Source organism: Lysinibacillus sp. NPDC098008 (genome assembly GCF_044760715.1).
Lineage (GTDB): Bacteria > Bacillota > Bacilli > Bacillales_A > Planococcaceae > Lysinibacillus.
Genome location: NZ_JBIWBA010000023.1, coordinates 1 through 57,671, shown reverse-complemented (window position 1 = coordinate 57,671; position 57,671 = coordinate 1). Strand labels below are relative to the sequence as shown.

The window sequence follows — 57,671 nt, the reverse complement described above, 5'->3', positions numbered from 1 at the left end:
CTTGCCCTTTTTACCCTTCTTTGTAATCGTAAGCTCCATCGGTAAAATACCATGTCTTTTTTGAACGGCCCCTTCTATTTTACCATAGTCTGAATCCCAACGTATCAATTCTTTATCGTTCGTTGTACGATGAGATTTAGCCATTGCTAATACGTAGATGGATTCCATAACATTTGTTTTTCCTTGAGCATTTTCACCAATGAAAACATTAATTTTTGGAGAGAAGTTTAAAGCTAAGGCATCATAGTTACGGTAATTTGTTAGTTTTAATTGCTCAATATGCATAATTTATTGTCCAGCTGGTCCTACGATTTGAAAACGACCGCATCCAGGAATATTGACAATATCTCCATCACGCAGTTTACGACCTCGGCGATCATCCACTTCTCCATTTACATAAACAGCATTTTCCTGTAAAAACCACTTTGCCATTCCACCTGAACTAATGGCATCAGTTACTTTTAACAGCTGCCCCAGTGTAATGAACTCCTCATCAATTTTAATGTCTTCCATAGTGTGTTCCCCTCCAAATACAAACTCTCTTTCTCTCTATAATACCTAAAATTTCACTATAAGTAAAAAAAGATAGCCGCCATAAGCGACTACCCTAACTTTTTAATCCAGACAGATTTTTAAATTTTTTAGTAAGTTCGTACAGGTAAAATTAATTGTAATATTGCATCGTCATGAACAGAACGTAAAATAAATGGTCGCATTGCTCCAGTAAATTGAATAACTACATCTTGACCATCAATTGCTTTCAACGCTTCCATCATATATTTTGCACTAAAAGAAATTTTCAAACTTTCCCCTTCTAGTGATTCAACAGGAATTTCCTCTTGTACTTTACCAATTTCAGGTGAATTAGAAGAAACTTCAACAGCTTGATGATCCAGTATTTCAAATCGAACAACATTATTACGATCGCCTCGTGCAACTAATGATGCGCGATCGATTGCCTGTAATAAAGCCTTACCATTAATCGTTACGTTTGTTTGATACTCTTCTGGAATTAAACGTGATGTATCTGGGTAATTTCCTTCAAGTAAACGCGAGAAAAATAGTACATCATCTGTTTTAAATAATACTTGCTGACTTGTAATAACGATTTGCACAGGATTTGTCGAATCCTCTAATACTTTATTAAGCTCATTTAAACTTTTTCCTGGAATAACAACACTATGCTCAACTTCTGGTAAATTTTCTAGTTCTACTTTGCGTCTTGCTAAACGATGACTATCTGTTGCAACACAGATTAATGTTTCGTTTTTTATTTGCCAGTTTACACCTGTCAACACTGGTCGACTTTCTGAAGTAGCAACAGCGAACACTGTTTCACGAATAATTGTTTTTAATAAATCAGCAGGAATAGTAAATTTTTGATCCTCTGTTAGCTCTGGTAATAACGGATATTCAGTAGCATCAGAGCCGATTAAATGGAATTCAGATTTACCTGAACGGATATGAGTTTGGAAACCAGAAGTTACATGGATTTCGACATCATTTGTTGGTAATTTACGTACAATTTCATTAAACATACGAGCTTGTACCACTATTGATCCTGTTTCGGTAACTTGAATTAGTTGTTGTCCATCTTCCTCAACTGGAATAAATGTTTGAATAGTAATGTCAGCATCACTACCTGTTAAACGAATACCTTCCTCTGTTACATCCATTTTAATACCAGTTAAAATTGGAATAGTTGTTTTAGAGCTTACAGCTTTCATGACATCATTTAAACCCTCTAATAAACGGTCACGTAAAATATCAAATTTCATGTATTTTCCCTCACATATTTATATTATTTATTTATATAAAATAAAAAGATATAGTAATAGGCTCTGTGGATTTGTGGATAAGTGTATTTAAAGCGAATAAAATCAGTCTATCCACATGTAGATAGACTGTGCATAAGTTTGTGTTTAAATATTAGGTTTGTCCACAGCCATTACTTTCCTAGCATGCTACGAATTTGTTTAATATCTTGTTGAAGTTGAACGTCATTTTTCAACAAAGAAGATATTTTTTCATGAGCATGAATAACAGTTGTATGGTCGCGTCCACCAAATTCTTCGCCAATTTTCGGCAGCGAGAAATCCGTTAATTCGCGTGATAAATACATAGCAATTTGGCGTGGGAAAGCTATTAATTTTGTACGTTTTTTCGCAGCAAAATCTTCTAAGCGAATATTAAAATGCTCCCCTACTGCATTTTGAATATCTAGTATTGTGACAGTGCGTGGCTTTGAGTTTGGAATAATATCCTTCAATGCCTCAGCAGCCAATGTTGCTGTAATATCTTTGTTTACTAATGATGAATAGGCAACGACGCGAATAAGCGCACCTTCAAGCTCCCTAATATTGGAGTCAATCTGGTTCGCAATATAGAGCATAACTTCATTTGGTACCTCTAGACCATCTGCTTTTGCTTTTTTACGCAGGATAGCAATCCGCGTTTCCAAATCAGGCGGTGCAATATCGGTAATTAAACCCCATTCAAAGCGTGAACGTAGTCGATCTTCCAATGTTGGAATTTCCTTTGGTGGTCTATCACTCGATATAACAATTTGTTTTGATTCCTCATGTAATGTATTAAATGTGTGGAAAAATTCCTCTTGAGTCGATTCTTTTCCGGCAAGAAATTGAATATCATCAATTAGTAGCACATCTACATTGCGGTATTTATTGCGAAAATCAAGTGCCTTATTATCGCGTATAGAGTTAATAAACTCATTTGTAAATTTCTCAGATGATAAGTAGACCACTTTTGCATTAGGATTATGCTCCAATACATAATGACCGATTGCATGCATTAAATGTGTCTTACCAAGCCCAACGCCCCCATAAATAAAAAATGGATTGTAAGCCTTCGCAGGTGCTTCAGCGACAGCTAGTGAGGCAGCATGTGCAAAGCGGTTACCAGAGCCAATAACAAACGTATCAAAAGTATACTTCGGGTTTAACATACCTGGTGAAATATCATGGTGATCGTTATTTTTTGCTTGGATAATCGGCGCTGGTAAATCGAAATCGTCCGAGTCCTGGCTTTTTTGAACAACAAATTTAATAAGCAAGTCTTCGCCTGTAAGCTCCGTTAATATACCTGTAATCAAATGAATATAATGATTCTCAAGCCAATCTCGAGCAAACGAATTTGGCGCAGCTATTGTCACAGTTGAACCGCTACCATTGTAGGATAGTAGTTTTGTTGACTTTAGCCACGTTTCGAAGCTTGGTTTAGAAATTTTTTGTTCTACTTGAGCCAGGACATTGTTCCATAGTTCTTCTAAATGTTCCAAGCTGCTAATCTCCTTTACAGTGTTCAATACATAAAAATGCGCATTTATAGAAATGGTAAATACGTTCATTTTACAACTCGTCCACATAATCACATATTGTGGATAACAGTTAACCAAAGGCTGTGATAAAAATTATCCACAGCATATTAACAGTTGTGGATAATTGAATTAGTCATTTTAGTTTTCAACAAAGTGAAGCACAGTAATCGTATCAGAAAAACAAAGCTATTTCAATAGTTTGTGAAACTTATCCACATGTCTTATAGTTATGCACTTTAGAGTTGTCCACAGGGACTGCTTATGTGAAAAAGCTGTAGATAACCACTGTGGATAAAAAATAATGCAAAAAATACTATACACAACACTGTGTAAAAAAAACAAGTGCTTCTGTGGATAAATATTTTTTTCAATCAATATCATAGATTAGCTAACAAAAAGAAATTTATGAAATACATTGACAAAAGGACTAGATACTTTATATAATATTCGAGTCTGTATGTTGAAAAATTCAACTCGTTCAGGAGGTGTCTATATACAATGAAACGTACTTACCAACCAAAAAAACGTAAGCACAGCAAAGTTCACGGTTTCCGCGCACGTATGAGCACGAAAAACGGTCGCAAAGTTCTTGCTGCTCGTCGTCGTAAAGGAAGAAAAGTTTTATCAGCATAAAATAAGTCCACTGAGCCACATCAGTGGTCTTTTTTTTCTTTATTTTTGGTAAACCTAGAAATGAGGATCAAAAGATATTATCTAATAGCAGGTGAAAGTAATGAAAAAACGCCAGAGAGTTAAAAAAAATGAAGATTTTCAAAAGGTGTTTAAAAAAGGTAAATCTTTCGCTAATCGTCAATTTGTCGTTTATTTCTTACCAAAAGAGGGACAAACAGAATTTCGTGTAGGTTTATCGGTTAGTAAAAAGCTTGGCAATGCGGTAACACGCAACCAAATAAAACGCTATATTCGACAAAGTATCCATGAATTAAAAGATGAACTAAAGCCGAATATGGATTATGTTATTATCGCCAGACATCCGGCGGCCACTATGGATTTTCATGAAGTGAAGCAAAGTTTGCAGCATGTACTACGAATCGCAAAAGTATTAAAAAAAGTGTAATATATGCAACCATGTGGTCTGTATAGAGCAAATTATACATATAGGGGTATTTTTTATCGGTATTTACTTACATATATGTAAATTTGCATGGAAACTTAATGAATAAGTATATATAGTTAGAATATTTAGTAGAGTGAAACGTTATAGGCATGATAAAATAACTGATAGCTTTATCTTCATTTATCAGTGAGCGCTCCAACGCAAGCTAAATGAAATGGCAGATATCACCAATTTTGAGGTGGGAAACTGTCAGTGAATAAAGGAAATGCATATAGAATAAGAAAAAGTGAATAGTAACTGTAGGGGGAAGAAGGTTGAAAAAACAACATTGGGTAATTTTGTCGCTAGTATCAGTAGCCTTACTACTGTCTGGTTGTACAGAATTCAATGAACCAATTTCCAAAGATAGCACTGGCTTCTGGAACGAGTTCATTGTTTGGCCGCTAGTATCAGCGATAAAATTCTTTGCTGATCTGCTTGGTACGTATGCATGGGGAATCATTGCTGTAACGATTATTATTCGTTTAGCAATTTTACCGTTAATGATCAAACAAACAAAGAGCTCTAAAAAAATGCAAGAAATGCAGCCGAAATTAAAGGAACTGCAAAAGAAGTATGCTTCTAAGGATGCACAGACACAGCAACAGTATCAGCAAGAAATGATGAAGCTAATGAGTGAATCCGGTGTAAACCCGCTTGCAGGATGTTTACCCGTTATTATTCAAATGCCAATATTAATTGGCTTCTATCACGCAATTAGCCGTATGAATGCTACATCTACATTTGATTTAGGGAATTTCTTTATCTTCCCACTAGCAGATCCTGCACCAGCACTAGCAATTATTGCGGGCTTAATGCAATTTATTGTATTACGTACAGGACCAGCAATGGATAACCCTCAAATGAAAATCATGATGTATATTATGCCATTCATGATTATTGCTTTTGGTATGGCTTTACCAGCAGCATTATCATTATATTGGGTAATCGGGAACATTATTTCGATTGTTCAAAACCTGTTTATTTACAAACCTTGGAATAAAGATAAAACACAACCTGCTCAAAATGGAGGGGCTAAAAAGTGAAACAACTTACGCAAATAGGCGCAACAACACAAGAAGCGATCTCATTAGCGTTACAGAAACTTGGCAAAACCCGTGAACAAGTGGAAGTTGAAGTTTTACAAGAAGGTAAAAAAGGATTTTTAGGTTTTGGTGCACGTTCTGCAGAAGTTCGTGTAACAGTGAAAGAAGTTCAGGTTGCGATAATTGAAAGTGACAAGGCTGAACCGCAAATAACGACTCAATTTGACGAGCAACTAGCAGTAGTAGATGATGTTGAAACAATAAGTTCACAAGTTTCTGAGCAACCAAGTGAAATCGAAGCTGTTCAACAAATTGTAAAAGAACAACATGAGGAAGAAGAATTAGTCAGTCCAATTGAAGAAGCAAAAGCTTATTTAGTAAATATTGCTGAGCAATTGACTATTCATGATCTTGAAATTACGACAACACGTGAAGGGAAATATGTCTTATTTCAGCTAAAAAGTGAGAAAGCTGCACTGCTTATAGGAAAACGTGGCCAAACATTAAATGCCTTACAGCAATTGACACAACTCGTGTTAAATAAAAGTGCTAAGCAGTTCTTAATGGTGAAATTAGATGTAGAAAACTATCGTGAACGTCGTCAAGCAGCATTGGAATTGCTGGCGGATCGAATGGCGGACAAAGCATTGCGTTTAAATCAGCGAGTAGCCTTTGAACCGATGCCATCATACGAAAGAAAGATTATTCATAACCAGCTAGCCAATCGTCTAGATATTGAAACATATTCAGAGGGCACAGAGCCTAATCGCTATTTAGTGATTGAACCTGTCAAAAATCATTAAACACATCACATACAGGCAAAGGTCATTTTATCTTCGTGATAAAATGACCTTTTTTCAGCTTAATTTGAGCATCAGCGTTTTTTGTCGAAAATAGTAGATGATAAAAAGCTTGTATTTTATCCACATTTGGTAATGATCCTTACTTTAGATTTTGTTGAAAATATGTTAGTCTAAGGTGTTAGTAAGTATTGGTCGGTTTCGATTATCCACATGTGGATAACATTGAGGAGGTCATTAAATGGAGTTCGATACAATTGCTGCGATATCCACACCAATGGGTGAAGGTGCCATCGCTATTGTTCGCTTAAGTGGCGACGAAGCAGTGGCAATTGCAGATAAAATATTCAAATCACCAGGTGGGAAAAGTTTAACAACGAAGGATTCGCACACCATTCATTATGGACATTTAGTCGATCCTACAACAAATGAGGTAGTAGAGGAAGTCATGCTGTCATTGATGCGTGGTCCAAAAACATTTACACGTGAAGATGTTGTTGAAATTAATTGCCATGGGGGGCTTGTGTCAGTAAATCGCGTCTTAAAGCTAGCGTTAACAAATGGTGCAAGACTAGCGGAGCCTGGTGAATTTACGAAACGCGCATTTTTAAATGGACGTATTGATTTATCACAGGCTGAAGCGGTTATGGATTTAATTAGGGCTAAGACAGATCGAGCAATGAATGTTGCTTTAGGACAAATGGATGGAAAGTTATCGCGACTTATTGGTGACTTGCGCCAAGCTTTACTACAGACATTAGCGCAAGTAGAGGTTAATATAGATTATCCAGAGTATGATGATGTAGAAGAAATGACAGTACCTGTCCTAGTTGAAAAATGTACATGGGTACGAGATGAAATTCGTAAACTTCTACAAACATCTTCTCAAGGAAAAATATTACGCGAGGGTCTTTCAACAGTTATTTTAGGTCGCCCAAATGTAGGGAAATCTTCTTTGCTCAATAGCTTAGTACAAGAAAATAAGGCCATAGTGACAGATATTGCCGGTACTACTCGTGATATTATAGAAGAGTACGTGAATGTACGTGGAGTTCCACTTCGTTTAGTGGATACAGCAGGTATTCGAGAAACGGAAGATATTGTGGAACGAATTGGTGTAGAACGTTCAAGAGAGGCACTGCGTGGAGCAGATTTAATTTTATTTGTTGTAAACTATGCAGATGAATTAACGGCTGAAGATGAGCGTCTATTCGAAACAATTGAAGCGATGGATTACATCGTTATTGTCAATAAAACAGATTTACCGCAAAAAATTGATTTAGCTCGTGTCAAAGAGTTGGCTGGTGAGCATCGCATTGTCACAACCTCTCTGTTACAGGAGGAAGGCATTGCAGAGCTAGAGGAAGCCATTGCTGCGCTATTTTTTGAGGGACAAATCGAAGCGGGCGATTTAACATATGTTTCAAATGCTAGACATATTGCACTATTGCACCAAGCCCAAGCAACGGTTGAGGATGCAATAGCGGCTGCACAAGCTGGCGTACCAGTTGATATGGTACAAATTGATGTAACAAGAACATGGGAAATACTTGGCGAAATTATTGGCGACACTGTACAAGAAAGTCTTATTAACCAACTATTTTCACAGTTCTGTTTAGGAAAATAATCTTATTACAGAAAGGAAGATACGAGCATGCCAACAAAATATGAGGCAGGCACGTTTGATGTTATTGTCATTGGCGCAGGCCATGCAGGTTCAGAAGCTGCACATGCTGCGGCTAAAATGGGTGCTAATACATTGATGTTAACGATTAATTTAGACATGATTGCATTTATGCCATGCAATCCATCCATTGGTGGTCCTGCCAAAGGAATTGTCGTACGTGAAATTGACGCTTTAGGAGGCGTCATGGGGAAAGTGATAGATAAAACGCATATTCAAATGCGAATGTTGAATACAGGGAAAGGCCCAGCTGTACGTGCATTGCGCGCGCAAGCAGACAAAGTTTTATATCAACAAGAGATGAAACGCGTGTTGGAGGAAACGGAAAACCTAACAATCCATCAAGGAATGGTGGAAGAGTTAATTGTTGAGGATGGAGAAGTAAAAGGCGTTATTACACAAATTGGTGCTGTTTATCGTGCTAAAACAGTGGTTGTAACAACGGGGACATTCCTTCGTGGTGAAATTATTATTGGTGATGTTAAATATTCAAGTGGTCCTAATAACCAACAACCTTCTATTCGTTTAGCGGATAATTTAAAAGAGCTTGGGTTTGATCTTGTTCGTTTTAAAACAGGTACACCACCACGAGTAAATAATCGTACAATTGACTATGATAAAACAGAAATCCAACCAGGTGATGATGTTCCACGTGCATTTAGTTTTGAAACAACTGAATTTATTATGGATCAGCTACCTTGCTGGTTAACGTATACAAGCGCTGAAACACATGAAGTTATTGAAGCAAATTTACATCTTTCACCGATGTATTCAGGAATGATTAAAGGGACAGGTCCACGTTATTGCCCGTCTATTGAAGATAAAGTTGTGCGCTTTAACGATAAGCCGCGACATCAAATTTTCTTGGAGCCAGAAGGACGTAATACGCGTGAGGTTTATGTTCAAGGTTTATCAACAAGCCTGCCAGAGCATGTGCAAGCACGTTTATTAAAATCCATTCCAGGCTTAGAAAATGCAGAAATGATGCGTGCAGGTTATGCGATTGAATATGATTCAATTGTGCCAACGCAATTATGGCCAACGCTTGAAACAAAGCGTATTAAAGGATTGTACACAGCGGGTCAAATTAACGGTACATCTGGCTATGAGGAAGCGGCTGCACAAGGTTTAATGGCAGGAATGAACGCTGCTGCTAACGTACTTGATAAAGATGAGTTAATTTTAAGCCGCTCTGATGCCTATATTGGTGTGTTGATTGATGACCTTGTGACAAAAGGGACAAATGAGCCATATCGTTTATTAACATCTCGTGCAGAGTATCGTTTACTGCTACGTCATGATAACGCTGATTTACGTTTAATGGAGCTAGGCTATAAAATGGGCATGATTTCAGAAGAGCGCTATGCAAAATTCACTGAGAAAAAGCAATTGATTGACAATGAAATTGCGCGTCTTCGTGAGGTGATTATTAAGCCAAACGAAGCGACACAGGCTGCAATTCGTTCTGTCGGTGGTAGTGAGTTAAAAGATGGTATACGTGGTGCAGATTTATTAAAACGCCCAGAAATGCACTATGAGCTGGTTTCTTCATTAATTCCTACAGATAGCGAATTAACAGAAGAAGTGAAGGAACAAATCGAAATTCAGCTTAAATATGAAGGCTATATCGAAAAAGCACTACAACAAGTAGAAAAGCTGCATAAAATGGAAAATAAAAAAATCCCTGAAAATATTGATTATGACGCTATCTCAGGCTTAGCAACAGAAGCACGTCAAAAATTAAAGCAGGTTACACCGCTTTCCATTGCGCAAGCCTCTCGTATTTCAGGTGTAAATCCAGCAGATATTTCAATTCTTCTTGTATATATTGAACAAGGCAAAATTGCACGAGTGAGCAGCTAATAATGGTAAAGTGAATAAGAGGCGGGCATAGGATTGTGCCCGCTTCCTATTTTTAGGGTATTGCCATAGCGACAAAGGAGATTTTACATGAATGAACAACAATTTATGGAGGCGCTAAAGGAAAAAGGCATAGAGCTTTCTGAACAGCAGATAGCGCAATTTAAAAAATACTTTGAATTGCTTGTTGAGTGGAATGAAAAAATGAACTTAACGGCTATTACAGATTTAGAGGGTGTTTATTTAAAGCATTTCTTTGACTCGATTAGTGCCTCATTTTATTTTGATTTTTCAAAGGTAGTAACAGTATGTGATGTTGGAGCAGGAGCTGGCTTCCCTAGTATTCCTATTAAAATCTGCTTCCCACATTTACATATCACAATCGTAGACTCTTTAAATAAAAGAATTACATTTTTAAATCATCTTAGCGATACATTACAATTAGAAAATATGAATTTTGTACATGCGAGAGCAGAAGAATTTGGTCAAAATACTAAGTATCGTGAACAATTTGATGTGGTAACGGCACGTGCAGTAGCTCGTTTATCTGTTTTAGCAGAGCTTTGTGTACCATTAGCAAAACAAGGTGGCTATTTTGTAGCGTTAAAGGCTGCGGCAGGTGCTGAAGAACTAAAGGATGCGAAAAAAGCTTTAACAACACTCGGTGCTCAAATGAAAGAAGAATATTCTTTTAAGCTACCTGTTGAAGAAAGTGACCGCATTTTATATATATTTGATAAAATAAAAGGAACGCCTAAAAAATACCCGCGTAAGCCAGGTGTACCAAATAAAACACCAATTCAATAATTAGTGTTTCATGTGAAACTTCTCAAAGTAGAAAATATTTTTTCTATTTTGAGCATACATACTAGTTATGGATGGTTCACGCAAAAGACATCTATGAACTATATACATTTTAAGAAATATAATAAATAATAATAGAATGACACAGAGCAAGATAGTTACTTAAAGGTGGTGCCACTTGGATGAAAAGTCCTTTTTCACGTTTTTTTGGAGGCGGAAGTAAAACAGAGCCTATTGTGAAAAATGAAGTAGAACAAGCAGAGGCGGCTCATGCAGCAGAAGAAGTTATAAAATTGCCTATTGATCAAATAGTACCTAACCGTTTTCAGCCACGTACTATTTTTGATGATGAGAAAATTGAAGAATTATCAAGAACCATCCATACACATGGTGTGATTCAGCCAATTGTTGTACGTAAAACATCAGAACATCAATATGAAATCATTGCTGGTGAGCGTCGTTATCGAGCGATGAAAAAATTACAATGGACAGAGGTTCCTGCTATTGTACGTAATTTAACGGATAAAGAAACAGCTTCTATAGCATTAATCGAAAACTTACAGCGTGAGGAGTTAACAGCAATTGAAGAAGCTGTAGCCTATCAAAAACTATTAGAGCTTCATGAGTTAACACAGGAAGCTCTAGCCCAACGACTTGGAAAAGGACAATCCACTGTAGCCAATAAATTACGATTATTAAGGCTGCCTGATGAAGTGCAACAAGCCATTTTAAAGCGTAAAATCTCTGAACGACATGCACGTGCATTAATCGCTATTAAAGACCAACCATTACAGCTAGAAATTTTACAACAAACGATTGATAATGATTGGAATGTTCGTCAACTAGAGGAGCAAATTCAAGCGATATTACACCCAGAAACAGATGAGCAGGAAGAAACACCAAAGAAAGCAAAGCCAAAGCGTAAGGCTATTAGTAAGGATGTACGAATTGCTTTAAATACGATTAAACAATCAGTAACAATGGTCACGAAAAGCGGTATTACAGTAAAAACAGAAGAAGAAGATACAGAAGAATACTATCAAATTACAGTAAAGATACCTAAAAAGAAAAAGCTGTAATAAATTATTGTAAAAAAATAATTGAAAGTCTTGAGCGTTACAAAAATAAAAAAGACATCTCAGAAAGTTAATGGAGATGTCTTTTTTTGCATATATTCTTAATATTTTATACAACTCTTTTCTATTTTTTTGATAGAATGAGAGATAGAGAGCGGATTAAACAGTGATTTTACAAATGATTTGTCAAAGCAAACTTTGATAGATGAAAGCAGGTGCTTTTAAATGGGTAGAATTATAGCAATCGCCAATCAAAAGGGTGGCGTAGGTAAAACAACAACTTCAGTCAATTTAAGCGCTTGCCTAGCATACTTAGGTAAAAAAGTGCTATTGATCGATACTGATCCACAGGGAAATACAACAAGTGGGCTTGGTATCGATAAAGGAGAAATCCAGGGATGTATTTATGATGTGCTGATTGATGATGAAGATGTTGAAAATGTCATTCAAAAAACAAATGTAGGAAATTTATCAATCGTGCCAGCAACGATCTCGCTTGCAGGGGCTGAAATTGAATTGGTTTCTACAATTTCCAGAGAAGTGCGGTTAAAACATGCACTCCAAAATGTAAAAGAAGATTTTGATTATATTATTATTGATTGTCCACCGTCCTTAGGACTACTAACAATCAATGCTTTAACAGCTTCAGATGCGTTAATTATCCCTGTACAATGTGAATATTATGCGTTGGAGGGGTTAAGTCAATTGTTATCGACAGTTCGTCTTGTCCAAAAGCATTTGAATCAGCAGCTATATATTGATGGTGTGTTACTCACAATGCTGGATGCGCGGACAAATTTAGGCTTACAGGTTATTGATGAAGTAAAAAAATATTTCCAAGATAAAGTATATAAAACAATAATTCCTCGTAATGTGCGCTTAAGTGAAGCACCAAGTCATGGACAACCAATTATCACTTATGATGCAAAATCTAGAGGTGCAGAGGTTTATTTGGAGATGGCGAGGGAAGTGATTAAAAATGGCTAAAGGTTTAGGGAAAGGTATTGGTGCACTATTTCCGGGAGAGTCTTTAGAACAAAGTGGGCAAGTGGAAGAAATCCAATTAGATTGTATTGTTGCAAACCCATTTCAGCCTCGAAAAAATTTCGACGAGGAAACTTTACAGGAGTTAGCAGATTCCATTAAGGAACATGGTATTTTACAGCCTATTGCAGTAAGAAAAAAGGCACGTAAGTTTGAAATTGTTGCTGGTGAACGTCGCTATCGGGCATGCATAATAGCTGGATTAGAAGTTATCCCAGCCATTATTAAAGAGCTATCAGACGCACAAATGATGGAGCTAGCCATTTTAGAAAACCTTCAACGCGAAGATTTAACAGTTATTGAAGAAGCTGAAGCCTACCAAAGCTTAATGGAAAACTTGCATTTAACACAGGAAGAGCTTTCAAAACGCTTAGGTAAAAGTAGACCACATATAGCGAATCATGTTCGCCTACTTGCCTTGCCACAAGATGTGCGTCAAATGTTAAATGAGGGCATATTGTCAATGGGACAAGGACGTGCATTACTTGGCTTAAAAAATAAAAGAAGAATATCAGAAGTAGCGAATAAAGTTATTCAACAAGGTTTAAATGTACGTCAAGTGGAAATGTTAGTGCAAAACTTAAACGAAGAAGTTTCACGTGAAACAATTCCACCAAAGAAAAAGGATATTTTTGTTGCTGCTAAAGAAACACAATTACGTGATTACTTTGGAACAAATGTTCAAATCAAAAAAACAAATAATAAAGGGAAAATTGAAATTGAATTTTACTCTGAAGATGATTTAGAGCGTATTTTGGAAATATTAAATTTACAGGAACAAGAATAACTATTTTTATAATTTCATTAGAGCGCCAAGCAAGCAGGCGCTCTCTATTTTTTAGAGAGAAGGAAGGCTTTAGAGTGGTATTACTGGGAGCATTAATTAATGCAGGACTAATTGTAGTAGGTGCATTAATAGGGCGCATTTTCAAAAATATTCCTGAATCAATGAAGTCTACTGTCTTGTCCATTATTGGTTTAGCGGTAGCATTATTAGGAATAAAAATGGGCTTTGAAAGCGATAATTTTATTATACTAGTAGTAAGTTTAGTGGTAGGTACAGTAGTAGGTGAATGGTTAGATTTAGATCGGCAAATGAATCGTCTTGGTAAATGGGTAGAATCATTATTTCGTAGTACAAAACGCAATACACAAAATCAAATTAGTATAGCAGAAGGCTTTGTAACAGCCTCATTAATATTTGTAGTAGGTTCGATGGCCATTATCGGTGCACTCGATAGTGGTCTTCGTAATGATCACAATGTACTAATTACAAAAGGCTTAATAGATGGATTTACTTCCATTATTTTAGCCTCTACATTAGGCATAGGTGTACTACTATCCGCAGTACCAGTTTTAGTTTATCAAGGGCTTATAGCATTGTTTGCAGGTGTTATTAGTGTATTTATTCCTGATGCTGCCTTACAAATGTTTATTACAGAAATGACAGCTGTAGGTGGTGTAATGATTATGGCTATTGGGTTAAATATAGCAGGCTTAACGAAGATCAAGGCTGCTAACCTCCTGCCGGGTATTATCGTTGTTGGAATCATGGTCGCTGTCTTCTACATTTTTCAATGAATACCGATGAGCAGCTAATAATAAAGCTCTTGCCAGCTTTTCAGCCATTGCATAAGAAATATGAAGTCTTGTATTTTGTAACACAAGCATTTCCATAAAGCCTCCAATATTGACGATTCCTTTTACAGAAATGTCACCAATTGGAGGTAATTCTTTTTTTACTGCCTTTCCAGGGAAAATTGGTCCACTTTGTACTGAAATATGTCCAACGTTCTCTTCACTGCCAAGACAGGCATCAATCGCAATAATGAATGGTTTTGTAGTATGATTGTGTAGCTGTTGCATAGTAGTACCTAAATTTAAAGCATGTAGTGGGTTATCTAAAGACCCTATAACTTCATACGGAAAGCTAACAGACTTTTTTAGGAAGCTGCCTGTTAATGGTCCAAGTGTATCACCTGTACAGCGATCACTGCCAATACAACAAAAAATTAATCGTTCATGTTGGAATGGTATATGCTCTAAAAATAATGTGCTTAATTGCCAAACAGCATTTTTGCTTTCATGATGAAGGGAATAAGGTAATAATAAATTTGGTATAGTATTCATAAAAAAACTCACTTTCTTATTAATTTTAGAAGTGCTTAATTTTTATGCAGTATACACAAATTTTTAACATGTTATTCAAGAGGTGGTAATAATGGAAGAGAGTAAGAAATTAGTGGATAGATACTGGGATAAGCTAACATCTCAGGCATTATGGGAAAAGGTTATTGATGCATCCATTGAAATTATTATAATTTTATTAATATCATGGCTAGCTGTAAGATTAGGGAAAAAGTTTATTAATAAAGTATTTTTAATGCGTATGCGTTCACCATTAAACCATTCAGAGCGTCGTCAGCGTACAATTGCAAGATTGTTGCAAAGTGTCATTTCCTATGCTGTTTATTTCTCAGCGATTATTGGTATTCTTTCTTCATTAGAAATTAAAGTTGCTGGGCTATTAGCTGGTGCTGGGATTGTTGGTTTAGCAATAGGTTTTGGTGCTCAAAGCTTAGTAAAAGATGTTATTACAGGATTTTTTATTATTTTTGAAGACCAATTTGGTGTAGGTGATTATATAAAGATTAATGCGGCAGAAGGAACAGTTACAGAAATAGGCTTACGAACAACAAAGATTAATGGTGTAACAGGAGAACAGTTTATTATCCCAAATGGTGCAATTGGAGAAGTAGTTAACTATTCGATAAACAACTCTAAAATATTTATAGACTTAGAAATAATGACTGATGCAGATTTTGATAAGGCTGAGAGTATTATTCAAAATTACTTAAAAACATTGCCAGATAACCATAAAGAGCTTGTAGGGGTACCAGTATTTTTAGGTGTACAAAATGTAAAAGGAAAAGAAGTAACTATCCGTATTTCTGTAGAAACTTTACCACAGCAACAATATGGTATTGCACGTATTATTCGACGTGATATTACAAAGCTTTTTGAAGAAAATCATATTCCAATGGCTTATCCAAAAGTGATGTTCTTTGGTAAAGAATAGGGGGAAGTAACTAATATGGAAGCAAAAAAATTTGGCTTAAATGATATTGTTGAAATGAAAAAACAACATCCATGTGGCACAAATAGATGGAAAATCATTCGGATGGGGGCAGATGTGCGTATTAAATGTGAGGGCTGTCAGCATAGTGTAATGATTCCACGCCGTGAATTTGAGAAAAAGCTGAAAAAGGTATTGCTATCTGCTAGCGAAGCTTAATATTAGGCATATTAGACTTTTTAGAAGCGAATCAATATAATAGATAAGGTTATAGAAGAGAAAATTGAAACCGATTAGTAGAAAGGTTGTGTCCATTCATGGCATTAACAGCTGGAATCGTTGGTTTACCTAACGTTGGAAAATCAACATTATTTAACGCAATTACAAAAGCGGGCGCATTGGCTGCAAATTACCCATTCGCAACGATTGATCCAAATGTTGGCATTGTTGAAGTACCAGATGCACGCTTAGATAAATTAACAGAATTAGTTGTACCGAAAAAAACTGTACCAACTGCATTTGAATTTACAGATATCGCAGGAATCGTAAAAGGTGCTTCTCAAGGTGAAGGATTAGGCAATAAATTTCTAGCCCATATTCGTGAAGTAGATGCAATTTGTCAGGTTGTACGTTGCTTTGAAGATGAAAATATTACACACGTATCAGGTGCAGTGAATCCAATTGATGATATTGAGGTTATTAATTTAGAGCTTGCACTTGCAGACTTAGAATCCGTAGATAAACGCTTACAACGTGTTAGCAAAATGGCAAAGCAAAAAGATAAAGAAGCGATGGCTGAAGAGCCAGTGTTGCTAAAAATTAAAGAGCAATTAGAAAATGGTCGTCCAGCACGTGCTGCCGAATTATCAGAAGATGAACTAAAGGTTATTAAAGGTCTTCATTTACTAACAATTAAACCAATGCTATATGTAGCAAATGTTTCTGAGGATGAGGTAGCAGATGCTGATAGCAATGAGTATGTTCAACAGGTGCGTGAATATGCAACTGCTGAAGGTGCCCAAGTGATTACAATTTGTGCAAAAATCGAAGAAGAGATTTCTGAGCTTGACGATGAAGAAAAAGCGATGTTCTTAGAGGAACTAGGTATTAAAGAATCAGGTTTAGATCAATTAATTCGTACATCTTATGATTTATTAGGCTTAGCCACATACTTCACAGCAGGGGTGCAGGAGGTGCGTGCATGGACGTTCCGTAAAGGAATGAAGGCACCACAATGTGCGGGGATTATTCATACAGACTTCGAGCGTGGCTTTATTCGCGCTGAAACAGTTTCATTTGATGATTTGTTAGAGGCAGGCTCTCAGGCAGCAGCAAAAGAGGCAGGGAAAGTACGTCTTGAAGGGAAAGATTACGAAGTTCAAGATGGCGATATTATGCTATTCCGCTTTAATGTATAAACGGTATAAAACAACTTAAAAAGCCTATTATTTTAAATTTAAGCATTATAAAAATTCGCGTTGCTTTCTGCAGGTAAGACACGAGGTATATTAGTGATATATGTTATCTACTAGCTTTCGTACTCTTCCTACAGTAGCTATGCGGATTTTTATTTATAGTATAGTGTGGAGGCGGTTAAGGAATGGATGCAGTGCAAATAAAGGAACGTGGATTAGAATTTGAGCAGCTAGGAAAGCTACCACAGGATGTATTAGATTTTATTTATGAGCAGCAATTGTTTAAAATATTTACAGCAAAAGAGTTAGGCGGTAAAGATTTAGACTTACTAGAGGGTATCAAGATATTTCAGCAAATGTCTGCGCTTGACGGTAATTTTGGCTGGCTTATTACAATTGGTACAGGCGGCAATGCATTTATTCCAGCATTCAACAAAGATATTTGTGAAAACATCTATACACCTAAAAATGCTGTAATAGCAGGTAGTGGTTATCCAACGGGTATCGCTGTTAAAGCAGATAACGGCTACTATGTAACAGGACAGTGGAAATATTGCAGTGGTGCTGATTATGCCACAACCTTTACAATGAATTGCGTTGTCGAGCAGGATGGTGTGAAAACAGAGAATATTATTAGCTGTTCAATGGATCGTCAGCATGTTGAGGTTTTAAATGATTGGCGTGCAATGGGGCTAAAGGCTACAGCAAGCCATACAATTCGTGTTAACCATATATGGGTGCCACATGAGGCAACCTTCCAATTAGGAACGATTAAAAATAATTATGGTAATTTAGTACATAGTTTTCCATTTGCTACTTTTGCAGAGGCATCTTTTTTAAGTGTTTGCTTAGGTATAACAGAAAATTTCTTAGAGGAATCACTTCATTTAATAAAGCAACGACAGCATGATGCTAGCCGAATTGAACGTATTGGTGCATTACAATTTTTAGTGATACAGCAGCAGAAGCATTTTAAACAATATGAAGAGCAGTTCTATACAATGCTATCGACATACTGGCAAAAGCATCAGCAAGGTAGTCAATTAACAGAGGAAGAACTATTGCAGTTTACACAAATGACTAAGAAGATTGCTGCAGCTTGTGTGGAGATCGCAAATAATTTAGTACGTAGCTTAGGAATGGACGCTATTACCGAAACAGCTACGATTAATCGCATTTGGCGCAATTTATATACAGCAGCACAGCATGGATTTTTAACACCGTAAGGAAAAATAGGCTGTTAAGGGAAGAACTGCTTTTCTAACAGCCTATTTTTGGCTAAGGAAGATATACATATAGCTTTGGCAAATGTGGGTCATCCTGTATAAGCGCATCTTTCGGATATTTACGTAATTCTTTATACATAGCAAAATCACCTACAGCTCCTGCTATTAAAAAGGCGCCAACCAATATTAAAACGGTGCTGTTACAATAAAACCCAATGATAGTTGGTAGGACACCAGTTGTCCAAAATGGTAATAATAAAGCCTTTTTCATAGCATGATTAGGGAGCGGCTGATTAGTTGTTGCATAGGCAATACCAAGCTTTAAATTTATACCATAGTTTAAAGATTTATAAGGCACCTTCCCAAAAATCATAAAGCCGATTAAATGAAACGCTTCATGCAGAACAATAAAAACAATATATAAAATAGCGAATAATGCTATACCACCAATCATCGCCCAAATAGAAAAATAAAAATCCTTCAAGCAAATGTATTGAATAGCTGTAAATAATAGTACAAGCCCAACTGTTACCACAATATTATCCATCATTAATTTTTTTAAATTGACTTCAATAATAATCGGTTCTCTGTCTGGTAGCATAAATGCTCTCCTTTCTTCTATCCATTATATAAAATGAATTATTACTTTGCGACTTGAAAGACTACTATCTATATGTTACAATTCATTGATGTGAGTAATAATTAATTACTTGCTCCTTGCTCCCTTATTAATAGGAGAGCCTAAGTCCATAAGGAGGTGTAAACAGATGAGAAAATATGAATTAATGTACATCGTACGTCCAAACATTGAAGACGAAGCGAAGAAAGCTTTAGTTGAACGTTTCAACGAAATCTTAACTTCTAACGGTGCAGAAGTCATCGAAGCGAAAGAGTGGGGCAAACGTCGCCTAGCTTATGAAATTCAAGACTTCCGCGAAGGTTACTACCAAATCGTAAAAGTAAACGCTCCTTCAGAAGCAATTAACGAGTATACACGTCTTGCTAACATCAGCGAAGACATCATTCGCCACATTGCAGTTCGTGAAGAAGCTTAATTATTTATTTTTTAACAAAACGCTGAAAAGGAGGTTGTATTCTGATGATAAACCGTGTCGTATTAGTTGGAAGACTAACAAAAGACCCTGAGCTACGTTATACACCAAATGGAATTGCGTCTACAAGATTTACAGTTGCTGTCAATCGTACATTCTCAAACCAACAGGGTGAGCGTGAAGCTGATTTCATTAGTTGTGTTGCATGGCGAAAACAGGCTGAAAACCTAGCAAACTTTATGCGAAAAGGAAGTTTGATTGGAGTTGAAGGTCGTATCCAAACAGGCAGCTATGAAGGACAGGACGGTAAACGAGTATACACAACAGATGTTGTAGCGGATAGCGTACAGTTTTTAGAACCCCGCAATAGTGGTGGTGCGCCTGCTCCTCAATACGGTGCTGGACAAACTTACGGTAATAACCAATCACCATACGGTGGTGGTCAACCACAACAACAATTTGGTGGTGCTATGCCAGGACAAGGTTCTTATGGCGGCGATACGTATCAACAAAATCAACCACCAATGAATCAGCAAAATTATACACGTGTAGATGAGGATCCATTTGCGAATAGCAAAGGGCCAATCGAAGTATCTGAGGATGATCTTCCATTCTAATACTTCTAAATCATAAAAAAAGATAAGGAGGAGACACACTATGGCACCACGTCGCGGAGGCCGCAAACGCCGTAAAGTTTGCTACTTCACTGCTAATAACATTACGCATATCGACTATAAAGATGTGGATTTATTAAAAAAATTCATCTCTGAGCGCGGTAAAATTTTACCACGTCGCGTAACTGGCACTAGCGCTAAGTACCAACGTAAATTAACTTCAGCTATTAAAGTATCTCGTATCATGGGATTACTTCCATTCGTAGCAGAAGATAAATAAGATTGATGACGCTAAGGTAATGACCTTACATCAACTTTAAATACCAGCATATGACGATATTTTTATCGGAGTATGCTGGTTTTTTTATTATTATTTAAGCTACTTTTCATAAGCTAAGTGTGTTTTGTTCAATGCTATAAAAAATGGTACAATAAAGGGTAGTAAGTTTGACTGAAAAAAGGAAGGTTTTCAATGCCGAATAATCAAACAAAAGCGCTTGTACAAGGCTCAATGATGGTTGCAATTTTTACAATTTTAATGCTTATTTCTGCATATGTACCATTTATCTTTATAGTAGCTTTATTGTTTGCTCCACTACCAATTGCTTGGTATAGCGCAAATTACAAGCGTTCCGCATCAATACTTGTAGCAGTAGTAGGCTGTATTTTAACAACGATTACAAGTGGCATTACGATGTTGCCATTTGCCTTTATGTTAGGGCTAGTAGGTATTGTAATGGGGAGCGCAATTTATCAAAAGAAAAGTAAGCTTTATTTATTTTTATCAACAGGAATCGCTAATTTAATTTCTATGGCAATTATTTATATGGCATATGTCAAAATTGCCGGTATTGATTTTATTAGCATGAGCTTAGAGATGGTTCGTGAAAATTACGAGCAATCGAATGAATTTGCTAAAAATGTTACAGGTCAAGTAGCTATTACACCTGAACAATTAGAAGCCATGTTTAATACAATTGAATTAACAATGCCAGCAACAATTACAATTTCAGCATTTTTTGTGGCGTTTCTTATTATAACGTTAAATTTACCAGCTTTAAAACGACTTGGTGTAGACGTTCCAAAATTTGCTCCATTTCAAAATATGCGATTACCACGCTCTATTTTATGGTATTACATGATTATTTTATGTATTAATTTATTTATGCGCCCAGAGGCTGGCTCTACACTAGATATTATTGTCTTAAACGTTTCTTATGTTTTATGGATGTTGCTTATTTTACAGGGGATATCTTTTATCCATTACTTTATTGCTAAAAAGGGCATGCCGAATGGGGTTAAATGGGTGGCTACCTTATTAGTTATTCCGCTATCCTCCTTTATTATCTTATTAGGTATTATTGACTTAGGCTTTGACGTACGTTCACTTGTAAAGGGGAAGACTAAAGAATAAGGGGATGATTGTAATGGGGACTTTTAGAAAACGACCAGTTCGCTATCCGCTTTTTATTCTTTCCATTTTTGGCATTGTGACGTTCGCACTTCTATGTATATGGAATTTTGGGATAGGTATCGGTTATGGGGTAGGCTTTACGCTGTTAATGGCCTATGCATGGAAGGTGGAGCAAATTGTTTTTCTAGAAACGGAAAAGCATATTGAATCCATTTCTTTCCGTATGAAAAAAGTCGGAGAAGAGGCATTGCTCGAAATGCCAATCGGAATATTGCTCGTGAATGAGCAATATGAAATTGAATGGTCGAATCCGTATATGCAAGGTGTTTTAAAGAAGGAAACATTAGTAGGAGAAGGCATTGTTGATATATCGGACGACATTTATGTATTAATGAAAACTGAAGAAAAAAATGAAGCAACAATTACATTACATGATCGTAAATATCGAGTGTACTATAAAAGAGAAGAGCGATTACTGTATTTCTTCGATATAACAGAGCAAGTTGCTATAGAAAAGCAATATTATGCAGACCGTACAGTTATTGCTATTCTATTTGTTGATAACTATGATGAAATTACACAAGCGATGGATGATCAGCTACGTAGCCTAACGAATACATTGGTTACATCAATTGTGAATGAATGGGCTGCAGAGCATGGTGTATTTGTCAAACGAATATCATCCGATCGTTTTTTAGCTGTATTAAACGAATCTATTTTAACAGAATTAGAAAAGAAAAAATTTGCTATTTTAGATACGATTCGAGAAAAAACAGCGCAAAAGAATTTATCTTTAACACTTAGTATAGGTGTTGGTGTAGGTTCCTCCTCATTGGTGGAGCTTGGTGAATTGGCACAGTCCAGCCTAGACCTTGTATTAGGGCGCGGGGGCGACCAAGTAGCAATCAAGCAACCAACAGGTAAGCTTAAATTTTATGGTGGGAAAACAAATCCAGTTGAGAAACGTACACGTGTAAGAGCGCGCGTTATTTCACATGCATTACGTGATTTAATTCAGGATAGTGACCAAGTGTTTATTATGGGACATAAAAATCCTGATATGGACTCTATTGGCGCATCTGTAGGTGTACGTAAAATGGCACAAATGAACGATGTAAAAGGCTATGTTATTATTAATTTCGATGAGTTAAATGGCAGCGTTACACGTTTAATGGATGAAATTGAGCGTAAGTCAGATTTCTATGAGCATTTCCTAACACCAGAGGAAGCAGCAGGGAAAATGACCGAAAAGTCATTGCTTGTTATTGTTGATACACATAAGCCTGACTTAGTGATTGATGCACATTTATTGAAAATAGCTGAAAAGGTTGTTGTGATTGACCACCATCGCCGTAGTGAGGACTTTATTGAAAATCCAACACTTGTTTACATGGAGCCATATGCTTCGTCTACGGCTGAGCTTGTAACTGAGTTGCTGGAATATCAGCCGAAGCGTGCAAAAATTAATATGCTAGAGGCTACTGCATTGCTAGCAGGGATTATTGTTGATACAAAAAGTTTTACACTGCGTACAGGCGCACGTACATTTGAGGCAGCGTCATATTTACGTACAAATGGTGCAGATACCGTGCTTGTACAGAGGCTTTTAAAAGAGGATATAGATACTTATATTGAGCGCTCAAAAATTGTGCAAACTGTTCAGTTTATAAAACCGGGAATAGCTGTGGCTGTAGGTGAGGAATCAAAAATATATGATTCAGTCCTAATTGCACAAACAGCAGATATTCTATTGACAATGAAGGATGTTGGCGCCTCCTTTGTGATTGCACATCGAGCAGACGGCAAAATTGGCATAAGTGCACGATCATTGGGTGAGGTAAATGTACAGCTTATTATGGAAAGGCTTGGCGGTGGTGGACATTTAACAAATGCAGCATGCCAAATAGATGAAAAATCCATAGATAGTGTGAAAAAATATTTAGAAGAAGCTATAAATGAGGTCTTTGAAGGGAGTTATGACGAATGAAAGTAGTATTTTTAAAGGATGTTAAAGGTAAAGGCAAAAAAGGTGAAATTAAAAATGTAGCTGATGGCTATGCACAAAACTTTTTAATAAAAAATGGCTATGCAGCAGAGGCGAATGCTCAAGCATTAAGCCAATTAGAAGGGCAAAAAAAATTAGCGGAAAAAAATGCGGCGGCTGAATTAGCAGAAGCTCAAGCATTAAAAGCAAAAATAGAAGCTTTAACAGTAGAGCTAAAGGCAAAATCAGGTGAAGGTGGACGCTTATTTGGCTCCGTATCTACAAAGCAAATTGCAGAAGCTTTACAAAAGGTACATGGCATTAAAATTGATAAACGTAAAATGACTTTAAATGATGGAATTCGTGCACTAGGCTTTACAAATGTTCCTGTTAAACTACACCAAGAAGTGACAGCTACATTAAAAGTACATGTAACAGAAGAATAAGGAGCGACGATGCATGAGCGAACCGATGATAGACCGCGTTCCACCGCATAACCGCGAGGCGGAGCAATCGGTTATCGGTGCTATTTTCCTTGAGCCTCAAGCACTTATTACAGCATCTGAAATTTTATTAGCAGATGATTTTTATATCAATGCACATAAAATGATTTTCGAAACGATGCTACGCTTGAGCGACCAAGGAAAGGCGATAGATGTTGTAACAGTTACGGAAGAATTATCAGCTAAAAAGGAACTTGAGGATGTTGGCGGGCTATCTTATTTATTAGAGCTCGCCAATGCTGTCCCTACAGCTGCAAACGTTGCCCATTATGCCAAAATCGTTGAAGAAAAGGCACTATTACGTCGCTTAATTCGTGTAGCTACTAAAATTGTGGAGGATGGCTACACACGTGAGGACGAGGTAGAGGCATTACTAGGTGAAGCAGAAAAGAAAATGATGGAGGTTGCCAATCGCAAAAATGCGGGCGACTTTAAGCATGTGAAAGATGTACTTGTGGAAACCTTTGATAATATTGAACAGCTTCAATCACAGAAGGGAGAAGTAACAGGTATACCAACAGGCTTCCGTGATTTAGATAATATTACTGCTGGCTTTCAACGCAATGACTTAATTATTGTAGCAGCGCGTCCATCTGTAGGGAAAACAGCCTTTGCCTTGAATGTGGCGCAAAGTGTTGCCGTACAAGCACGTGAAAATGTGGCAATCTTTTCTTTAGAGATGGGAGCTGAGCAGCTTGTTATGCGTATGCTTTGTGCAGAAGGAAATATTGATGCCCAAGTTTTACGTACAGGTGCTTTAACTACAGAAGATTGGGGTAAACTAACAATGGCAATGGGTAGTTTATCGAATTCAGGGATTTTTATTGATGATACACCAGGTGTACGTATCAATGAAATTCGTGCCAAATGTCGACGTTTAGCACAGGAGCATGGGCTTGGTATGATTTTAATCGATTATTTACAGCTTATTCAAGGTAGTGGTAAGCCAGGGGAAAACCGTCAGCAAGAGGTATCTGAGATTTCACGTTCATTAAAAGGCTTAGCACGTGAATTAAAGGTTCCTGTTATTGCATTATCACAGCTATCCCGTGGCGTTGAGCAACGTCAGGATAAACGGCCAATGATGAGTGATTTACGTGAATCAGGAAGTATTGAGCAAGATGCTGATATTGTTGCCTTTTTATATCGTGATGACTACTATGATAAAGAATCCGAGAATAAAAATATGATTGAAATTATTATTGCAAAACAACGTAATGGCCCAACAGGCACTGTTACCCTTGCATTTAAAAAGGAATTCAATAAATTCATCAATGTGGACTGGTCGCAAATGCCGCCACCACCACCTCGTGATTAATGTATTATGTGTGAATTCTATTATTTCCCATTAATCTAAATGCTCGATAATATTTATATCACATGGTTATTAAACACGAACGTTGAATCAGAAATTTTGATTTTATGTTCGTGTTTTTAACTGTTTTTTATTGACGAGGTGTTTCTATCATTGTTACAATGATTTAGGCTTGAAAATTGAGATACACAGGTATCTAACGGAGGTGCTGATTATGACATCAGTTGTAGTTGTAGGAACGCAATGGGGAGATGAAGGAAAAGGTAAAATTACAGATTTCCTATCACAAAAAGCAGATGCAATTGCGCGTTTTGCAGGCGGAGATAATGCAGGGCATACTATTAAATTTGACGGTGAAACATATAAATTACACTTAATTCCATCAGGTATTTTCTATAAAGATAAAACTTCAGTAATCGGTAATGGTTTAGTTGTGAATCCAAAATCATTAGTTACGGAGCTTAAAGGCTTACAAGAGCGTGGTATTAACACAGATAATCTACGTATTTCTAATCGTGCACATGTTATTTTGCCTTACCATATTAAGCAGGATATTGCGGATGAAGAAAGTCGTGGGGAAAATAAAATCGGTACAACTTGTAAAGGGATTGGGCCTTGCTATCAAGACAAAGTAGCACGTATCGGTATCCGTATGGCTGATTTACTTGATAAGGAAATTTTTGAAGAAAAACTACGTCATAATTTAGCGATTAAAAATAAATTATTTGAGAAATTCTATGAAGTTGAAGGTATGACATTCGAGGAAATGTTCGAGGAATACTACGGCTATGGGCAAGAAATTGCAAAATATGTGACAGATACATCTAAAATTTTAAATGATATTCTTGATGAGGGCGGTAAAGTATTATTTGAAGGAGCACAAGGTGTTTTACTTGATGTCGACCAAGGCACGTATCCATTTGTTACATCCTCAAACCCTGTTGCAGGTGGTGTAGCAATTGGTGCTGGCGTTGGTCCATCACGAGTAACAAACGTTATTGGTGTATCCAAAGCCTATACATCTCGTGTAGGTGATGGTCCATTCCCAACAGAATTATTTGATGAAGTGGGTCAGCAAATTCGTGAAGTTGGTCGAGAATATGGTACAACAACAGGCCGTCCACGCCGTGTAGGGTGGTTTGATACAGTAGTTGTTCGCCATTCACGCCGTGTTAGTGGTATTACACATCTTGCACTTAACTCTATTGATGTTTTATCTGGCTTAGACACTGTTAAAATTTGCACAGCCTATAACTATAAAGGCGAAACGATTACAGAATATCCAGCAAATCTTCATATTATTGAACAATGTGAGCCGATTTATGAGGAGTTTCCAGGCTGGTCAGAGGATGTTACAGGCTGCCGAACTTTAGAAGAGCTGCCTGAAAATGCACGTCGCTATGTAGAGCGTGTTAGTGAATTAACAGGTATTCAAATTGCTACTTTCTCAGTTGGACCTGCTCGTGAGCAAACAAATGTATTAGTAGACGTTTGGGAAGCATAATGAGATAGAAAAATGGGTGTGCCATACAAGGTACACCCATTTTTTAATGAATATCCTTTTTCTTAAAGCGACCGCCCTTTACCTCTGCAATATTACCAATTGCTAAAAAGGCATTATCGTCAATCTCTGCAACAATTGATTTTAGCTTCGATTCTTCTAAACGAGTAATAACAGTAAAAATAACCTTTTTATCATTCCCCGTATAAGCACCTTCACCATGCAGGAAAGTGACACCACGTCCAAGTCGATCCATAATAGTTTGTCCAATTTCATCAATCTCATCACTGATAATATAAACAGATTTTGATTCTTCCAGTCCTTGAATAACAATATCAATCATTTTATAGGCAATATAATATGCGAGAATGGAGTACATCGCTTGCTCCCAAGTAAAAATAAATCCAGCAACAGTAAAAATAGCAATATTGAAGAACATAATAATTTCTCCAACTGAAAATGGTGTCTTGCTATTAAATAAAATGGCTAATATTTCAGTTCCATCCAATGAACCGCCATAACGAATAACAATACCAACACCAATTCCTAAAATCATACCTCCAAAAACTGTTGCCAATAGAGTATCTTTAGTAAATGGATGCAAGCTATGTAAAGCAAGTGTTGCTGCCGAGAGTACGGTAATACCAAGTCCTGTAGAAAGTGCGAAGGTTTTACCAATTTGTTTATAGCCTAAATAAATAAAAGGTAAGTTTAAAATGAAGATGAAAATACCGAGGGGTAAATTTAGTAGATGTGCTGTAATAATCGAAACACCCACGATGCCACCATCCATAATTTGATTAGGTACTAAAAATAGCTCCAGCCCTAATGCCATAATGATTGCACCTAGTGATACCATAATAATTCTTGCAAAAATTCTCTGCATGTTATTTTTCTGATGCTTCAACATTTTTGTTGTATGCCCAGAGGTTTGTGAATCACTCAATTTAATCGCTCCAATCCAATAGTATCTTTCTTCTATATTTTATCGAAATATTAGAAAAGTGGAAGTATTAAGGCAAAATTCATGTGAAAAAAATAATAGATTAGTGTACTAAGGGCTTAGTTTTTTTTCGACAAATAACACTTTTATGATGAAGTAACAACTATTTATTAATGGAAAGGTATCTTATAAAGCCCAATAGGTACTTTTAATACACCTCCTATTATGGTAATAAATTGCTATGTAACAATTCATCAATAAATAATACATTTATATTACAAAAGAATGAAATCATTTAAACAGTATTTTCTTTATGGTACATTATAAGGGTGCAAAAATTCCTTGTGGGTAAATCATCCTATCTCAAGGTGAAATTGGAAGGGGCTTTATTGATGAATTCGTTTTGGCATAAAAAAGAAGAAAGCAATAGATTCACTGACAATTTTTCTTCTTTTAAAAAAGTGTCGATCATTACAATGCTAATGACAAGCTTAACGTTTAATATGGGGTTTGTAAAAGAGCCTGCTAAAGAAAATTTAAATAAAATCTTCCATGTTTATGTGGGAAAAGAATATATTGGTGCTGTATCTGATGAAACAGCTGTTCAACAAATGATTGCATCTAAAGAACAAGAGGCAAGTCAAAAATTTGAAGAATTATCGATTGATGCAAGCTCAGCTGTTAAAATAATTCCAGAGCAAGTATTTACAAATGAAACAAAAGATACAGAAACCTTATCAAAGCTTGAGCAGTCTTTAGAAGTTAAATCTGACGCTTTTACATTATTAGTAGATCATAAGCCAGTAGTTTCTTTAAAGGATACAGAGGCATATGAAAAAGTGGTTCGCATGCTAAAGCTACAATATGCTTCGCAGCAAGAATTAGATAAATTACAGCAAAATCAGCAATCTGCTAATAATGTACCAGAATTACAACCTAATGAGTCAAGCTTGCTAAATGTTTCTTTTAAGCAAGGCGTTTCAGGGCTATCAGAAAAGGTAGCACCATCCAAAATTGTAACACCTGAGCAGGCAGTTAAATATTTAATGACAGGCTATCTTGAGCAAGAATCCTACCAAATTCAAGCAGGTGATGTATTAGGATCAGTTGCCAAAAAGCATAATTTAACAACAGCTGAACTATTAGCATTAAATCCTGATCTTACAGTTGATACGGTTTTACAAATTGGACAAACATTAAATGTAACAGTCGCAAAACCATTTGTAACACTTGAGGTTAAAAAGGCAAAAAAGGTAGCAGATGTCATTCCATTTAAAACAGTAGTAGAAGAAGACCCTGCAATGTATAAAGGTGAAAAAGTAGTGAAGCAAGAGGGTGCTAATGGCAAAAAGGAAACAATCTATGCATTAACATCTGAAAATGGTACACAAACATCCAAAGCAGTATTGGAAGAAAAAGTGATTCAAGAGCCAGTTGATCAAATTGAAGTAGTGGGAACAAAAGTCATTTCTTCACGCGGAACAGGTGAATTTGTATGGCCAGCAGTTGGAGGCTATGTTTCAAGTGGTATGGGTGAGCGCTGGGGAGAATTCCACCGTGGAATTGATATCGCTCGTCCAAGCAACTACAATATTTTAGCAGCTGATAATGGCGTAGTTGTGGCAGCTGGTGTATCTGGTAGCTATGGTAATCGCATTGTCATTAATCATAATAATGGCTATACAACACTTTATGGACATCTATCTTCAATCAATGTTTCGGTAGGACAAGTAGTGGAAAAAGGCTCAGTAATTGGTATTATGGGTTCTACTGGCTATTCAACAGGTACACATTTACACTTTGAAATTGAAAAGAATGGTTCATTAGAAAATCCTTTATCCTATGTAGGTCGATAAGTATATTGAATAGAGGGCAGTCCGAAATAATGGACTGTCCTTTTTCTATTATTTCCCGAGAAATATTTGTTGAAATATAGCTTATAATGTCACAGTATTAGAGAGATAGCACTTCGATTAATGCACAGAACTTAAAAGCATGATAGAGTTAAGGGTAGTGAATTTACAAATACAGCTTATTGAATATAGATAGAAAACGAAAGGGAGAGAATGTATGAATAAAACAATATTAGTTGTTGATGATGAGAAACCAATTGCAGATATTTTGCAATTTAATTTAATAAAAGAAGGTTATAAAGTAATTTGTGCTTATGATGGTGATGAGGCACTAAAGATGGTTGAGGAGGAGCAGCCTGATTTAATGCTGTTAGATATTATGCTGCCAAAGCGTGATGGAATGGAAGTTTGTAGAGAGGTGCGCAAAAAATACGACTTCCCTATTATTATGTTAACAGCAAAAGGCTCTGAGATTGATAAAGTATTAGGCTTAGAAATGGGTGCTGATGACTATGTTACAAAGCCCTTTAGTACGCGTGAGCTAATTGCACGTGTAAAGGCAAATATGCGTCGTTTACAAGTAGTGGCTCCTGCAGCAGAGGAAGCAGAGGAAGAATCCAATGAGATTGTAGTAGGCTCTCTTGTTATTCAGCCAGATGCTTATTTGGTGATGAAGCGTGATGAAGCCATTGAACTAACACATCGAGAGTTTGAGTTATTACATTATTTAGGAAAACATATTGGTCAAGTAATGACGCGTGAGCATCTATTGCAAACAGTATGGGGCTATGACTATTTTGGTGATGTTCGAACGGTTGATGTGACAATTCGCCGTTTACGAGAAAAAATTGAGGATAATCCTAGTCATCCAGCTTGGATTGTGACACGACGTGGTGTAGGTTATTATTTACGAAATCCTGAACAGGAGTAAAATGCATGCAAAAAGTAAGCTTCTTTAAATCCATTCATGTTAAATTAGTGCTGATTTATATTTTATTAATATTGCTTGCTTTACAAATTATCGGTATCTATTTCGCTCGCCAATTGGAACAAAATTTAAAGAGCAACTTCCAAGATTCCATTTTTCAGCGTGTTGATTTGATGGAATATAGTATTCGCGAAGAAATTTTAAAGGAACGCGATGAAAGCATGCCTAGGCTGGAGGAAAGTCTAAAGTCCATTGTGACAGAGTTTTCTACAGGGCTAAGGGATGTTTCAAATGGCGATATTTTAGAAATTCGTGTTATTGATGAAAGACAACGTATATTGGCGACATCTGAGCCTGAAAATCAAAATTTGATTGGGCAACGCTCTAACACAGACCTTGTACGTCGGGCAATATCAGCAGAAGCACTCTTTGATATTATTAAATTGGATAATCAAACAAGGAATCGAGTATGGGTATTAGCAAACCCGATTCGAGCTGGTGCAGGACCTGATGATGAAATTATTGGTGTTCTTTATATTGAGGCGAATATTGAATCGGTTTTTGAACAAATGAATGATATTAATCGTATCTTCCTTGCTGGTACAGCTATGTCCTTAGTAATTACGGTCTTTTTAGGTATTTTAGTTGCACGTACAATTACACAGCCAATTGCTGATATGCGAAAGCAAGCACAGGCGATGGCGAAGGGGAACTACTCTCGAAAGGTACGAGTATACGGCACAGATGAAATAGGACAGCTCGCAATTACCTTTAACCATTTAACAAATCGTTTACAGGAGGCTCAATCTACAACAGAGGCTGAGCGACGTAAGCTAGATTCGGTTTTGACTAATATGACAGATGGCGTTATTGCAACAGATCGTAAGGGGCGCATTATTTTAATTAATGACCCTGCATTGGAATTATTGCATATTTCAAGAGATATTACATTAGGTCGTCCCATTGCTTCTGTTTTAGGGATTGATCAGGAATATAGTTTTGAAGATTTAATCCATATGCATGATGCTGTTAACCTAAATTTTAGTACAGCAGATGCACCTTATATTTTACGTGCCAATTTCTCTGTTATTCAAAAGGAAACAGGGTTTATTAATGGTCTTATTACAGTGCTGCATGATATTACAGAGCAGGAAAAGATAGAAATGGATCGTCGCGAATTTGTATCGAATGTTTCGCATGAGCTAAGAACACCATTAACAACAATGCGTAGTTATTTAGAGGCATTGGCAGATGGTGCATGGAAAGATGAAAATATCGCACCTACTTTTTTACATGTTACACAAACAGAAACAGAGCGTATGATTCGCTTAGTTAATGATTTATTGCAATTATCACGAATGGATAGTGCAGATTATGAATTAAATAAGGATATTGTCTTATTTAATTCCTTCTTTAATCGCATTATTGATCGTTTTGAGATGTCTAAAACCGATAAAGTGCATTTTGAACGTCTATTCCCTGAAACACCATTTTATGTAGATATTGATACAGATAAGGTGACACAGGTTATTGATAATATTATTTCAAATGCTATTAAGTATTCGCCTGACGGTGGCAATATTCGCTTTGGTTTTACAGGACAAGGAGATACATTGAAGGTTATGATTTCAGATGATGGTATGGGGATTCCAAAGGAAAATGTAGGTCGGATTTTTGATCGTTTCTATCGTGTTGACCGTGCTCGTGCCCGTTCCATGGGAGGGACAGGCTTAGGCTTGGCTATTGCGCGGGAAATGATTGAGGCACATGGCGGTAAAATTTGGGCTGAAAGTGAGGAAGGTCAAGGGACAACAATTTTCTTCACATTACCATATGATGCAGATGAATTTAGTGAGGCAGGTGAGTGGGAATGAGATATATAGAGCCAGTTAAATCTGTTGTGTTATTTCTACTTGTTATGCTAAGCGTTGTATTAACCTTTTTAATTTGGACCTATACACCTGACTATAAATATATTGAAAAAAATGAGGGGAAAGAAATTTTAATTAAACCTCAAAAGGATATGGAGGATATTATTCGTCCATATAAGGCAGTTTATCGCTTTGATGAGAAATTTACAGGTACTGTATCTAACACGACGATGAAAGAGATTATGCAAACATTTAAAGGCTGGAATGTTTTTGATTTAGTGCCTATTAACAATAGTCTTTCATCAAATTATGTCAATGAAATTATCCGTGCAGATAAGCGTATGACGATATTTTTTACAGGTGAGGTACCATTCTCAGCCTTTAATACAATTTTTCAATTTACAGATAAGACCTTACCTGAAACTACTTTTAATCGTATGATTATTGATTGGAGTAATTATGATAATAAAGAGCTAACACTTTATTATATTAGTAATAATAATCAATCGTTATTTCGTTCGCATGTCAGCATTCCAAATATGAATCAATTTATGCAAGAGATTATTGAGCCTGCTAAAAAATTTGAGGCATTTAAAGAAATAGAGCGAGGTAGTTATACATCACTTTATCTTGCTGATACTAAAAATGAATCTGTCAAATATACGTACTATATTGAAGATATTACGCCAGAGCTATTTAAAAATGTGCTATTTCCCGATGCCAATATTGTGCAACGAAATGTTGAAAGTGCAACCTCTGAAAAGTATACAGATGGGATGTCATTAATGACATTGGATACAAACTTGAAATCGTTGAATTATGTGTATCCTGCTGCTGAAAGTAGTATAAGAGTCGAACCATCCAAATTAATAAAGGATAGTTTTGAATTTATTAATGAGCACGGAGGATTTACTGCTGACTTTCGATATGTGTCAGCTGGAGCCAATAAAAATCAAATCGATTATCAATTTTATTTGCAGGGCTTACCGGTTTATAGTAACCATGTGATTACAAGAATGACAACAATTTGGGGGGACGGCCGAATCTTCCACTATAAGCGTCCATACTTTTCTTTAGATATGGATATTCCATTTGAAAAGGAAATTATAGAGCTACCATCTGGTACAGAAGTTATAGAGCTTATTAAAGATTCGAACAGTATTGTGTTATCGGATATTGATGAAATTGTGCGAGGCTATAATTTAATTACACAAAACCAAGAATTAAATATATTTACATTTGAGCCGTGTTGGTTTGTTATTCGTAAAGGGACATGGATAAAGCTGACGCCTGAAGTATTAGGAGGTGTCAAAAATGGATTGGAGTAAAACAAAATCTATTTTTATCCTTGTGTTTTTAATTTTAAATATCTCCCTCTATTTGCTTTACTTAAATCGCTATAATGAAGCGAAAGACATTGAAGTACCTGGTGAAAGAACAATAGAAGCACGATTAAAGGATGATAATATTACGTATGGCACATTACCAAATAATATCGAATCGGCTTCTTATATTTCAGCGCAAGTACATAAATTCACAGAAGCTGAATTTAGCGATACAAATCAACAAATCGAAATTCTGGATGATAATACAAAAGTTCATGCCATTTTCATAAAGCCTGTGAAGCTACGAAATGTAAGTGATAATACGAGCTTTACAGATTTTGCTCTTGCTAATATAAATGAAGGGGCATCCTATGCCTTATGGAAAATAGATCATGAGGAACGAACCGCAATTTTTTTCCAAAAAACAAATAATCGAATGTTTTATTATAATGGATCATTAAAGATAAAATGGAATCCAAACAATGAAGTTATAATGTATGAGCAAACAATGATTGATAATATTGAGGAAATGGAGCAGCAGGAAAGTGTCATTCCACCACTGCAAATTATTCAAACGTTGTATGCCAAGGGAACATTAAAGTCAGAGTCACAAATTACGCAAATGAAGTTGGGTTACTCAACACTTGTGAAATTAACACGTACACAAGTATTGGTGCCCACATGGGAAGTACAGGTCAAGCTAGCAGATGACACAATAGAGGAGTATTTTGTCAATGCAGTTGAAGGGAAAGTTATCGAAATTAATGGGGACAATCAAGAGATTGAAGAAGACAACGACTGGGGAGTTGAATAATGCGATTTAGTGTTTTAGCAAGTGGCAGTACAGGCAATTCGATTTATGTAGAAAATGATGATCATGCCTTTATCGTTGATGCTGGTCTTAGTGGGAAAAAGATGGAACAGCTTTTTACAAAAATCGACCGTAATATGAAGCAGCTTAGCGGTATTTTTGTTACACATGAGCATAGCGATCATATTAAAGGTATTGGTGTATTGGCACGCAAATATAATGTTCCTATTTATGCAAATGCCAAGACATGGCAGGCTATGGATGGGCTTGTAGGGGATATTCCTATAGAACAGCGCTTTGAATTTGAAATGGATACTGTTAAGCACTTTGGTTCATTAGCTGTGGAATCCTTTGCCGTATCACACGATGCAGCCGACCCTATGTTCTATACTTTCCATGAAAATAATCGCAAGCTTGTTATTATCACGGATACAGGTTATGTTAGTGACCGTATGAAGGGGATTATCCGTGGTGCAGACTCCTTTGTTTTTGAAAGCAATCATGATATCAACATGCTACAAATGGGACGCTATCCATGGTCTATTAAACGCCGCATTTTAAGCGATGTAGGACATGTATCGAATGAGGATGCAGCCATTGCAATGAGTGAGGTTGTATTTGAGAAGCCTACAAATATTTATCTTTCCCACTTAAGTAAGGATAATAATATGAAGGAGCTTGCACGCATGAGTGTTTCCCAAACCTTGCAATCTTGTGGCATAATTGTAGGTGAGTATATTCATCTTTTTGATACAGATGCAGAAGAACCAACAAAATTAGTCACGGTTTAAGCATCAGCTATTTAGGCAAAACTTGAAGCTGTTCAGTGCATTAAAAAAATGCATTGGGCAGCTATTTTTATGTCCATTTTATTTGTTTTTCATCTAATTTTAATGTTTGAATTGTAAGATTAGGGTAACAATTAACAAATAGCAGTATATGAAAGGATGAGGCACATGAGCTATTTTCAAGATGATGATAAAAACAATGATTTATTAAAGAAAGATGAAATACCAAAAACACCTCTTCAAGAACGATTAGAGCGAGAGGAGCAGGAATTACAGGCTAAACGCCATAAAAAGAAAGGTGGCGGCAGCAAAGGAGGCTATTTCTTTAGTGGGCTAATCGGGGTTATTATCGGTGCTTTACTTGTATGGCTGCTATTACCCGGACTTGTCAATCAAATGCCTGGTACAGCATCCAGTAACTCAACAGCAAATCAGACAACCATTAATCAAGTTGCAACAGAAGTACAATCAGATGTTACAGCAGCAGTTGATAAAGCTTCAGCAGCAGTTGTTGGTATAACAAATATTCAAGAAGTAACAAGCGGAGGCTTTTGGAGTCCACCGTCGACAACAACACAAGAGGCAGGAAGCGGCTCAGGTGTTATTTATAAAGTTGAAGGAGATAAAGCCTTTATCGTCACAAATAACCATGTAATTGAAGGAGCTAAGCAGTTAGAGGTGACGATGCCAGATGGCACAAAAGAAGAAGCTCAATTAGTAGGTCTTGATGTTTGGACAGACCTCGCTGTAATTTCAATTAACTCGAAGAATGTAAAAACAGTCGCAACCTTTGGTAACTCTGATGTGCTAAAGCAAGGTGAAACGGTTATTGCTATCGGAAATCCACTTGGCTTAGACTTTTATGGCTCTGTGACAACAGGTGTTGTTTCAGGTAAAGATCGTTCCGTACCTGTAGACTTAAATGGTGATGGCACAGAAGATTGGCAGCAAGAAGTTTTACAAACAGACGCAGCGATTAACCCAGGTAATAGTGGGGGAGCTCTTGTTAACTTAGCTGGAGAATTAGTAGGCATCAATTCCATGAAAATTGCTGAATCCTCTGTTGAAGGCTTAGGTTTCTCCATTCCAGTGAACTCAGCTATTCCAATTATTGAGGAACTAGAGAAAAACGGCAAAATGGAACGTCCAACAATGGGTGTATCCTTAGCAGATTTAACAGATGTTCCAGCATTCTATCAGCAACAAACATTAAAATTACCTGAAGAAGTAACAACAGGCGTTGTTGTAACAGATGTTATTAAAAACTCACCAGCATCAAAAGCAGGTGTTCAACAATATGATGTTATCGTAGAAATGGATGGGCAAAAAATTGAAACAGCTATTGATTTACGTAAGCATTTATATAATGATAAAAAAATTGGCGATAAACTTACATTAAAGGTATACCGTCAAGGCAAGCTAGAGGAATTAACATTAACTTTAACAAACGGTAACACACTATAAAGAAAAAGCGATGGGAATCTAAAAAATCCCCATCGCTTTTTTATCGTTATGTGGATAACTTGAAAATTGTGAATAATAACCTTACACAGAGAATCTAGAGAAAAAGGCTCTTCTTCCATACAGGCTCTTCCTTTGTTACAATGGATTGTGGATAACATAGACTATATTGTGAATAAGTTTGTGGAAATTTCGGAAAATAAGGAGATATAAAAAAATGACAAAATATAGCTGTGAAAACCATATAGATCACGCTTTAGACATGTTTGTAGCAGAGCAAAAAGCATTCCCAATTATGGATAAAATCGACGAGGATAAAAAGTTATCCACAAAATGTAGCTACTGTGAACAGCCAGCAGAATATATTGTATCAAGTAAATAACTTTACACAATATATAGGAATTGCTTGTGGATATGTTGATAACTTTTGTGGATAAAATGTTTGTAAATGAATTGTAAAGGTGGATAACGTGTGAATATATCGATTGTATCAGTCGGCAAACTAAAAGAAAAGTATTTAAAAATGGGTATTGATGAATACGTCAAACGCCTCAGCAGCTATGCAAAAATAGATATCATCGAGGTGCCAGATGAAAAAGCCCCTGAACAACTAAGCAATGCCGAAATGGATATCGTCAAGAAAAAGGAAGGCGAGCGCATACTAGCCAAAATCCAAGACGGCACCCATGTCATTGCCCTTGCATTGGACGGCAAAATGAAAACAAGCGAGGAAATGGCTGCCGATTTAGACGCCCTTATGACATACGGCAAAAGCAAAGTCGCCTTTATCATCGGCGGCTCCCTCGGCCTGCATGCAGATGTTTTAAAACGCGCAGACGAAAAGCTATGCTTTGGCAAGATGACATTACCACATCAGCTTATGAAGCTAGTCTTGATCGAGCAGATTTATCGAAGTTTTAGGATTATGAAGGGGGAACCGTATCATAAGTAAGTGCGGTTTTTAGTTAAGTTTAAAGCCTATTATTCACTATTAAGTGGAATAATAGGCTTTACTTTATATCGATTTACTGAAATTTAAGCACATAATATAATTTCTCATAAAATCAAAATCAATCTGTCCATTAGAATCAACTGGTAATTTTAGAGCTGCTTTATCAAATGAAGACTTACCCCATTTCCTTCCATAATTATAACGATAACTATCATGAGTAATAACAGTCGTTAAGAAAAGTGCTAAATATTTATCTAAATCAAATTTTGGTAATAATACTGCAACGTCAGTAGTAATTAAGAAAGGTTTTTCTTGATAATAAGCCTGACCAACATTTACCCCATTTTTTATAATTGCAATTGAATTTGCAGGGAATGCAGGAGGAAATGCTGTATAAGCAGCAACGGCATTATTTAGCCTAGTGGCAGAAACTACAGGGGTAGAACCCGGATTTTTTTTAGCCTTGCCTAATAAAATCCCTCCTCCAGATGCTAATTCAAATAATTCATCGTATCTGAAGTATTTCCAACTATTAGTATTTAAATTGGGTGTATTTACATTATTTATAGCAGGTTGGTGCAACTGGCTATATTTTTCAATGTCGCTGTTATAGATATAACCCGGAATACTATCCGGTAAATCTAGATTTTTCAAAGTTCGATTAGCTTGTCTACCAAAACTGTACTTATATCTATTAGCTTTAATACAAGCACAATAATAAAGTTTTTCCTCTAAGGTTAATTCGTTCTTTGGTACAAGTACCATAACGTGGTAACCTGTATAAAAAGGGAAAGGTTGAACACACGATTCTAAAACACTATTACCGCTTAAAGCTACGGTTATTAGACCCGCCTGAAAAGGTTCAATATTAAGATCTGGTTTAACAATAGCTGATACACCATTGTTTTTAGAAGTTCTCGAAACAAAGGAAATTCCACCTTCACTTCGAGAGATTTCTAGAAACTTATTTAATGCTAGACCATTACCAGATTCCACGTAAAAAATGTCTGATAACTTAGCCATTAATTTTCCTCCTCATTTTCTAAATCTGCATCTAGTGAATTTACAACATTAAATAACGCATACTTCTTAACTTCTTCTTCAAAGTTTTTCACTGTTAACTTACTGTAATCAGTTTCGATATAAGCTTCGGCGATCCACTCATCTTTAGCAGTTACACGTTGCAGTACTGAAAAACCAGGTACTTCTGTCCGATCACTAAAACTTTCCAACCACATTTCTTTAATATCAGTCCATTTATTATCTAAGTCAATCCGTCCAGCATTTTTAGTTTTGACAAATCCATCATCTTTACAATAAGCAAACCATGTTTTATGGCGAGCAGGATGTGGAGTTCCAATCTTAAACACCATTACACATGTGATTGTGCCAACGGGATAAAACAGATCATCAGGCATACTTAATACAGCTTCTAAAGTATGTGTTTCTAATAATTTTTCTTTGATCGATTTAAATTCATCACTAATGATACATGATAATGGAATGATCGTAATAGCGTTTCCATTAACTACTAAACAATCGGTTAATCCCTTGAAATAGTCTAATTCAGAAAGACCTTCACCTTTTTGCGCATAAGGTGGATTTTGAGGACCAAAAGTAGCGTTTTTAAGAGCTAATTGTGCCTTAATGTCAAAAGAATTATCCGCATACATATTTGTTAAAGGAATATCTCGTAGTAACATATTGATAGCTAATAAAGCAAACATTTGTGGTTGTTGCTCAACTCCAATAATTTGACCTTTAATAGCATTTATAACTGCAGGATCTCCTTTAGCTTGCGATTTCATATAGTTATAAGAACTAATTAAAAAGCTTCCTGTTCCAGTACAGGTATCTAATACGATATCATTTACCGTAATTTGCGCTAATTCTGCAAAAAGCTCTGTTATATGAGGGGGAGTTAATACAATACCTAAAGATTTTTTATCTCCACCTGTATATCGGAGGAATTCACGATAGAAGTCACCAACCAGATCCAGTTCATTATAAGTTCTGATAATTGGTAAGATTTCTTGATCTACTTTTTTGACCAAATTAAATAATACACGGCTATTTAAATCTTGAGTATTTTTTGTTAGTTCTGGATGAACAGTAATAAAATTAAAAACTGCCTCAAGTTTTGTTCGTTTGTCTTCATTAATATCGAATTTAGCCAATCTGAATACACGATTTAGTGCTTGTTCTAAAAGCTCAGCAAGTGATTGATCATTTTCTGTAACTGCGTATGAAGCTTCAAATGGTCGATCTAAAAGAGCTAAAATTACAGCTCCTATTAAAAGTGGTTTTTCATTTTCAGCGAGCTTAGCATAATCCCTCATATAATTATGCAATTCACGAGATAATTTGTTAAGTTCAAGCATTTTCGCATGTTTAAAGCTATGTGAATAGATGCAGGCATTTAAGTAATTCTCAGGTGAAATAACTGTATTAATATCTAATTTTAAAGAATTGTAATCAGAACTTTTCTCTCCTTTTGGGAAAAAGAATGTAGAGATTTTTAGTTCATCATTTGTCATCCCAGAAACACCTAATGCAATTACGTTATATTCTTTACTTAAAAAAGAAGCATAATGCACAATTCCATCTACGGCGTAGTTTTGAGGATTGCTATAATCATTTGTTTCATGTTTATTAATATCCCCTTTACATTCTGCAATTAATATAAAATCTCCTCTAATGCCTAAAGGAGTATAGATATCTGGATATCCAGCATTTTCCGAACCCAATTTTTTACTAGCCTTACTTAATAGTTTTCTAATTTCTGGATTTTTTATTAAGCGCTTTTCAATTAGGTCATTATTAAATCCATTTTCTTTTAGTTGTTCAACTAAAAGGTCTTCTGTTTTAGTTTCGTTAATATATTTTTTCACAAAGTTACCTCCAAATTTTTAATTGTGATTTTATAATAAAACAAAAAAGACTATAGTGCAACATTTCATTTGCATTATAGTCTTAAAATTAATTTCAAATATATATTATTACTTTGGAGGTGATAATAATGTTAGTATTTAAATCGGAATTGGACTTAGAATTAATAAATGATAATGAAGATTATGATTTGATATTCAAATGCCATATCAAGAGATTAATTCAAAATAATCAAAAAATATTATCAAGTGGTGAAGAATTAGTGATTATTGTTGGTAGACTTGACAAGGAACCAGAAGGCTACTCTTTAATTTGGGAAGATGAAAAAGAAATTGGAAATAAAAAATATGAAGAAAGTTTTTATAGGAAGGGCAATAAAGGAATATTAATTTATAACATTTGTAAGGAAGGGTTATAGATGAATAAAAGAAAAAGAGTAAATATTGTTTCAGTATAATTAGTAAAAGAATCAAGCATGCTCAACAAGCAGCAAGAGTTCGCAGCCCATAAGACAGCTACGAAATTTTCCGAGATTACCTTGGAGAAGTAGACAGAGAACATTTTGTGATGATGTATCTAAACGCAAGCTTAGTATATGTTCGTGAGTTGATGAAAACAGCAATTTTCAGCAACTCTACTGCCATCAACATTTTATACTTAAAGAGATTAGCAGGAATCGAGGGGAAACTAATGAAAATAATAAAAAGCATAGTTAAAACAGAGGTTACGTATGATGACGAAATGACGAATAAGTATGTTATTAAAAAGGAGTGGGATAAGAGCAAAAGAAAGGCACTCATTCTGATGAAAAGTGCTGGTTTAGCAGATGAAATTGTACAGGATCAAACGACAATGTATGTCATGAATAATCTTGCAAAATTAGATTATGGCTCCGTTGTGATTATGAACCTATTTACTTCAATTAAAGAAAAGGATACGAATGAGTTGGCTACTGAAAACTTAAAATGTGTGCAAGAAGAAGTTACAAAGGTGGATGATGTAATCATTGCAGTTGGTACAGGAATCGAAACAAATAAAGAAGCACTAAAGCGAATGCATATGATTACGGCTATCTTCCTTGATAAGAAAGCAAATATACTTCAAATAGAAAGTCCTAGGGGGAGAAGAGGCTTCCATCCGCTTTATCCAGCAGTGAAAAAGGAGTGGAAGTTAGTTCCTTTTGATATTAAACCTGTAAAATAAGATGACTAAATACTTAATGTTTCAACTAAAAGTATGAATATATATTATTTCCTTGAATACATTTTAGGAGGAAATCATATGCAACCATCAAAACGAGTAGACATTGTATCTATCAAATTAGTAAGAGAAGCAAGCATGTTGTACAAAAATCGACGTATTCGTAGTCCACAAGACTGCTACGAGTTGTTCAAGGAATTTTTAGGCGAAGTAGATCGAGAGTATTTTGTAGTCATGTGCCTTGATGTGAAGAATCAGCCAACAAACATTACAATTGCACATATAGGAAGTTTAAATCTCTCAATCGTTCATCCTAGAGAGGTACTGAAAACAGCTATTTTAAGCAATGCGGCTTCCATCATCTGCTGTCATCCACATCCATCAGGCGACCCTACACCAAGTCAAGAAGATGTTGAAGTTACAAAACGCCTAGTAGAAGCAGGCTTAATCATTGGAGTGGAGATGCTTGACCATATTGTGCTGGGTGATGATAGCTATGTTTCAATGAAGGAGAGTGGTTATTTTGAAAAGGAATAAAGCTTTAAATGATAAATAGGCTCTAACATCTGAAATGGATGTTAGGGCTTTTTATGTTCATAAACTAAGGAGGGTATTGAAAATGGAAGCAATCCAACGATTGACAGAAGTATTGGAGAGAAAACTAGGAAAGAAAATCCCACTTCATGAAGTAGGCTATGAAACAATGAGCTTTACTCATGAGGAAATAGATGAGGAACTTGTACCGCCTTATATGATTGCCTTTGTACCAGCACCAATTCTCTGTCATAGTGCCAACTATACAGATGTAGAAGGGAACTACTTTACATTAATGCTAATAGAAACAGGCAGTGAAAATTTATATGAAGTTTGGCTAGTAAATGATAAATTGGTTCCAAATTTAAACTCCTAAAAAGAGAAATAACTTTGTGTTAAGAAGCAAGTTTTCAACTAATTTTATGTAATTTTAAAATTTAAATAGATGTTTCAGAGCAGAGTCTATGTGTGTTATACACTAGGCTTATTTTTATGAGTTAGATTTTGACTGAAAGAAGGTGAGAGGATGGCTGATTGTAAAAAGAAAAATCAATATACAATTGAATTATTCAAGCAAGGAGTATTTTTTGGAATATCCATTTTAGTGATGCTTTGTAGCAAACAAAGAGAGGAGAAAATGATTTGAATTATTTTGTGGTTGGCACATGTATAGGGATATTTTCAGTTATCATTGTAGAAATATTTATTAAAAAATAAAGATGGAGGAAGGATAACAGTCAATCATCTCATGTTTTAAGAATCTACATTTATAATCAAGGATTTCTCGAATTTTATAAAGGCTTTTTCAATCCCTTCAATATGCCTGGAATTGATATTTTGCTTTTCCATTGCTGTCTATTGGCTGGATTGAAGTTCATTTCAAAAGTAATAGATAAGGGAGTTGTATTTCCTTTCAATTACTTAATATGGGAGAGTAATGTTCATGACCAACATGAACCATTACTCTTTTTTTGTTAAGTAAAATAGGAATGAATGTTCTGTTCACGAAATTGTCACAAATGTAAAATCCATCAAAAACCTATTCTATTTTATTGAGGTCTAATAAGAGAAATGTGTTAAGCCTAAGTAATACCTATACTTACAGCTCTTCGCTCGGGAAGATAAGATTTTCCTTACTAAAAATGATTTAATGGTTTATGGCTAAGATATTCCTTTACAAACGAGGAAGTGAATTTTTGAAAAGAGAAACATTTATTATTTCGAAATAGTATTTAGGTAAAATTTACCTAAATAGTGGCATTGCGCTTTCGTCATAATTCATATATATTCTGTTGCATAAGCGTTGGTATTAGAGGTTTATAGCTGACTAGTGGATTAAGGATAGGTTATAAAGTACATTTATTTTAAATTTATATGGTCGAATTAGAATAACTTATTTTGATGACTAGTGACACCTTTAAATGCTTATATTAAGAACAAAATTTTCCGAAAGGTGATGTTTTGAAATGACGAATGCTGCAAAACAATATGTGTTTCCAAAAGTAATGGAAAAAAATAAGGAATATTTAAAAGTAGGGCGTGTAAAGGAAAACCAGTATGCAGATTTATTACTAGATGAATTAACTCATGTAAATTGGTCATCTGCAAAGGTATTTAGGGAAGGGAATGACCTGGATATAGAGGTTATTCCGCTACTTAAAAAACAGCAACCTTATATGAGATTTGTAAAAAAATATAGTGAAGAAAAAAGTATCTATGTATTACAAGGTGATTATACAAGTGAATTTTGTAAGAATCCTATTAAAAATATGGAGTATTGGTGTACCCAAGGCGAATTAATATTTGTATTCTCTAAGAATGTTATTTTGACTGATATAACTAAGGTGGAAAAATTTCTAAATATAGCTCAAAATGTTGCAGATATTAGTTATCTAACAACTTCAAAATACTTTATAGTTCGATTGGATTTTTCTTATTATGATCATATCGAAACGGGAATCGAAGGAATTGTTACATTGAATAATTTATATTTCGAAGAAAGAGAAGAAATTCCAAAGTTGGTATCAGCATTAATGGAATTAAAATTACCATTTGAGATCTATGAAACAGTCCATTACCTAACAACCGGTGAAAGTAATAATGAGGTTCTCCCTAAGAAAAAGTACATTAAACCTGCTCAGTTCAAAATTAAACAGATCTCATTACTTGTAGATGGATTATCAGCGAATACAGTACTGACCTCAAAATTGGAGAATATTGAGATATTTAAATCGAAGTTAAAATCAATTGGATTGGGCAAGTTCTCAAATGAAAAAATTCAAATTTGTCTAAAGTTTAAAAAGAAAATTGATATGGTTGGTTTGCATCATCTTTCGTTAATTTTAGATAGTCTCGTTCAACAAATTAATCCCCAGATAAATATCGAAGATATTCAAGTTGTTATTGCAGAAGCATAATCAATATTGTTTAGGAGGGGAAAAAGATGAATAAATCAAGTGTATTTAATTTGGCTAATTACGTAAAAGCGGATGATGAAGAAAGCTTACACATTTCCATTCGAAAAATACCCTTTTTTGAATGGGTCTTAACAAATGTAAATCGTTTATCCGAGGAGTTTCTTAAATGTGTATATCTTAATCTTGTTGATTTGGGGGAAAATGCCGATGTATTCGAACAGCTTTTATTAAAAAAACTTTCTGAAGAACAACAAGTTACATTTACAAAAATCCAAGAAGATTCTTTTGTGGCAGATTATACTGCTACATATCAAGCCTTTCAATTGTTTGGATATTCTCCTAATCAAGAAGAACATCCCACTGAAACACCTGCCGAGTGTGTATTACGTCACCATTTAGACTTTCTACTAAAGAGAAGGGGAATAGAAAGAAATGACGGAAAATATCGTTTTAACGCAAATGTATTTGCCCACTATGTTCTTTCAAGGGTAGCATTTATCCAAACAAGTGATGAACGTATTTACGCATACAGTATCGAAGGGAAATATGAGTTTATATCAGATAATCTCTTTAAAACTATTTGTGCGGCAATAGTAAGAGAAGTTGATGAAACTATCTGGCGGAAGTCTTGGGAAAGTGAATATATGGCGGCTCTAAAGGTATTAATTCCTATAGAATCTGAATTTGATGGTGATATAAATATCATTAACTTAAAAAATGGATATTTTCACCTTGATTCTGGAAAAATTGTACCTCACCATTCAAACTATATTTCTACAAATCAGTTACCTATTTATTATGATCCTAAAGCTAAAGCTCCTAAATTTAAAGAATTTCTGAATGATGTCTTTGAAAATGATGAAGAACGGTACGATTTGATAAAGAATATCATGGGATACATTTTGCATAAAGGTACACCTATTCACAAAGTATTCATTTTCACGGGAAGCGGTTCAAATGGTAAATCAGTATTAGCAAAAATTTTAACCAGACTTTATGGTGAATTTAATGTATCAAGTACCCCTTTAAATGAGATGGAAGGTGCTTTTGGTATTCAAGATTTAGATGGAAAGCTTGTGAATATTGCGTCAGAAAATGAAACAACTTTAAAGGTAAATACTCAGCGTCTTAAAGCGATTACTTCTGGAGATTCTATTTTAATTAACAAGAAACACCAAGCACCAAAAACAAAAGCACTATATGTGAAGTTAATTTTATTACTTAATCGTTTATTCATAACTGATGATCATTCAAATGGATTATATAGACGGTTAACCATCATCCCATTTTATCGTACCTATGTAGAATCTAAACAAGTATTACTTGAAAATCAAGCTTATATGAATCCAAAACTTGAAATGGAATTGTTAGAGGAATTATCAGGGATTTTTAATTTCGCATATGAAGGTTATCAACAATTAAAAGAAAGTAATTGGGAATTGCCTAGTTGTGAAGCAAGTGAATCAGAATTAAGAAAATTTAAAGTTTTGAATGATTCAGTAGGTACCTTTGTTGATGAGTGCTTAGAATATGCAAAGGGAGCAACTATTTTGCAATCAGATATATCTAAAAAATACACAACGTGGGTAGATACAAATTCAATTACAAATTTCATCCCGTTAGGGACTGCTTCAATCTTGTCTAATTGTAAAGAAGCGATACAAAGGAAAAATTGGTCTGTCGGTGAGAAAAAATCAAATGGTCAGAAGCTTTGGGTAAACTTACGTTTTAAAAAATAGGGTCAAAGTGACAGTGTTTTAATTAATAATTTTTTATTTTTGTATTTTTTCAGGGATAATTTATATTTTTTTAAAAATGCTACCACTTTTTCACTCTATTAATAATTGAAAGAAAAAATCTGAATTATTCCCTGAAATATTACAGAAATCAAAAATATATTATCATTTAGACTTTAATAAGGAGAATTATAGTTGGAGAATTCGAATGAAATATTAATGATTATTGCAGAAATGTGTCAAAACTATATTGTCAATCAGGGAGATGAAAAAGAAGATGAGTCAACAAATGAGTCCTAAAAAAGTAGCAATTTATGCTCGTGTTTCAACGACAGAGCAAGCTGAGGAAGGATATAGTATTGATGAACAAGTTGGTGTGCTCAAAGAGTTTTGTGAGCGAGAGGGCTATGTAGTCTATGATGAGTATGTAGATCGAGGGATTAGTGGGAAAAACATTACAGGACGCCCCGCTATTAAGAGATTACTAGCTGATGCAGAGCAGAAGAAATTTGACATAGTGCTTGTTTGGAAGATGAATCGTCTTGCTCGTAAAAGTTTAGATTTGATGAACATTGTCGAACTACTCAATAACAAAAACATAGCATTTCGTTCTTTTACAGAGAAGTATGAAACAGAAACACCTACAGGAAAATTGCATTTTCAGATGATGGCTGCTATTGCTGAGTATGAACGAAACAATATAGCGGAAAATGTCAAGATGGGGATGATTGCTCGTGCCAAGGATGGACAATGGAATGGTGGTCAGGTAATGGGCTACGATGTGGTAGAAAAAGATGGTGAGAACAAAAAGCGAAAGCATACAGGTTTACAAATTAATGAGCAAGAGGCAAAGATTATACGCTTAATTTTTCAAATGTATACAACAGGTCATGGTTATAAGGCTATTGCCAATAAAATAAATCAGGATGGATATCGAACAAAAAAGAATAAGACCTTCTCATTGAATGCAATTAAAACCATTGTAACAAATCCCGTATATGCTGGTTATATTCGCTATAATGTTCGAAGAGATTGGAATGAAAAGCGTTGTAACAATATTAATCCGAATCCAATCATTGTGGAAGGCGAGCATACACCCATTATTTCAGAGGAAACATGGAGAATAGCGCAAAAGGTCTACAAAGAGCGTTCCTGTAAACCCAACCGAATTCATGAGGGTACGTTTCCTCTCACAGGTATTATGCGTTGTCCCCAGTGTGGTGCTGGGATGGTGATAGGACGTACATCAAATCGAACAAAGTCTGGTGAGAAACGTGTCCTAGAGTATTATGTTTGTGGTGCATGGAAGAATAAAGGAACAGTTGCTTGTCGTTCAAATGCGGTACGTACTAAATATGCTGATGGTTATGTGCTGAATAAACTACAAGCATTGATGGAAAGCGAGCATTTGACGAGAAAATTAGTGGATAGCATTAATACGAAACAACTATCGCTAATTGCCCCTTTACAACGAGAATATGAGCAATACCTACAGGAGTTAGAGCGCTGTGAGAAAAAGTTAGCCAATTTGTTAGATGCTTATACAGATGAAGTGATTTCCAAAGAGGTGTACCAACAAAAATCACGAAGTATGGAAGAAATCATGACCAATCTGAAAGTACAAATAGAGCCACTTCAAGCACAACTACAATCGACAGTATCGAGTGAAGTTACCTATGAAAAAATCCATGCTATCATGACGAATTTTCATCAAGCCTTTACACAAGCATTGACAAGGGAACAAAGAAAAAGATTATTGCATTTATTGATTCATCAAATCACTATTGATGAAAGTCGAGAAATTGAAAGCATTCAAATCAAGCTAAATGATGAAGTATTGGAAGAGTTACAACTAGGAGTAGGAGAAGTGTCTACGGACATTTCTTCCGCTCCTTTTTCTGTTTTAGTAGCAATTTAAAGTTATTAATTTTAATAGAAGAATAGGTAAAAACGAAGTGGATTTTCATTGTGAAAAGCCATTTGATAGTCAAAGTGCTTGTCACATTAAAAAATGCCATATTTATAACAACAAAAAGGAGAAAGGAGATAACAATGGATACGAGTAGGTTAGATAGTTCATGTTTTAATGGGGCATATAAGGAATTTGTAGAATTGATTGGGTATCAAAATACCTTGTTGGTACATAGCTATTTTGCTGGTCAATATGTTACCTTTCCGAAAAGATTATTATCCGAACAATATTTGTATGAACAAATTGCAAAGGAATACGATGGGACAAACGCTAAAGAATTAGCAAGGAAATATGATTATTCCTATAGTTGGATTAGGAAAATATTAAAGAAGAAAGCCATTTATAAATAAAGTAAAGCATTGGAGGATTCTGAAATGGGATTGTTTGAAAATGTATATATGTTTTTCTTACTTTTAATGGGGATTGGTATAGGTGTAGGTTTTTTGCTTATAGGATATGGATTTAAAGGTTTTTTACTAGGTGCTTTTGTGACAGTTGCTTTGGGTATGATTTCATTTACATTTGCAGTAATTGTCTTGATTGTATTTGTCAATATAGCATTAAGACCCATTAATAAAACAGTTAATAAATTCCTGATTCCATTGGCTATTATTTGTCTTGTAATTGATGTATTTAAATATACTAGCAAAACAGAAAATGACGAATCAAACACGAGATACGGTACTCATCTTGTTGCAGAAGATGATAATATTACTTTTTATGAAGAGCCTGTCGAGGAAATGAATCGTGATAATGATGATATTAATGAGGAAATTGATACAAATGAAAACAAGGTAGATGACACACAAAGTGTTCAAGCTGATTTAGATATAATACCTGTTTTAGGTGCAATAAATACAACAGAATCAGCAAGAGATCAGATAAGGTATTTAATTTCCACCTACCTAGAAGTTTATACCACAGAGCAGGCGTTACAGCTTGTACACTATATACATCCATCTTCTCAATTCTATCAAGAGCAAGTTAGTTATATGGAGTCTATAAATAAACAGGGTATAGATATTCAATTGATTGATTATTCCATTATTTCGATGGAGCAAGTTGCAGAGCATAGGTACGAAGTAAGTTTAGAGGAGCATTACACAATAGACAATCCTGAAAAGGGAAGTAAAGATGTGCAACAAAATAGCAAATATACAATAGAGTTAATAGATGGTGAGTTTTATATTACAGGGTTAGAGATACAATAATTAGCTTTAAACTAAGAGCGGATAGGACATCAGCAGATGACTTATCTGCTCTTTTTACATCTTAATCAATCCATAAGAAATAAATGGATAAAATAAGAAATCATCATGGTATTATAGTAAAAAAAGTGGTCTTTGAGGGGTGTCAATATTGTCTAATGATTCTGGAGTTTTTGAAGTCTTAATAACAAATGCTGTTAAGTTACCAGGAGTAAAAGTTGATAGAAAAGAGTTTTTAGCTAAAAGTTTTACTAAATATGTATCACCAATTCAATTAGCAGAAATAATTGAAAAAGGTCCTGTAAATGCAAATATTGACATAAATATTATAAATAAAATCGCCAAAAAAGTTATTACTAATCGTACTATGAAAAGTTCCAGTGTTTCATTTGCTGCAGGTGTACCTGGAGGTGTAGCGATGGCTGCTACAATACCAGCAGATACAGCACAGTTTTTTGGCATGGCACTAAGGTTATCTCAAGAAATAGGTTACATTTATGGTTATGAGGATTTTTGGGATGACGATGAACTAGATGTAGAAAAAGTAAACGGCGACTTAGTATTATTTTTAGGTGTTATGTTTGGTGTGGGTGGAGCAACTGCAACAATTAAAGTATTGTCTTCACAACTATCTAAGGAAGCATTAAAAAAAATTCCTAATAAAGCTTTGACTAAGACAATCTATTACCCAATAATTAAAAAAATGGCGGGCTATATTGGGGTAAAAGTTACTAAGGATTCTTTTGCAAAAGGAGTATCAAAAGTGATTCCAGTTGTGGGAGGTGTTGTATCGGGAGGATTAACATTTGCCTCTATGACAAAAATGGGGAATAAACTTTCAAAGGCTCTTGAAGAAAATATTAGTCTATCTCCAGAAGATGTAATGAATAGTTTTGAAGAACTTAAAAAAAGTAATCCAGAAATTATTGATATAGATTTTGAAGAACTAGGCGATAACATATAAAAAGAAGCAAATTCAAAAAAGATGATGAATGCAATTTTGAATTGTAGATTTGATATTATTAATGTTTAGACAATCTAAAGTTGTACCAATATTTGTTGAAATTTCTGTATACGAATATATTAAAATAAATTATTTGAAATGGGGAGTGTTCAATATGAGTTTTGAAAGATTGGTGGAAAAAGTAAGAGATAATGATGTTGTATTATGGGTAGGTGCGGGTTTTTCTTTGTATGCAGGTATGCCAAATGCCAATAAGTTAAGAGATTTAATAATTGAGCATTCAGCAGAAGAAGATAAAAGATATTTTGAAAATAAAAATTTAGCAGATGTGGCTAGTACCTTTATTGATATACGGCGGGGTTCAAAAAATGAATTATATCAATTATTACAGAGTGTGATTGATATTGAGCCAACATCTTTAATGTATCATCAATTATTGGCTGAAATACCACAAATAGATTTAATTGTAACAACAAACTATGACAAATTATTTGAAGAGGCTTATGGTCGAGATATTTCCACTATAGTGACAGATTTACACTTACCATTAGCAACAAAACGGACAAAACTTTATAAAATACATGGCGACATACATATGCCTGATACCATGGTGTTAACCAATGAAGATTATACAAATTTTTTTAGAAATCAAGATAAACCATTATGGAATAAAATTAAAACGTTACTAGCAGAGAAAACTATTATATTTTTGGGTTATAGCCTTGCCGATCAAAATATTCAATATTTATTCGATAATGTGATTAGTGATATTGGTAGCTATATAAAAGAGTCATATTTAATTGCACCCGACTTACCAAAACATGAAGTAAATCGGTTAACCCAAAAAGGAGCTAACTATATAAATATGACCGGTGAAGAATTTATTGAAAAGTTACATGATGAAATAAAAAAAAACTCTTAATTGATATTCTCCAAAATAAGGTAGATAAAAAATTTGGATTGGCTCTCTTGGTAGATAAGTACGATTTAAAAACAACAATTCATGAAACAGCTGATGGCTCTTTTATTAAGTCTCTTGGTTCAGATGATAAAAGTAAAAGTTTGAATTTAAATGTGAAATTTGAAGGTATCAATTTCTTTTCATTATTACGTCAATCATTTTTCAAACCGTTTGAGATTTCGGGAGAAAATATCAAGGCTTTTGAAACGTATTTTGAAGGAATTACAATTCCAAACGGAGGAAAAATACAAACATTAACTGTCATGCCTTTACCATCAAAGAAGTTTAAGGCAGATATGTTTTTTAAGGGAACAGATCACATCCTTTCTGAAGTTCTTATTGAAGTATTTGAAGGATTTGGTATTATACATCTTAGGTTTACACATGATTTAATATCATTTGAATTGAATTTTGAAGAGAAAAAGTTCAATTTTAAAATTAATAAATTCCGTCATCTCCGTGAATTAGAAGGTGTTGTTGATTTTTTACTAACACTACTTGAAGGTATTGAACCACTTATGCTTTATATAAATGAAACATTGGATGGTAATGATAGTATTGAAAATAAAGAATTTGAATTAATAAAGATGAGTATAAGTGAAAATATCGATAGTAGAGAGGAGTTAGCTGAAATTAAAGAGGCTATAGTCTTTTTAAAAGAGGTTCAAAAACATTATCGTATTACGTTTAGAAACTTCGAACTCAATTTACCAAATGATTTTAATTATGCTCTAGATGTACTTAGGTTACATATGGAAAAATCATCGTTAGATATTGAGAAACTTTATTTTGAGGAAAAAGATATTATCATCTACGAAGATGTAACTAGCCGCCAAGAATTTATTCAGGAACTAACTGAAAATAAAAAGCCATTTAATTTTGAATATAGAAGACACATAGATACAATAACAATATTTAATCAAACTATTCCAATACATGATGAATTGATAATTAGATGTACTGACGCAATCATTTCTAAAAAATTAGACCAAAATGAACAACAACTTAAATTTGAACTTTCTAGTAATGCCAAGGGTATTGTTATGGGGTTTTTATAAAGAATTAATTTATATGAACTAGTGATTCATAAGCGAACTAAATAAACCGCACTTAGCCTCATCACGGAGAACCGTATCATAAGTAAGTGCGGTTTTTAATAAACCATCGATTACAGTAGATTTATTGTAGTTGGTGGTTTGTTTTTGTTAGATAGTAAATAGAAATTTGCAGATAGATTACGGGAGGGCGTAACATATTCTAGAAGAAAGCTAAAGAAGTGAGATAAGAATTAGTGATCAATATTGCCACGCCAAACATTTATTTGATAATGTTTGGCGTGATTTTATTTAGTCTTCTTTATAACCTAAATCATTCAAAGTTAAATCTTTATAATTTTTACCAATTCTATACGATGTGATACGCTGATTTCCACTAGCCCCTTCAATTATATTTCTTTCTAACCAAGTATTAGCCCATTTTGTAATCGTTATTGGTTTCACTTGGAACAGTTCAGCAATTTCTTTTGGTTTAACAGGTCTATTGCGTTCAATTAAATAGCGAAGTAACGTTTTTTCTTTTGGCTCTAACGATAAGATACGCTGATCTGTAGTGGAGGTAGCAAATTGGATAGATAGATTAGCAACTTTTTCATAGGCAAGTGCCATTGTTCTAAGGAAATACTCAATCCATGGAGCTAAATTTTTTGGATTTTCACGCCCATCATAATAAAGAGCGGGTAAGCCCATTTGTAAATGTTTGTAGTAGCCTTGTAAATCTTCAACATAATATTCTTCAATAGAATGGAAGCCTTTCACATCATAATTAGTTGTTGATAAAACATAAGATGCTAAAGCTCGTGCGGTACGTCCATTACCATCTTCAAAAGGATGAATCGTTAGTAGTTGATAAGTAACAATTGCAGCTTTAATCGGAACAGGCATTTCGTTTTCTGACTGTATCCATTTAACAAAAGATTTCATTAACGCAGGGACATCAGAGTATTCTGGAGGAATATAATCGGGTTGTCTTGTTTGATTATCGAAAACAGCAAATAGTACTCCTGGAGGCATTGGTCCACGGTAATTACTTTTAGAAGACTTTCTACCTGAGCCATGTTTAACAATGATGGAGTGTAACTTTTTAATAAAATCTTCAGTTATGGGTGTATTTTTATTTTTTTCTTGTGTTAAAAACGAAAGGGCTTCCCAATAATTTCGTACTTCTTCCTCGACAGGTATTCTTAAGTCGTCCTTCTTTTGTTTAACTACACGTGCAACCTGTTCTAAATCTAAAGTATTCCCTTCAATTCGTGTTGAGTAATGGGTTGCTTTTAATTTAGCTTGTTCTTTTAAGTCACTTTCAATATGTGCCGGAATAGGCATTAGTTCTACGATAGATCGAGAACGTTCAATTGACATTAAATCTTTTACAATAGCTTGCGTGTAAATAAATTTTGGTGTGTACAGATGAATCACCTCAAATAGAATATAATAACGTACGTTAATTATACGCTATTCGTATGCTAATTTATAATTTAAATACGCTATTTATACGCTAAATTTAAATTAATGATACGTTAATTTGTTGAGATATTTTGATAGCGAAATAATTGGTTATTTTTTACTTTTTCTAATTTTGAGTTTAATTTAAGGATACAAAAATCTGGTGCAAAAAATTATAATGAATTTAGATGAATCGGAATAAAAATTGAGTTTTAAAAAAACGGAAAGGCACAATTTGATGAATATTGAACAACAACTCCATCAAGCCCTTTTAGAAATCGAACATTTAAAAAAAGAAAATGCACATTTGAGGGGATTGCTTAAACAAAAGCAAGTTGAACCAAATAAAATAGTAGAGCCAGTTAAGCGAGCTAATCATAACGAACAATTGAAAGAAAAAATCCTTCAAAAAAGAGTGCAGATTTTTAAAAGTTTATTCCGCGGAAGAGACGATGTTTATGCTGTTCGATGGCAGTCTAAAAATAATAAATCAGGCTATACACCTGCCTGTTCGTTAGAGTGGCAGCCTCCGTTATGTCAGAAGCCAAATATAAAATGTTCGCAATGTCAGGTTAGAAAACTAATACCTCTTAGCGATGAAACGATTTATCGGCATCTTTCAGGAGAGATTACTATCGGTCTATACCCATTGTTAAAAGATGAAACGTGTTGGTTTTTAGCAGTAGATTTTGATAAACGTGATTGGCAAAAAGATATTCAAGCATTTGTAGATACATGTCAACAACTTGATGTACCTGTTAGTATTGAACGTTCGAGATCTGGAAATGGAGGACATGTGTGGCTGTTTTTTAGTGAGCCCATTTCAGCAAAAGTAGCTCGACAATTGGGGCATTTTATTTTATCAGAAACGCTCTCTAATCGATATGAAATCGGAATGGATTCCTATGATCGTCTATTTCCAAATCAAGATACTTTACCAAAGGGAGGATTCGGAAATTTAATCGCACTTCCTTTACAAAGAGGTCCTCGAATACAGTTGAATAGTGTATTTGTAGATGAAAATTTTAATGCTTATGAAGATCAATGGGGATATTTAGAAAAAGTTCGTAAATTAGATTTAAATGCAATCAAAAAAATACTATGGGCAACTTCTCAGCCGAAGCAGATTATACAAGTGAAAGAAGTGAAGGATAACGATGTAGATAAGCTTCCATTAGCTATTACAATCATCGAAAAAAACGGACTATATTTAAATAAGCATGAAATTCCTTCGCAAATAATGCATGAGATTTTAAAGTTATCCTCAATAAAGAATCCTGAATTTTTCAAGGCACAGGCTAGACGCTTAAGTACGCATAGTATACCTAAAAATATAAATTGTCATGAGGAAACTACTGACTTTATTATTATCCCTCGCGGATGCAAGGAAGCGTTAATAAAGGTATTAGAGGGCAGAGGAATTACGGCTTTATTTGACGATCAAACACAATTAGGTGAAACAATTACATCTAACTTCAAAGGGAATTTAACGCCAGAACAACAAGTAGCGGTAGAAAAGCTTTTGGAACGTCCAATAGGAATTTTATCGGCCACAACAGGTTTTGGTAAAACGGTTGTAGCTGCATCACTGATAGCGCAAAGAAAGGTGAATACATTAATTATTGTTCATCGGAAACAATTAATTGAACAATGGAAAGAACGTCTTAATGTTTTTTTAGATAAAGATACATTAATAGGTCACATTAGTGGAGGGAAAAATAAGCAAACATTTAATATTGATATAGCCACAATTCAAAGCTTAAATTATCGTGGAGAAATAAAGGATGAAGTGAAAAACTATGGTCAGGTTATTGTGGATGAGTGTCATCATATTTCAGCAGTAAGCTTTGAAAAAGTAATGAAAAAAGTAGAAGCTAAATATATTTGCGGTTTAACGGCTACTCCTACTAGAAAAGATGGTTTACATTCAATTATGACGATGCAATTAGGTTCAATTTGCCATAGAGTTACAGCTAAATCCTATTCAAAAGTACATTCATTTGAGCATCTTCTATATCCTCGTTATACGCAATTTAAAGATAATACAACAAATGATTCTAAAAAAATTCAGGACGTTTATAAAGCACTAATACAAGATGATGTTCGCAATCGATTAATTTTTGATGATGTGTTACAAGCTTTAGATAACGGAGCTACCCCATTGATTTTGACTGAAAGAGTAGAGCATGTGAAAATTTTAGAAGGTATGTTTAGAAACTTCGTAAAAAATTTGATTGTGTTAACGGGCGGTATGAAGTCTAAGGAGCAATTGGAGAAATTAAATGCATTGCAAAATTTAAATGCGAATGAAGAGCGGCTCATTATCGCAACAGGAAAATATATAGGAGAAGGTTTTGACCATGCAAGTTTAGATACATTATTTTTAGTGATGCCTTTATCATGGAAAGGAACATTGCAGCAGTATGTTGGTAGGTTACATCGGGTAGATGAAAATAAATCAGTAGTAAAGGTATATGATTATGTTGACCGAAAAGAGCCAATGCTGCAGAGAATGTTTGAGAAAAGGTTGAAGGCTTATCAATCAATGGGATATAAACTTGTTGATGAAAATAAAAGTAAGTTATCAAGTACAGAGCAAATAAAGTTATTTTGATTTATATGAAAGTGCTAGAGTAAATAGATATCCATATTAAATATGTACTTCTTTTCTTTATTATAAACGTTAGTTAAATAACCGCACTTAGCTACATTACGGTGAACCTTATCATAAGTAAGTGAGGTTTTTTCGGTGGGTTGAGTGTGGGAAACCGCATTTAGAGATATTACGGAGAACCGTACCACAAATAGGTAATGATTTGGGGTAAAGTATAGCCCTTTCAGGAGAAGAGGGGTTTTGTCGTTGGTGCTATGTAGGCTTGGATCTGTAGGATCCAAGTCTTTGTTTGGAATGTGAGCAATAAAGGAAAAGTAAATATTCTTTAGCTCTTTTTTACTTGTGGATAGGCTACACTTAGTTGGACAGAATTTTTAAGGTCAAGTAGACTACAAATAACACATTTGAGGAGAATCTACATGACTAAAAGAGAACGCCGAACATTTACTGAAGATTTCAAGCAACAGATCGTGCAGCTGTACCAAAATGGAAAACCAAGAAAAGAGATTATTCGTGAATATGATCTTACTCCTTCATCTTTAGACAAGTGGGTGAGTCAGAGTCAAAAATCAGGTTCTTTTAAGGAGAAAGACAATTTAACAGATGAACAAAAAGAATTGATGGAACTCCGAAAAAGAAACAAGCAACTAGAAATGGAAAATGACATTTTAAAGCAAGCCGCGCTGATACTAGGACGAAAGTAAATGTAATCAAGAATAATCAACACAAATACTCGATATCAGCAATGTGCAAAGTCCTGCAAATCCCTAGAAGTACTTATTATTATGAAGCAAAAGAAAGAGTATCGGAGGATCCCGTTACCTCTGATGTAATCGATATTTTTCACGCAAGCCGTCAGAACTATGGAACACGTA

General features: G+C 35.1%; 55 protein-coding genes and 1 pseudogene (1 of these 56 running past the window's edge). 46 read left to right on the top strand and 10 right to left on the bottom strand.

Annotation, left to right across the window (positions count from 1 at the left end):
- From recF to dnaA, 4 genes are all read right to left on the bottom strand, one after another.
- On the bottom strand, window positions 1–285 hold the start of the coding sequence (recF, locus tag ACIQVU_RS16780; RefSeq protein WP_340803709.1) for a DNA replication/repair protein RecF. 831 nt of this gene lie to the left of the window's left edge; 285 of the gene's 1,116 nt are visible here — the first part of the coding sequence; it begins with the start codon at window positions 283–285; its stop codon lies beyond the left edge, outside the window.
- A 3-nt stretch (window positions 286–288) separates the two neighbouring features.
- Entirely contained in the window at window positions 289–513 is a 225-nt protein-coding gene (gene yaaA / locus ACIQVU_RS16775) for a S4 domain-containing protein YaaA (protein ID WP_340803708.1), read from the bottom strand.
- A 128-nt stretch (window positions 514–641) separates the two neighbouring features.
- Window positions 642–1,778 (bottom strand): DNA polymerase III subunit beta, encoded by a 1,137-nt coding sequence (gene dnaN, locus ACIQVU_RS16770; protein WP_340803706.1) that lies wholly within the window; start codon window positions 1,776–1,778, stop codon window positions 642–644.
- 170 nt (window positions 1,779–1,948) lie between these two features.
- Window positions 1,949–3,298: a chromosomal replication initiator protein DnaA gene (dnaA, locus tag ACIQVU_RS16765; protein ID WP_340803705.1), complete on the bottom strand. Its 1,350-nt coding sequence runs from the start codon at window positions 3,296–3,298 to the stop codon at window positions 1,949–1,951.
- A 537-nt stretch (window positions 3,299–3,835) separates the two neighbouring features.
- Between dnaA and rpmH the strand changes: the two genes are divergently transcribed.
- The 11 genes from rpmH to ACIQVU_RS16710 all read left to right on the top strand — a co-directional run bounded on the left by rpmH (window position 3,836) and on the right by ACIQVU_RS16710 (window position 14,349).
- Complete coding sequence (gene rpmH / locus ACIQVU_RS16760) at window positions 3,836–3,970, top strand: 50S ribosomal protein L34 (RefSeq protein WP_004233310.1); 135 nt, start codon at window positions 3,836–3,838, stop codon at window positions 3,968–3,970.
- A gap of 100 nt (window positions 3,971–4,070) precedes the next feature.
- On the top strand, window positions 4,071–4,415 hold the full coding sequence (rnpA, locus tag ACIQVU_RS16755) for a ribonuclease P protein component (protein ID WP_340808496.1): 345 nt from the start codon (window positions 4,071–4,073) through the stop codon (window positions 4,413–4,415).
- A gap of 314 nt (window positions 4,416–4,729) precedes the next feature.
- Window positions 4,730–5,500, top strand: coding sequence for a membrane protein insertase YidC (yidC, locus tag ACIQVU_RS16750; protein WP_340808495.1), 771 nt, complete (start codon window positions 4,730–4,732; stop codon window positions 5,498–5,500).
- Window positions 5,497–6,303, top strand: coding sequence for an RNA-binding cell elongation regulator Jag/EloR (gene jag, locus ACIQVU_RS16745; protein WP_340808494.1), 807 nt, complete (start codon window positions 5,497–5,499; stop codon window positions 6,301–6,303). Before yidC ends, jag begins: the two co-directional genes overlap by 4 nt.
- A 238-nt stretch (window positions 6,304–6,541) precedes the next feature.
- Window positions 6,542–7,927 (top strand): tRNA uridine-5-carboxymethylaminomethyl(34) synthesis GTPase MnmE, encoded by a 1,386-nt coding sequence (gene mnmE, locus ACIQVU_RS16740; RefSeq protein ID WP_340808493.1) that lies wholly within the window; start codon window positions 6,542–6,544, stop codon window positions 7,925–7,927.
- A gap of 27 nt (window positions 7,928–7,954) precedes the next feature.
- Window positions 7,955–9,847: a tRNA uridine-5-carboxymethylaminomethyl(34) synthesis enzyme MnmG gene (gene mnmG / locus ACIQVU_RS16735; RefSeq protein WP_340808492.1), complete on the top strand. Its 1,893-nt coding sequence runs from the start codon at window positions 7,955–7,957 to the stop codon at window positions 9,845–9,847.
- Between the two features lie 87 nt (window positions 9,848–9,934).
- Window positions 9,935–10,651 (top strand): 16S rRNA (guanine(527)-N(7))-methyltransferase RsmG, encoded by a 717-nt coding sequence (gene rsmG, locus ACIQVU_RS16730; protein ID WP_340808491.1) that lies wholly within the window; start codon window positions 9,935–9,937, stop codon window positions 10,649–10,651.
- A 179-nt stretch (window positions 10,652–10,830) separates the two neighbouring features.
- Entirely contained in the window at window positions 10,831–11,727 is an 897-nt protein-coding gene (gene noc, locus ACIQVU_RS16725) for a nucleoid occlusion protein (protein WP_340808490.1), read from the top strand.
- Between the two features lie 222 nt (window positions 11,728–11,949).
- Window positions 11,950–12,711, top strand: a complete 762-nt coding sequence (locus ACIQVU_RS16720; protein ID WP_340808489.1) for a ParA family protein — start codon at window positions 11,950–11,952, stop codon at window positions 12,709–12,711.
- Window positions 12,704–13,555, top strand: coding sequence for a ParB/RepB/Spo0J family partition protein (locus tag ACIQVU_RS16715; protein WP_340808488.1), 852 nt, complete (start codon window positions 12,704–12,706; stop codon window positions 13,553–13,555). Before ACIQVU_RS16720 ends, ACIQVU_RS16715 begins: the two co-directional genes overlap by 8 nt.
- Window positions 13,556–13,629: 74 nt before the next feature.
- Window positions 13,630–14,349 (top strand): DUF554 domain-containing protein, encoded by a 720-nt coding sequence (locus tag ACIQVU_RS16710; protein ID WP_340808487.1) that lies wholly within the window; start codon window positions 13,630–13,632, stop codon window positions 14,347–14,349.
- On the opposite strand, the gene yyaC is transcribed toward ACIQVU_RS16710, so the two are convergent.
- Window positions 14,266–14,898, bottom strand: a complete 633-nt coding sequence (gene yyaC, locus ACIQVU_RS16705) for a spore protease YyaC (protein ID WP_340808486.1) — start codon at window positions 14,896–14,898, stop codon at window positions 14,266–14,268. The genes ACIQVU_RS16710 and yyaC overlap by 84 nt on opposite strands.
- Before the next feature lie 91 nt (window positions 14,899–14,989).
- On the opposite strand from yyaC, the gene ACIQVU_RS16700 reads away from it, so the two are divergent.
- From ACIQVU_RS16700 to ACIQVU_RS16685, 4 genes are all read left to right on the top strand, one after another.
- Window positions 14,990–15,847: a mechanosensitive ion channel family protein gene (locus ACIQVU_RS16700; protein WP_340808485.1), complete on the top strand. Its 858-nt coding sequence runs from the start codon at window positions 14,990–14,992 to the stop codon at window positions 15,845–15,847.
- A 15-nt stretch (window positions 15,848–15,862) separates the two neighbouring features.
- On the top strand, window positions 15,863–16,063 hold the full coding sequence (locus ACIQVU_RS16695; protein WP_340808484.1) for a DUF951 domain-containing protein: 201 nt from the start codon (window positions 15,863–15,865) through the stop codon (window positions 16,061–16,063).
- A 98-nt stretch (window positions 16,064–16,161) separates the two neighbouring features.
- Window positions 16,162–17,262 (top strand): redox-regulated ATPase YchF, encoded by a 1,101-nt coding sequence (ychF, locus tag ACIQVU_RS16690; RefSeq protein ID WP_340808483.1) that lies wholly within the window; start codon window positions 16,162–16,164, stop codon window positions 17,260–17,262.
- A 182-nt stretch (window positions 17,263–17,444) separates the two neighbouring features.
- The gene (locus tag ACIQVU_RS16685) at window positions 17,445–18,485 is read left to right on the top strand and encodes an acyl-CoA dehydrogenase family protein (RefSeq protein WP_340808482.1); all 1,041 of its coding nucleotides are present in this window, start codon (window positions 17,445–17,447) and stop codon (window positions 18,483–18,485) included.
- Between the two features lie 52 nt (window positions 18,486–18,537).
- Here the strand turns inward: ACIQVU_RS16685 and ACIQVU_RS16680 are convergent, their stop codons facing one another.
- Window positions 18,538–19,086 (bottom strand): DUF3267 domain-containing protein, encoded by a 549-nt coding sequence (locus ACIQVU_RS16680; protein ID WP_340808481.1) that lies wholly within the window; start codon window positions 19,084–19,086, stop codon window positions 18,538–18,540.
- Between the two features lie 166 nt (window positions 19,087–19,252).
- On the opposite strand from ACIQVU_RS16680, the gene rpsF reads away from it, so the two are divergent.
- The 8 genes from rpsF (at window position 19,253) to ACIQVU_RS16640 (ending at window position 26,871) form a co-directional block, all read left to right on the top strand.
- Window positions 19,253–19,540 (top strand): 30S ribosomal protein S6, encoded by a 288-nt coding sequence (gene rpsF, locus ACIQVU_RS16675; protein WP_340808480.1) that lies wholly within the window; start codon window positions 19,253–19,255, stop codon window positions 19,538–19,540.
- A gap of 44 nt (window positions 19,541–19,584) precedes the next feature.
- Window positions 19,585–20,154 (top strand): single-stranded DNA-binding protein, encoded by a 570-nt coding sequence (gene ssb / locus ACIQVU_RS16670; protein ID WP_402896408.1) that lies wholly within the window; start codon window positions 19,585–19,587, stop codon window positions 20,152–20,154.
- 40 nt (window positions 20,155–20,194) lie between these two features.
- Window positions 20,195–20,431 carry a 30S ribosomal protein S18 gene (gene rpsR, locus ACIQVU_RS16665; protein WP_012296211.1) on the top strand — a complete coding sequence of 79 codons (237 nt, stop codon included), beginning with the start codon at window positions 20,195–20,197 and terminating at the stop codon, window positions 20,429–20,431.
- Between the two features lie 192 nt (window positions 20,432–20,623).
- The gene (locus ACIQVU_RS16660; RefSeq protein WP_402896406.1) at window positions 20,624–21,565 is read left to right on the top strand and encodes a YybS family protein; all 942 of its coding nucleotides are present in this window, start codon (window positions 20,624–20,626) and stop codon (window positions 21,563–21,565) included.
- A gap of 13 nt (window positions 21,566–21,578) precedes the next feature.
- Entirely contained in the window at window positions 21,579–23,552 is a 1,974-nt protein-coding gene (locus ACIQVU_RS16655) for a DHH family phosphoesterase (protein WP_402896404.1), read from the top strand.
- Window positions 23,549–23,995, top strand: coding sequence for a 50S ribosomal protein L9 (gene rplI, locus ACIQVU_RS16650; RefSeq protein WP_340808476.1), 447 nt, complete (start codon window positions 23,549–23,551; stop codon window positions 23,993–23,995). Before ACIQVU_RS16655 ends, rplI begins: the two co-directional genes overlap by 4 nt.
- 13 nt (window positions 23,996–24,008) lie before the next feature.
- Complete coding sequence (gene dnaB, locus ACIQVU_RS16645; protein WP_340808475.1) at window positions 24,009–25,370, top strand: replicative DNA helicase; 1,362 nt, start codon at window positions 24,009–24,011, stop codon at window positions 25,368–25,370.
- Window positions 25,371–25,581: 211 nt separating this feature from the next.
- Window positions 25,582–26,871, top strand: coding sequence for an adenylosuccinate synthase (locus ACIQVU_RS16640; RefSeq protein ID WP_402896402.1), 1,290 nt, complete (start codon window positions 25,582–25,584; stop codon window positions 26,869–26,871).
- 43 nt (window positions 26,872–26,914) lie between these two features.
- Here the strand turns inward: ACIQVU_RS16640 and ACIQVU_RS16635 are convergent, their stop codons facing one another.
- Window positions 26,915–27,778 carry a YitT family protein gene (locus ACIQVU_RS16635; protein WP_340808652.1) on the bottom strand — a complete coding sequence of 288 codons (864 nt, stop codon included), beginning with the start codon at window positions 27,776–27,778 and terminating at the stop codon, window positions 26,915–26,917.
- Between the two features lie 425 nt (window positions 27,779–28,203).
- Between ACIQVU_RS16635 and ACIQVU_RS16630 the strand changes: the two genes are divergently transcribed.
- The 9 genes from ACIQVU_RS16630 to rlmH all read left to right on the top strand — a co-directional run bounded on the left by ACIQVU_RS16630 (window position 28,204) and on the right by rlmH (window position 37,800).
- On the top strand, window positions 28,204–29,667 hold the full coding sequence (locus tag ACIQVU_RS16630) for a peptidoglycan DD-metalloendopeptidase family protein (protein WP_340808473.1): 1,464 nt from the start codon (window positions 28,204–28,206) through the stop codon (window positions 29,665–29,667).
- A gap of 214 nt (window positions 29,668–29,881) precedes the next feature.
- The gene (yycF, locus tag ACIQVU_RS16625) at window positions 29,882–30,595 is read left to right on the top strand and encodes a response regulator YycF (RefSeq protein ID WP_340808472.1); all 714 of its coding nucleotides are present in this window, start codon (window positions 29,882–29,884) and stop codon (window positions 30,593–30,595) included.
- Between the two features lie 5 nt (window positions 30,596–30,600).
- Entirely contained in the window at window positions 30,601–32,466 is a 1,866-nt protein-coding gene (gene walK, locus ACIQVU_RS16620) for a cell wall metabolism sensor histidine kinase WalK (protein ID WP_340808471.1), read from the top strand.
- Window positions 32,463–33,791 carry a YycH family regulatory protein gene (locus ACIQVU_RS16615; RefSeq protein ID WP_402896399.1) on the top strand — a complete coding sequence of 443 codons (1,329 nt, stop codon included), beginning with the start codon at window positions 32,463–32,465 and terminating at the stop codon, window positions 33,789–33,791. The genes walK and ACIQVU_RS16615 overlap by 4 nt, the downstream gene beginning before the upstream one ends.
- On the top strand, window positions 33,778–34,602 hold the full coding sequence (locus tag ACIQVU_RS16610) for a two-component system regulatory protein YycI (protein ID WP_340808469.1): 825 nt from the start codon (window positions 33,778–33,780) through the stop codon (window positions 34,600–34,602). Before ACIQVU_RS16615 ends, ACIQVU_RS16610 begins: the two co-directional genes overlap by 14 nt.
- On the top strand, window positions 34,602–35,390 hold the full coding sequence (locus ACIQVU_RS16605) for an MBL fold metallo-hydrolase (RefSeq protein WP_340808468.1): 789 nt from the start codon (window positions 34,602–34,604) through the stop codon (window positions 35,388–35,390). The genes ACIQVU_RS16610 and ACIQVU_RS16605 overlap by 1 nt, the downstream gene beginning before the upstream one ends.
- Before the next feature lie 165 nt (window positions 35,391–35,555).
- Entirely contained in the window at window positions 35,556–36,851 is a 1,296-nt protein-coding gene (locus tag ACIQVU_RS16600) for a S1C family serine protease (protein ID WP_340808467.1), read from the top strand.
- 214 nt (window positions 36,852–37,065) lie between these two features.
- Window positions 37,066–37,230 (top strand): CxxH/CxxC protein, encoded by a 165-nt coding sequence (locus tag ACIQVU_RS16595; protein WP_340808466.1) that lies wholly within the window; start codon window positions 37,066–37,068, stop codon window positions 37,228–37,230.
- A gap of 90 nt (window positions 37,231–37,320) precedes the next feature.
- The gene (gene rlmH / locus ACIQVU_RS16590; protein WP_340808465.1) at window positions 37,321–37,800 is read left to right on the top strand and encodes a 23S rRNA (pseudouridine(1915)-N(3))-methyltransferase RlmH; all 480 of its coding nucleotides are present in this window, start codon (window positions 37,321–37,323) and stop codon (window positions 37,798–37,800) included.
- 63 nt (window positions 37,801–37,863) lie between these two features.
- Here rlmH and ACIQVU_RS16585 read toward each other — a convergent pair whose 3' ends face one another.
- Together ACIQVU_RS16585 and ACIQVU_RS16580 are read right to left on the bottom strand one after the other, a co-directional pair.
- A complete protein-coding gene (locus tag ACIQVU_RS16585; RefSeq protein WP_402896396.1) occupies window positions 37,864–38,823 on the bottom strand; it encodes a restriction endonuclease subunit S in 960 nt (319 codons plus the stop codon).
- Complete coding sequence (locus ACIQVU_RS16580) at window positions 38,823–40,691, bottom strand: HsdM family class I SAM-dependent methyltransferase (RefSeq protein ID WP_402896395.1); 1,869 nt, start codon at window positions 40,689–40,691, stop codon at window positions 38,823–38,825. Before ACIQVU_RS16580 ends, ACIQVU_RS16585 begins: the two co-directional genes overlap by 1 nt.
- 128 nt (window positions 40,692–40,819) lie before the next feature.
- Here ACIQVU_RS16580 and ACIQVU_RS16575 point away from each other — a divergent pair, with 128 nt between their 5' ends.
- The 12 genes from ACIQVU_RS16575 to ACIQVU_RS16520 all read left to right on the top strand — a co-directional run bounded on the left by ACIQVU_RS16575 (window position 40,820) and on the right by ACIQVU_RS16520 (window position 52,739).
- Window positions 40,820–41,107, top strand: coding sequence for a hypothetical protein (locus ACIQVU_RS16575; RefSeq protein ID WP_402896393.1), 288 nt, complete (start codon window positions 40,820–40,822; stop codon window positions 41,105–41,107).
- A gap of 272 nt (window positions 41,108–41,379) precedes the next feature.
- Complete coding sequence (locus ACIQVU_RS16570; RefSeq protein ID WP_402896391.1) at window positions 41,380–41,892, top strand: DUF1643 domain-containing protein; 513 nt, start codon at window positions 41,380–41,382, stop codon at window positions 41,890–41,892.
- A 78-nt stretch (window positions 41,893–41,970) separates the two neighbouring features.
- Window positions 41,971–42,426, top strand: coding sequence for a JAB domain-containing protein (locus tag ACIQVU_RS16565; protein ID WP_402896389.1), 456 nt, complete (start codon window positions 41,971–41,973; stop codon window positions 42,424–42,426).
- An 82-nt stretch (window positions 42,427–42,508) separates the two neighbouring features.
- Window positions 42,509–42,799, top strand: coding sequence for a hypothetical protein (locus ACIQVU_RS16560; RefSeq protein ID WP_402896387.1), 291 nt, complete (start codon window positions 42,509–42,511; stop codon window positions 42,797–42,799).
- A 1,090-nt stretch (window positions 42,800–43,889) separates the two neighbouring features.
- Window positions 43,890–44,840, top strand: coding sequence for a hypothetical protein (locus ACIQVU_RS16555; RefSeq protein WP_402896385.1), 951 nt, complete (start codon window positions 43,890–43,892; stop codon window positions 44,838–44,840).
- 26 nt (window positions 44,841–44,866) lie between these two features.
- Complete coding sequence (locus ACIQVU_RS16550; RefSeq protein ID WP_402896383.1) at window positions 44,867–46,579, top strand: DNA primase family protein; 1,713 nt, start codon at window positions 44,867–44,869, stop codon at window positions 46,577–46,579.
- 274 nt (window positions 46,580–46,853) lie between these two features.
- Window positions 46,854–48,494, top strand: a complete 1,641-nt coding sequence (locus tag ACIQVU_RS16545; protein WP_402896381.1) for a recombinase family protein — start codon at window positions 46,854–46,856, stop codon at window positions 48,492–48,494.
- Between the two features lie 134 nt (window positions 48,495–48,628).
- Window positions 48,629–48,898 carry a Mor transcription activator family protein gene (locus ACIQVU_RS16540; RefSeq protein WP_402896379.1) on the top strand — a complete coding sequence of 90 codons (270 nt, stop codon included), beginning with the start codon at window positions 48,629–48,631 and terminating at the stop codon, window positions 48,896–48,898.
- A gap of 24 nt (window positions 48,899–48,922) precedes the next feature.
- Window positions 48,923–49,759 carry a TcaA NTF2-like domain-containing protein gene (locus ACIQVU_RS16535; protein ID WP_402896377.1) on the top strand — a complete coding sequence of 279 codons (837 nt, stop codon included), beginning with the start codon at window positions 48,923–48,925 and terminating at the stop codon, window positions 49,757–49,759.
- A gap of 139 nt (window positions 49,760–49,898) precedes the next feature.
- Window positions 49,899–50,720 (top strand): bacteriochlorophyll 4-vinyl reductase, encoded by an 822-nt coding sequence (locus ACIQVU_RS16530; RefSeq protein ID WP_402896375.1) that lies wholly within the window; start codon window positions 49,899–49,901, stop codon window positions 50,718–50,720.
- Window positions 50,721–50,874: 154 nt separating this feature from the next.
- Complete coding sequence (locus tag ACIQVU_RS16525) at window positions 50,875–51,642, top strand: SIR2 family NAD-dependent protein deacylase (RefSeq protein WP_402896373.1); 768 nt, start codon at window positions 50,875–50,877, stop codon at window positions 51,640–51,642.
- A gap of 47 nt (window positions 51,643–51,689) precedes the next feature.
- Window positions 51,690–52,739 carry a hypothetical protein gene (locus ACIQVU_RS16520; RefSeq protein WP_402896371.1) on the top strand — a complete coding sequence of 350 codons (1,050 nt, stop codon included), beginning with the start codon at window positions 51,690–51,692 and terminating at the stop codon, window positions 52,737–52,739.
- Between the two features lie 288 nt (window positions 52,740–53,027).
- On the opposite strand, the gene ACIQVU_RS16515 is transcribed toward ACIQVU_RS16520, so the two are convergent.
- Complete coding sequence (locus ACIQVU_RS16515; RefSeq protein WP_339196678.1) at window positions 53,028–54,098, bottom strand: Fic family protein; 1,071 nt, start codon at window positions 54,096–54,098, stop codon at window positions 53,028–53,030.
- Window positions 54,099–54,420: 322 nt separating this feature from the next.
- On the opposite strand from ACIQVU_RS16515, the gene ACIQVU_RS16510 reads away from it, so the two are divergent.
- Together ACIQVU_RS16510 and ACIQVU_RS16505 are read left to right on the top strand one after the other, a co-directional pair.
- A complete protein-coding gene (locus tag ACIQVU_RS16510) occupies window positions 54,421–56,796 on the top strand; it encodes a TOTE conflict system archaeo-eukaryotic primase domain-containing protein (protein ID WP_340725440.1) in 2,376 nt (791 codons plus the stop codon).
- Between the two features lie 419 nt (window positions 56,797–57,215).
- A pseudogene (locus ACIQVU_RS16505) lies at window positions 57,216–57,671 on the top strand (transposase); the annotation flags it as partial.

Coding starts and splice junctions, on each gene's coding strand:
- ACIQVU_RS16585 (WP_402896396.1), bottom strand. CDS start 38,823: ATGGCTAAGTTATCAGACATTTTTTACGTGGAATCTGGTAATGGTCTA.
- ACIQVU_RS16555 (WP_402896385.1), top strand. CDS start 43,890: ATGACGAATGCTGCAAAACAATATGTGTTTCCAAAAGTAATGGAAAAA.
- rnpA (WP_340808496.1), top strand. CDS start 4,071: ATGAAAAAACGCCAGAGAGTTAAAAAAAATGAAGATTTTCAAAAGGTG.
- mnmE (WP_340808493.1), top strand. CDS start 6,542: ATGGAGTTCGATACAATTGCTGCGATATCCACACCAATGGGTGAAGGT.
- rpsF (WP_340808480.1), top strand. CDS start 19,253: ATGAGAAAATATGAATTAATGTACATCGTACGTCCAAACATTGAAGAC.
- ACIQVU_RS16615 (WP_402896399.1), top strand. CDS start 32,463: ATGAGATATATAGAGCCAGTTAAATCTGTTGTGTTATTTCTACTTGTT.
- rpmH (WP_004233310.1), top strand. CDS start 3,836: ATGAAACGTACTTACCAACCAAAAAAACGTAAGCACAGCAAAGTTCAC.
- ACIQVU_RS16595 (WP_340808466.1), top strand. CDS start 37,066: ATGACAAAATATAGCTGTGAAAACCATATAGATCACGCTTTAGACATG.
- yaaA (WP_340803708.1), bottom strand. CDS start 513: ATGGAAGACATTAAAATTGATGAGGAGTTCATTACACTGGGGCAGCTG.
- mnmG (WP_340808492.1), top strand. CDS start 7,955: ATGCCAACAAAATATGAGGCAGGCACGTTTGATGTTATTGTCATTGGC.
- ACIQVU_RS16535 (WP_402896377.1), top strand. CDS start 48,923: ATGGGATTGTTTGAAAATGTATATATGTTTTTCTTACTTTTAATGGGG.
- yycF (WP_340808472.1), top strand. CDS start 29,882: ATGAATAAAACAATATTAGTTGTTGATGATGAGAAACCAATTGCAGAT.
- ACIQVU_RS16720 (WP_340808489.1), top strand. CDS start 11,950: ATGGGTAGAATTATAGCAATCGCCAATCAAAAGGGTGGCGTAGGTAAA.
- ACIQVU_RS16685 (WP_340808482.1), top strand. CDS start 17,445: ATGGATGCAGTGCAAATAAAGGAACGTGGATTAGAATTTGAGCAGCTA.
- ACIQVU_RS16700 (WP_340808485.1), top strand. CDS start 14,990: ATGGAAGAGAGTAAGAAATTAGTGGATAGATACTGGGATAAGCTAACA.
- ACIQVU_RS16655 (WP_402896404.1), top strand. CDS start 21,579: ATGGGGACTTTTAGAAAACGACCAGTTCGCTATCCGCTTTTTATTCTT.
- ACIQVU_RS16560 (WP_402896387.1), top strand. CDS start 42,509: ATGGAAGCAATCCAACGATTGACAGAAGTATTGGAGAGAAAACTAGGA.
- ACIQVU_RS16715 (WP_340808488.1), top strand. CDS start 12,704: ATGGCTAAAGGTTTAGGGAAAGGTATTGGTGCACTATTTCCGGGAGAG.
- rplI (WP_340808476.1), top strand. CDS start 23,549: ATGAAAGTAGTATTTTTAAAGGATGTTAAAGGTAAAGGCAAAAAAGGT.
- ACIQVU_RS16695 (WP_340808484.1), top strand. CDS start 15,863: ATGGAAGCAAAAAAATTTGGCTTAAATGATATTGTTGAAATGAAAAAA.
- ACIQVU_RS16550 (WP_402896383.1), top strand. CDS start 44,867: ATGAATAAATCAAGTGTATTTAATTTGGCTAATTACGTAAAAGCGGAT.
- ACIQVU_RS16575 (WP_402896393.1), top strand. CDS start 40,820: ATGTTAGTATTTAAATCGGAATTGGACTTAGAATTAATAAATGATAAT.
- yyaC (WP_340808486.1), bottom strand. CDS start 14,898: ATGAATACTATACCAAATTTATTATTACCTTATTCCCTTCATCATGAA.
- rsmG (WP_340808491.1), top strand. CDS start 9,935: ATGAATGAACAACAATTTATGGAGGCGCTAAAGGAAAAAGGCATAGAG.
- rpsR (WP_012296211.1), top strand. CDS start 20,195: ATGGCACCACGTCGCGGAGGCCGCAAACGCCGTAAAGTTTGCTACTTC.
- ACIQVU_RS16565 (WP_402896389.1), top strand. CDS start 41,971: ATGCAACCATCAAAACGAGTAGACATTGTATCTATCAAATTAGTAAGA.
- ssb (WP_402896408.1), top strand. CDS start 19,585: ATGATAAACCGTGTCGTATTAGTTGGAAGACTAACAAAAGACCCTGAG.
- ACIQVU_RS16540 (WP_402896379.1), top strand. CDS start 48,629: ATGGATACGAGTAGGTTAGATAGTTCATGTTTTAATGGGGCATATAAG.
- ACIQVU_RS16610 (WP_340808469.1), top strand. CDS start 33,778: ATGGATTGGAGTAAAACAAAATCTATTTTTATCCTTGTGTTTTTAATT.
- dnaB (WP_340808475.1), top strand. CDS start 24,009: ATGAGCGAACCGATGATAGACCGCGTTCCACCGCATAACCGCGAGGCG.
- ACIQVU_RS16640 (WP_402896402.1), top strand. CDS start 25,582: ATGACATCAGTTGTAGTTGTAGGAACGCAATGGGGAGATGAAGGAAAA.
- ACIQVU_RS16635 (WP_340808652.1), bottom strand. CDS start 27,778: ATGTTGAAGCATCAGAAAAATAACATGCAGAGAATTTTTGCAAGAATT.
- noc (WP_340808490.1), top strand. CDS start 10,831: ATGAAAAGTCCTTTTTCACGTTTTTTTGGAGGCGGAAGTAAAACAGAG.
- ACIQVU_RS16515 (WP_339196678.1), bottom strand. CDS start 54,098: ATGTCAATTGAACGTTCTCGATCTATCGTAGAACTAATGCCTATTCCG.
- ACIQVU_RS16660 (WP_402896406.1), top strand. CDS start 20,624: ATGCCGAATAATCAAACAAAAGCGCTTGTACAAGGCTCAATGATGGTT.
- ACIQVU_RS16605 (WP_340808468.1), top strand. CDS start 34,602: ATGCGATTTAGTGTTTTAGCAAGTGGCAGTACAGGCAATTCGATTTAT.
- ACIQVU_RS16525 (WP_402896373.1), top strand. CDS start 50,875: ATGAGTTTTGAAAGATTGGTGGAAAAAGTAAGAGATAATGATGTTGTA.
- ACIQVU_RS16630 (WP_340808473.1), top strand. CDS start 28,204: ATGAATTCGTTTTGGCATAAAAAAGAAGAAAGCAATAGATTCACTGAC.
- ACIQVU_RS16545 (WP_402896381.1), top strand. CDS start 46,854: ATGAGTCAACAAATGAGTCCTAAAAAAGTAGCAATTTATGCTCGTGTT.
- dnaN (WP_340803706.1), bottom strand. CDS start 1,778: ATGAAATTTGATATTTTACGTGACCGTTTATTAGAGGGTTTAAATGAT.
- ACIQVU_RS16680 (WP_340808481.1), bottom strand. CDS start 19,086: ATGCTACCAGACAGAGAACCGATTATTATTGAAGTCAATTTAAAAAAA.
- ACIQVU_RS16570 (WP_402896391.1), top strand. CDS start 41,380: ATGAAAATAATAAAAAGCATAGTTAAAACAGAGGTTACGTATGATGAC.
- walK (WP_340808471.1), top strand. CDS start 30,601: ATGCAAAAAGTAAGCTTCTTTAAATCCATTCATGTTAAATTAGTGCTG.
- ychF (WP_340808483.1), top strand. CDS start 16,162: ATGGCATTAACAGCTGGAATCGTTGGTTTACCTAACGTTGGAAAATCA.
- ACIQVU_RS16600 (WP_340808467.1), top strand. CDS start 35,556: ATGAGCTATTTTCAAGATGATGATAAAAACAATGATTTATTAAAGAAA.
- ACIQVU_RS16510 (WP_340725440.1), top strand. CDS start 54,421: ATGAATATTGAACAACAACTCCATCAAGCCCTTTTAGAAATCGAACAT.